Source organism: Metabacillus lacus (assembly GCF_009674805.1).
Taxonomy (GTDB): domain Bacteria; phylum Bacillota; class Bacilli; order Bacillales; family Bacillaceae; genus Metabacillus_C; species Metabacillus_C lacus.
This window is the reverse complement of the sequence record NZ_WKKI01000010.1, coordinates 1-56,577: the sequence shown is the minus strand read 5'-3', so window position 1 is coordinate 56,577 and position 56,577 is coordinate 1. Positions and strand designations below refer to the sequence as shown.

General features: G+C 42.7%; 59 protein-coding genes, 1 pseudogene and 6 riboswitches. Of the genes and pseudogenes, 49 read left to right on the top strand and 11 right to left on the bottom strand.

Features of this window, described 5'->3' with window-relative positions; genetic code table 11:
- Positions 1 to 75: 75 nt before the first annotated feature.
- On the top strand, positions 76 to 564 hold the full coding sequence (locus GJU40_RS07790; protein WP_170289355.1) for a YusW family protein: 489 nt from the start codon (positions 76 to 78) through the stop codon (positions 562 to 564).
- 93 nt (positions 565 to 657) lie between these two features.
- Here the strand turns inward: GJU40_RS07790 and GJU40_RS07785 are convergent, their stop codons facing one another.
- Positions 658 to 855, bottom strand: coding sequence for an FbpB family small basic protein (locus GJU40_RS07785; RefSeq protein WP_154307188.1), 198 nt, complete (start codon positions 853 to 855; stop codon positions 658 to 660).
- A 133-nt stretch (positions 856 to 988) separates the two neighbouring features.
- Positions 989 to 1,099: riboswitch (SAM riboswitch) on the top strand.
- Positions 1,100 to 1,247: 148 nt separating this feature from the next.
- A riboswitch (SAM riboswitch) is annotated at positions 1,248 to 1,349 on the top strand.
- A gap of 69 nt (positions 1,350 to 1,418) precedes the next feature.
- Here GJU40_RS07785 and GJU40_RS07780 point away from each other — a divergent pair.
- From GJU40_RS07780 to GJU40_RS07745, 9 genes are all read left to right on the top strand, one after another.
- Positions 1,419 to 2,450, top strand: a complete 1,032-nt coding sequence (locus GJU40_RS07780; RefSeq protein WP_154307216.1) for a methionine ABC transporter ATP-binding protein — start codon at positions 1,419 to 1,421, stop codon at positions 2,448 to 2,450.
- Positions 2,440 to 3,090, top strand: coding sequence for a methionine ABC transporter permease (locus GJU40_RS07775; RefSeq protein ID WP_154307187.1), 651 nt, complete (start codon positions 2,440 to 2,442; stop codon positions 3,088 to 3,090). Before GJU40_RS07780 ends, GJU40_RS07775 begins: the two co-directional genes overlap by 11 nt.
- Positions 3,091 to 3,102: 12 nt before the next feature.
- A complete protein-coding gene (locus GJU40_RS07770; protein WP_154307186.1) occupies positions 3,103 to 3,933 on the top strand; it encodes a MetQ/NlpA family ABC transporter substrate-binding protein in 831 nt (276 codons plus the stop codon).
- Positions 3,934 to 3,957: 24 nt separating this feature from the next.
- Complete coding sequence (locus tag GJU40_RS07765; RefSeq protein ID WP_154307185.1) at positions 3,958 to 5,172, top strand: M20 family metallopeptidase; 1,215 nt, start codon at positions 3,958 to 3,960, stop codon at positions 5,170 to 5,172.
- Between the two features lie 283 nt (positions 5,173 to 5,455).
- Complete coding sequence (locus GJU40_RS07760) at positions 5,456 to 5,653, top strand: helix-turn-helix transcriptional regulator (protein WP_343031463.1); 198 nt, start codon at positions 5,456 to 5,458, stop codon at positions 5,651 to 5,653.
- A gap of 1 nt (position 5,654) precedes the next feature.
- Positions 5,655 to 6,014, top strand: a complete 360-nt coding sequence (locus tag GJU40_RS07755; protein WP_154307184.1) for a hypothetical protein — start codon at positions 5,655 to 5,657, stop codon at positions 6,012 to 6,014.
- 602 nt (positions 6,015 to 6,616) lie between these two features.
- On the top strand, positions 6,617 to 8,002 hold the full coding sequence (gene fumC, locus GJU40_RS07750) for a class II fumarate hydratase (protein ID WP_154307183.1): 1,386 nt from the start codon (positions 6,617 to 6,619) through the stop codon (positions 8,000 to 8,002).
- Positions 8,003 to 8,239: 237 nt separating this feature from the next.
- A complete protein-coding gene (locus GJU40_RS21205) occupies positions 8,240 to 8,374 on the top strand; it encodes a hypothetical protein (protein WP_281350675.1) in 135 nt (44 codons plus the stop codon).
- 240 nt (positions 8,375 to 8,614) lie between these two features.
- Positions 8,615 to 9,964, top strand: a complete 1,350-nt coding sequence (locus GJU40_RS07745; protein ID WP_154307182.1) for a M20/M25/M40 family metallo-hydrolase — start codon at positions 8,615 to 8,617, stop codon at positions 9,962 to 9,964.
- Between the two features lie 60 nt (positions 9,965 to 10,024).
- Here GJU40_RS07745 and GJU40_RS07740 read toward each other — a convergent pair whose 3' ends face one another.
- Positions 10,025 to 10,858: an SDR family oxidoreductase gene (locus GJU40_RS07740; RefSeq protein WP_154307181.1), complete on the bottom strand. Its 834-nt coding sequence runs from the start codon at positions 10,856 to 10,858 to the stop codon at positions 10,025 to 10,027.
- A gap of 82 nt (positions 10,859 to 10,940) precedes the next feature.
- Between GJU40_RS07740 and GJU40_RS07735 the strand changes: the two genes are divergently transcribed.
- Positions 10,941 to 11,375: a GNAT family N-acetyltransferase gene (locus GJU40_RS07735; RefSeq protein ID WP_154307180.1), complete on the top strand. Its 435-nt coding sequence runs from the start codon at positions 10,941 to 10,943 to the stop codon at positions 11,373 to 11,375.
- Positions 11,376 to 11,413: 38 nt separating this feature from the next.
- Here the strand turns inward: GJU40_RS07735 and GJU40_RS07730 are convergent, their stop codons facing one another.
- The 3 genes from GJU40_RS07730 to GJU40_RS07720 are packed head-to-tail and all read right to left on the bottom strand — an operon-like array spanning position 11,414 to position 12,647.
- Entirely contained in the window at positions 11,414 to 11,728 is a 315-nt protein-coding gene (locus GJU40_RS07730; RefSeq protein WP_154307179.1) for a DMT family transporter, read from the bottom strand.
- Between the two features lie 2 nt (positions 11,729 to 11,730).
- Positions 11,731 to 12,069 (bottom strand): DMT family transporter, encoded by a 339-nt coding sequence (locus GJU40_RS07725; protein WP_343031462.1) that lies wholly within the window; start codon positions 12,067 to 12,069, stop codon positions 11,731 to 11,733.
- Positions 12,066 to 12,647, bottom strand: coding sequence for a TetR/AcrR family transcriptional regulator (locus GJU40_RS07720; protein WP_170289354.1), 582 nt, complete (start codon positions 12,645 to 12,647; stop codon positions 12,066 to 12,068). Before GJU40_RS07720 ends, GJU40_RS07725 begins: the two co-directional genes overlap by 4 nt.
- A 162-nt stretch (positions 12,648 to 12,809) precedes the next feature.
- On the opposite strand from GJU40_RS07720, the gene GJU40_RS07715 reads away from it, so the two are divergent.
- From GJU40_RS07715 to GJU40_RS07690, 7 genes and pseudogenes are all read left to right on the top strand, one after another.
- Positions 12,810 to 13,988 (top strand): D-alanyl-D-alanine carboxypeptidase family protein, encoded by a 1,179-nt coding sequence (locus GJU40_RS07715; RefSeq protein WP_246188306.1) that lies wholly within the window; start codon positions 12,810 to 12,812, stop codon positions 13,986 to 13,988.
- Positions 13,989 to 14,043: 55 nt separating this feature from the next.
- Positions 14,044 to 15,852 (top strand): M3 family oligoendopeptidase, encoded by a 1,809-nt coding sequence (locus tag GJU40_RS07710; RefSeq protein WP_154307177.1) that lies wholly within the window; start codon positions 14,044 to 14,046, stop codon positions 15,850 to 15,852.
- Positions 15,853 to 15,914: 62 nt separating this feature from the next.
- Positions 15,915 to 16,055, top strand: a riboswitch (cyclic di-AMP (ydaO/yuaA leader).
- 91 nt (positions 16,056 to 16,146) lie between these two features.
- Positions 16,147 to 17,397 carry a dicarboxylate/amino acid:cation symporter gene (locus GJU40_RS07705; RefSeq protein WP_154307176.1) on the top strand — a complete coding sequence of 417 codons (1,251 nt, stop codon included), beginning with the start codon at positions 16,147 to 16,149 and terminating at the stop codon, positions 17,395 to 17,397.
- Positions 17,398 to 17,569: 172 nt separating this feature from the next.
- Positions 17,570 to 17,875, top strand: a pseudogene (locus GJU40_RS21515) (metal-sensitive transcriptional regulator); the annotation flags it as partial.
- Positions 17,849 to 18,151: a metal-sensing transcriptional repressor gene (locus GJU40_RS21510; RefSeq protein ID WP_425481209.1), complete on the top strand. Its 303-nt coding sequence runs from the start codon at positions 17,849 to 17,851 to the stop codon at positions 18,149 to 18,151. The pseudogene GJU40_RS21515 and the gene GJU40_RS21510, both read left to right, overlap by 27 nt.
- 9 nt (positions 18,152 to 18,160) lie before the next feature.
- On the top strand, positions 18,161 to 18,367 hold the full coding sequence (gene copZ, locus GJU40_RS07695) for a copper chaperone CopZ (protein WP_154307174.1): 207 nt from the start codon (positions 18,161 to 18,163) through the stop codon (positions 18,365 to 18,367).
- Positions 18,368 to 18,645: 278 nt separating this feature from the next.
- The gene (locus tag GJU40_RS07690; RefSeq protein WP_343031460.1) at positions 18,646 to 19,968 is read left to right on the top strand and encodes a TrkH family potassium uptake protein; all 1,323 of its coding nucleotides are present in this window, start codon (positions 18,646 to 18,648) and stop codon (positions 19,966 to 19,968) included.
- 6 nt (positions 19,969 to 19,974) lie between these two features.
- On the opposite strand, the gene GJU40_RS07685 is transcribed toward GJU40_RS07690, so the two are convergent.
- The gene (locus GJU40_RS07685; protein WP_343031459.1) at positions 19,975 to 20,700 is read right to left on the bottom strand and encodes a ZIP family metal transporter; all 726 of its coding nucleotides are present in this window, start codon (positions 20,698 to 20,700) and stop codon (positions 19,975 to 19,977) included.
- A gap of 536 nt (positions 20,701 to 21,236) precedes the next feature.
- On the opposite strand from GJU40_RS07685, the gene GJU40_RS20695 reads away from it, so the two are divergent.
- Positions 21,237 to 21,425, top strand: a complete 189-nt coding sequence (locus tag GJU40_RS20695; RefSeq protein WP_170289353.1) for a hypothetical protein — start codon at positions 21,237 to 21,239, stop codon at positions 21,423 to 21,425.
- Between the two features lie 440 nt (positions 21,426 to 21,865).
- Entirely contained in the window at positions 21,866 to 22,111 is a 246-nt protein-coding gene (locus tag GJU40_RS07680; protein ID WP_154307172.1) for a DUF2573 family protein, read from the top strand.
- A 660-nt stretch (positions 22,112 to 22,771) separates the two neighbouring features.
- On the opposite strand, the gene GJU40_RS07675 is transcribed toward GJU40_RS07680, so the two are convergent.
- A complete protein-coding gene (locus GJU40_RS07675) occupies positions 22,772 to 23,107 on the bottom strand; it encodes a spore coat protein (protein ID WP_154307171.1) in 336 nt (111 codons plus the stop codon).
- 19 nt (positions 23,108 to 23,126) lie between these two features.
- Positions 23,127 to 23,369, bottom strand: a complete 243-nt coding sequence (locus GJU40_RS07670; RefSeq protein ID WP_154307170.1) for a hypothetical protein — start codon at positions 23,367 to 23,369, stop codon at positions 23,127 to 23,129.
- Between the two features lie 243 nt (positions 23,370 to 23,612).
- Here GJU40_RS07670 and GJU40_RS07665 point away from each other — a divergent pair, with 243 nt between their 5' ends.
- Positions 23,613 to 24,530: a proline dehydrogenase family protein gene (locus GJU40_RS07665; RefSeq protein ID WP_154307169.1), complete on the top strand. Its 918-nt coding sequence runs from the start codon at positions 23,613 to 23,615 to the stop codon at positions 24,528 to 24,530.
- A 39-nt stretch (positions 24,531 to 24,569) separates the two neighbouring features.
- Here GJU40_RS07665 and GJU40_RS07660 read toward each other — a convergent pair whose 3' ends face one another.
- Entirely contained in the window at positions 24,570 to 24,716 is a 147-nt protein-coding gene (locus tag GJU40_RS07660; protein ID WP_154307168.1) for a YuzL family protein, read from the bottom strand.
- 186 nt (positions 24,717 to 24,902) lie between these two features.
- Here GJU40_RS07660 and GJU40_RS07655 point away from each other — a divergent pair, with 186 nt between their 5' ends.
- The 21 genes from GJU40_RS07655 (at position 24,903) to sufB (ending at position 45,281) form a co-directional block, all read left to right on the top strand.
- Entirely contained in the window at positions 24,903 to 27,287 is a 2,385-nt protein-coding gene (locus tag GJU40_RS07655; protein ID WP_154307167.1) for a 3-hydroxyacyl-CoA dehydrogenase/enoyl-CoA hydratase family protein, read from the top strand.
- A 15-nt stretch (positions 27,288 to 27,302) separates the two neighbouring features.
- The gene (locus tag GJU40_RS07650) at positions 27,303 to 28,478 is read left to right on the top strand and encodes an acetyl-CoA C-acetyltransferase (protein WP_154307166.1); all 1,176 of its coding nucleotides are present in this window, start codon (positions 27,303 to 27,305) and stop codon (positions 28,476 to 28,478) included.
- Positions 28,479 to 28,500: 22 nt separating this feature from the next.
- Positions 28,501 to 30,285 carry an acyl-CoA dehydrogenase family protein gene (locus tag GJU40_RS07645; RefSeq protein WP_154307165.1) on the top strand — a complete coding sequence of 595 codons (1,785 nt, stop codon included), beginning with the start codon at positions 28,501 to 28,503 and terminating at the stop codon, positions 30,283 to 30,285.
- A 205-nt stretch (positions 30,286 to 30,490) separates the two neighbouring features.
- Positions 30,491 to 30,850 (top strand): arsenate reductase family protein, encoded by a 360-nt coding sequence (locus GJU40_RS07640; protein ID WP_154307164.1) that lies wholly within the window; start codon positions 30,491 to 30,493, stop codon positions 30,848 to 30,850.
- A 63-nt stretch (positions 30,851 to 30,913) separates the two neighbouring features.
- On the top strand, positions 30,914 to 31,297 hold the full coding sequence (gene gcvH / locus GJU40_RS07635) for a glycine cleavage system protein GcvH (protein ID WP_154307163.1): 384 nt from the start codon (positions 30,914 to 30,916) through the stop codon (positions 31,295 to 31,297).
- A gap of 57 nt (positions 31,298 to 31,354) precedes the next feature.
- On the top strand, positions 31,355 to 31,600 hold the full coding sequence (locus GJU40_RS07630) for a YusG family protein (RefSeq protein ID WP_154307162.1): 246 nt from the start codon (positions 31,355 to 31,357) through the stop codon (positions 31,598 to 31,600).
- A gap of 104 nt (positions 31,601 to 31,704) precedes the next feature.
- Positions 31,705 to 32,058 (top strand): toprim domain-containing protein, encoded by a 354-nt coding sequence (locus tag GJU40_RS07625; RefSeq protein WP_154307161.1) that lies wholly within the window; start codon positions 31,705 to 31,707, stop codon positions 32,056 to 32,058.
- 12 nt (positions 32,059 to 32,070) lie between these two features.
- Positions 32,071 to 32,379, top strand: a complete 309-nt coding sequence (locus GJU40_RS07620; protein WP_154307160.1) for a thioredoxin family protein — start codon at positions 32,071 to 32,073, stop codon at positions 32,377 to 32,379.
- Positions 32,380 to 32,618: 239 nt separating this feature from the next.
- Positions 32,619 to 33,317, top strand: coding sequence for a YetF domain-containing protein (locus GJU40_RS07615; protein WP_154307159.1), 699 nt, complete (start codon positions 32,619 to 32,621; stop codon positions 33,315 to 33,317).
- Between the two features lie 232 nt (positions 33,318 to 33,549).
- Entirely contained in the window at positions 33,550 to 33,867 is a 318-nt protein-coding gene (locus GJU40_RS07610) for a hypothetical protein (RefSeq protein WP_154307158.1), read from the top strand.
- Between the two features lie 73 nt (positions 33,868 to 33,940).
- A riboswitch (SAM riboswitch) is annotated at positions 33,941 to 34,043 on the top strand.
- Positions 34,044 to 34,100: 57 nt separating this feature from the next.
- Positions 34,101 to 35,423 (top strand): O-acetylhomoserine aminocarboxypropyltransferase/cysteine synthase family protein, encoded by a 1,323-nt coding sequence (locus GJU40_RS07605; protein ID WP_425481208.1) that lies wholly within the window; start codon positions 34,101 to 34,103, stop codon positions 35,421 to 35,423.
- 117 nt (positions 35,424 to 35,540) lie between these two features.
- Positions 35,541 to 35,645: riboswitch (SAM riboswitch) on the top strand.
- A 105-nt stretch (positions 35,646 to 35,750) separates the two neighbouring features.
- On the top strand, positions 35,751 to 36,776 hold the full coding sequence (locus GJU40_RS07600) for a methionine ABC transporter ATP-binding protein (RefSeq protein ID WP_154307156.1): 1,026 nt from the start codon (positions 35,751 to 35,753) through the stop codon (positions 36,774 to 36,776).
- Positions 36,769 to 37,437 carry a methionine ABC transporter permease gene (locus GJU40_RS07595; RefSeq protein ID WP_154307155.1) on the top strand — a complete coding sequence of 223 codons (669 nt, stop codon included), beginning with the start codon at positions 36,769 to 36,771 and terminating at the stop codon, positions 37,435 to 37,437. The genes GJU40_RS07600 and GJU40_RS07595 overlap by 8 nt, the downstream gene beginning before the upstream one ends.
- Before the next feature lie 12 nt (positions 37,438 to 37,449).
- A complete protein-coding gene (locus tag GJU40_RS07590) occupies positions 37,450 to 38,280 on the top strand; it encodes a MetQ/NlpA family ABC transporter substrate-binding protein (protein ID WP_154307154.1) in 831 nt (276 codons plus the stop codon).
- Positions 38,281 to 38,470: 190 nt separating this feature from the next.
- Positions 38,471 to 38,839, top strand: a complete 369-nt coding sequence (locus GJU40_RS07585; protein WP_154307153.1) for a carboxymuconolactone decarboxylase family protein — start codon at positions 38,471 to 38,473, stop codon at positions 38,837 to 38,839.
- Positions 38,840 to 39,634: 795 nt separating this feature from the next.
- Positions 39,635 to 39,796 carry a YuzK family famiily protein gene (locus tag GJU40_RS07580; RefSeq protein WP_170289352.1) on the top strand — a complete coding sequence of 54 codons (162 nt, stop codon included), beginning with the start codon at positions 39,635 to 39,637 and terminating at the stop codon, positions 39,794 to 39,796.
- A gap of 282 nt (positions 39,797 to 40,078) precedes the next feature.
- Positions 40,079 to 40,867: a Fe-S cluster assembly ATPase SufC gene (gene sufC, locus GJU40_RS07575; RefSeq protein WP_154307151.1), complete on the top strand. Its 789-nt coding sequence runs from the start codon at positions 40,079 to 40,081 to the stop codon at positions 40,865 to 40,867.
- 17 nt (positions 40,868 to 40,884) lie between these two features.
- Complete coding sequence (sufD, locus tag GJU40_RS07570; RefSeq protein ID WP_154307150.1) at positions 40,885 to 42,195, top strand: Fe-S cluster assembly protein SufD; 1,311 nt, start codon at positions 40,885 to 40,887, stop codon at positions 42,193 to 42,195.
- A complete protein-coding gene (locus GJU40_RS07565) occupies positions 42,195 to 43,421 on the top strand; it encodes a cysteine desulfurase (RefSeq protein ID WP_154307149.1) in 1,227 nt (408 codons plus the stop codon). Before sufD ends, GJU40_RS07565 begins: the two co-directional genes overlap by 1 nt.
- Positions 43,411 to 43,842 (top strand): Fe-S cluster assembly sulfur transfer protein SufU, encoded by a 432-nt coding sequence (gene sufU / locus GJU40_RS07560; RefSeq protein WP_154307148.1) that lies wholly within the window; start codon positions 43,411 to 43,413, stop codon positions 43,840 to 43,842. Before GJU40_RS07565 ends, sufU begins: the two co-directional genes overlap by 11 nt.
- A 41-nt stretch (positions 43,843 to 43,883) precedes the next feature.
- Entirely contained in the window at positions 43,884 to 45,281 is a 1,398-nt protein-coding gene (gene sufB, locus GJU40_RS07555; protein ID WP_154307147.1) for a Fe-S cluster assembly protein SufB, read from the top strand.
- Positions 45,282 to 45,356: 75 nt separating this feature from the next.
- Here the strand turns inward: sufB and GJU40_RS07550 are convergent, their stop codons facing one another.
- Positions 45,357 to 46,004: a VC0807 family protein gene (locus tag GJU40_RS07550; RefSeq protein WP_154307146.1), complete on the bottom strand. Its 648-nt coding sequence runs from the start codon at positions 46,002 to 46,004 to the stop codon at positions 45,357 to 45,359.
- A 727-nt stretch (positions 46,005 to 46,731) separates the two neighbouring features.
- Here GJU40_RS07550 and GJU40_RS07545 point away from each other — a divergent pair.
- The 6 genes from GJU40_RS07545 (at position 46,732) to GJU40_RS07520 (ending at position 53,572) form a co-directional block, all read left to right on the top strand.
- A complete protein-coding gene (locus GJU40_RS07545; RefSeq protein ID WP_154307145.1) occupies positions 46,732 to 47,586 on the top strand; it encodes a DUF72 domain-containing protein in 855 nt (284 codons plus the stop codon).
- 24 nt (positions 47,587 to 47,610) lie between these two features.
- The gene (locus GJU40_RS07540; RefSeq protein WP_154307144.1) at positions 47,611 to 49,005 is read left to right on the top strand and encodes a bifunctional metallophosphatase/5'-nucleotidase; all 1,395 of its coding nucleotides are present in this window, start codon (positions 47,611 to 47,613) and stop codon (positions 49,003 to 49,005) included.
- A 58-nt stretch (positions 49,006 to 49,063) separates the two neighbouring features.
- On the top strand, positions 49,064 to 49,366 hold the full coding sequence (locus tag GJU40_RS07535) for a YunC family protein (RefSeq protein WP_154307211.1): 303 nt from the start codon (positions 49,064 to 49,066) through the stop codon (positions 49,364 to 49,366).
- Positions 49,367 to 49,475: 109 nt separating this feature from the next.
- Positions 49,476 to 49,657, top strand: a riboswitch (Lysine riboswitch).
- A 133-nt stretch (positions 49,658 to 49,790) separates the two neighbouring features.
- Positions 49,791 to 51,347 carry a Na+/H+ antiporter NhaC family protein gene (locus GJU40_RS07530; protein ID WP_154307143.1) on the top strand — a complete coding sequence of 519 codons (1,557 nt, stop codon included), beginning with the start codon at positions 49,791 to 49,793 and terminating at the stop codon, positions 51,345 to 51,347.
- 600 nt (positions 51,348 to 51,947) lie between these two features.
- Positions 51,948 to 53,465: a sodium-dependent transporter gene (locus GJU40_RS07525; protein ID WP_154307142.1), complete on the top strand. Its 1,518-nt coding sequence runs from the start codon at positions 51,948 to 51,950 to the stop codon at positions 53,463 to 53,465.
- The gene (locus GJU40_RS07520; protein ID WP_154307141.1) at positions 53,465 to 53,572 is read left to right on the top strand and encodes a methionine/alanine import family NSS transporter small subunit; all 108 of its coding nucleotides are present in this window, start codon (positions 53,465 to 53,467) and stop codon (positions 53,570 to 53,572) included. The genes GJU40_RS07525 and GJU40_RS07520 overlap by 1 nt, the downstream gene beginning before the upstream one ends.
- Positions 53,573 to 53,651: 79 nt before the next feature.
- Here the strand turns inward: GJU40_RS07520 and GJU40_RS07515 are convergent, their stop codons facing one another.
- Entirely contained in the window at positions 53,652 to 54,680 is a 1,029-nt protein-coding gene (locus tag GJU40_RS07515) for a M23 family metallopeptidase (RefSeq protein WP_154307140.1), read from the bottom strand.
- Between the two features lie 223 nt (positions 54,681 to 54,903).
- On the opposite strand from GJU40_RS07515, the gene lipA reads away from it, so the two are divergent.
- Complete coding sequence (lipA, locus tag GJU40_RS07510; RefSeq protein ID WP_154307210.1) at positions 54,904 to 55,800, top strand: lipoyl synthase; 897 nt, start codon at positions 54,904 to 54,906, stop codon at positions 55,798 to 55,800.
- The last annotated feature ends 777 nt before the right edge of the window (positions 55,801 to 56,577 follow it).

Here is a 56,577-nt window from a genome sequence, read left to right as displayed (position 1 = left end):
GTGCTGCTCTGGGGTTATGAGAGCCTTCTTATGGGTATAGTTTTGGAAGAAACTAACTTCAGAAGGAGGAGTTTTATGGATGCAGCAAAAAAACTAATTCCGGTGTTTCTGATTTCGGGCTTAGTGATTTCCGGGTGCAATACATCAGATGATATGACCAGGGATGATGCAGTTTTAGAGGAAAATCAGAGTGAGAGGGAAGCAACAGATGCAGCCCCGCCTCAAAGTGAAACGGCAGAAACAGATGCTCTCCGCTTTAAAGAATTTGAACTGGAAGTAGAATATGAAGATGGTACTTACGAGGCTGAGTATGAAGGAACAGAACTCGGCGAAGAGGGAGAAATTGAAGACGGCTTGAATGGCAGCGAACTGAAAGGCGAGGAAGCGGTTAGTGCCCTGAAAGCCAGACTGGACAATTTGACGATCACTGCAGATTCTCAAGATCAGGAAGTGATACAGGAAGTACTGGAAAAATTTCAGCTTCCTGAAGATTATAAAAGCTTTAAGCTGAAAATCAATTACACAGATGATCGTGAAGTGCGTTACGAAGACTCACAATCATGACAAGCAGCCTCTCCTTGAAAGGGAGGCTGTTATGTTTTGAAAAGAAATTCTGAGTTGTGACTGAAGAATCTGGTGGATGCCCCAAGGGCGGTATCAGCTTCTGGCGGTAAAATGTTTTTCTTGTCTGTTCAACTGCTCTCTTTTGTTTGAAAAGCTTGGTTCATCCGCTCTCAAATGCTTTTGTTCAATTCTTTCGTAAATCTCCTCAAGCGCAGGCTCGTCTTTCAGAATCATCTGCCTGTTGGCTTCCATCCGTTCTTCAAAGCCTTTTTTTCTCAGTCTTCTTCTCATGGCTCAATCTCTCCCAAAGAGTATTTGCTATTCATTATAATAGTCGGGAAAATTGTCGATTAAGTTTCAAACAATTTATGGTTGACAAAAAAAAACAGACGGTGTAAATTAATAACAATTGAATGAACGAAACTTCTTATCAAGAGAGGCGGAGGGATTTGGCCCTGCGAAGCCTCGGCAGCAGATCCGCATGTTTGCGGAAACTGTGCTACTTCCAACAAGCGGTGAGCTTGGCAGATAAGAAGAGTGCGGAATCATTATGATGAAACCTCTTCTTGCTGTATGCAGAAGAGGTTTCTTCGTTCTAAGAACAATGTTTTCCTAGCAATAAAACGCAGCAAAGCAGGTCTGCAAGTTCGCTTAGCAGCCTGTACAACTGAATGAGCTACGCAATCTTATCCAGAGAAGTGGAGGGACTGGCCCTTTGAAACTTCGGCAGCAGACTGTACAGTACTGTGCCAATTCCAGCAAGCTTACAGCTTGAAAGATAAGAGGGACGCAATTTTTTTTCAGCCCTCTTCTTTTTCAGGAAGGGGGTTTTTTCTATGAAAAGGAGGTACAGCATGATTCAATTCAAGGATGTAAAAAAAGAATTTGGCAGCGGAGATACTATAATCAGAGCACTGAATGGAGTGAATTTGACTGTTGAGAAAGGAGAAATTTTCGGAGTAATTGGGTTTAGCGGTGCAGGGAAAAGCACTCTAATCAGATGCGTCAACCTTCTGGAGAGGCCTTCGGACGGAGAGGTGTTTGTAGAAGGGAAAAATCTCCTGTCTCTTTCAAAAAAAGATATTAGAGAAACTAAAAGGAAAATAGGGATGGTGTTTCAGCATTTTAATTTGCTGAACTCCAAAACTGTTTTTTCGAACATTGCTATGCCACTCCTTTTGGCAAACACACCTAAAAACGATATACAAGCAAGAGTAAGGGAATTGCTGAGCTTTGTAGGCTTGGAGGACAAAGCCAGCCATTACCCGGACCAGCTTTCCGGAGGGCAGAAACAAAGAGTCGGAATAGCACGGGCGTTGGCAACCAAGCCCTCTATCCTCCTGTGTGATGAGGCTACTTCCGCCTTGGATCCTCAAACAACAGATTCTATTCTTCAACTGCTCAAAAAAATCAACAGTGAGTATGATATTACAATCCTCATGATTACACACGAAATGAGTGTCATTAAAGAAATTTGCCATAAAGTAGGTGTGATAGAGGATGGAAAAATTATAGAGAGCGGGACAGTATTTGAAGTGTTTACGAATCCCCAAACAGATACAGCCGCAAATTTTGTCCGCTCTGTTCTTCCCGATTCCATACCGGAATCCATTCAGGCACTTGTAGAAAACAGGGAGGGTGACAGCAGGGTATTTAAAATCCAATTTATCGGACAGTCTTCAGGACAGCCGCTTTTGTCTCAGGTAGCTAAGAAGTTTGATGTACATGTGAATGTTCTGCTTGGAAATATTACAGAGCTGCAAGGTATTCCATTTGGAAATCTTGTTGTGGAGCTGCAAGGAAGAGAAAGTGAGATCAGCAGGGCACTTATGTTTATCCATCAGGAAAAAGTGACAGTCAGGGAGGTTCTGCCTCATGCTGGTTGATTTTAGCCAAATTATGGATGCTCTTGTCGAAACACTTGTGATGGTTGGTTTTTCACTTCTGTTTTCAACATTAATCGGGCTTCCGCTCGGCGTACTGCTGGTCGTAACAAGGAAGGGGCATCTGCTGGAAAATCCTTTAGTCTTTAAAGTGCTGAACAGTATCATCAATGTGTTTCGATCAGTGCCCTTTATTATTCTGATGGTTGCAATTATTCCTCTGACAAGACTAATAGTCGGAACATCGATCGGAACATCGGCAGCAGTCGTACCACTGGTGTTTTACGCTGGCCCGTACATTGCTAGATTAATAGAAAGTTCCCTGCTGGAGGTGCAGCCAGGAGTGATTGAAGCTGCAGAGGCAATGGGAGCAACACCTGGGCAGATTATCTTTCGCTTTCTTGTTCCGGAAGCACTCAGTTCTCTAGTGCTGAATCTTACCATCGCCACCATTGGACTTGTTGGAGCATCTGCAATGGCTGGAGCGGTAGGAGGAGGAGGGCTGGGGGATTTGGCAATTACATATGGATATCAGAGATTCGATACCATGGTAATGATTATCACAGTTGTTATTCTTGTTGTCCTGGTACAAGGACTTCAATCTTCAGGCAATCTTCTTTCAAAAACAATTCGAAGACGTTAAGGAGTGGAGAAAATGAAAAAGATACTGGTATTTGTATTGGCAGCTGCATTAGCAGCATTAACAGCATGCGGAAATATTTCTGCAGGAGGAAATGAAAAACAGGAAACAGTTAAAATTGGAGTCAGCGGATCTGATAACCGCATTTGGGATTTTGTTGCTAAAAAAGCTGAAAAAGAAGGAATTACTATTGAAATTGTTAGGTTTTCAGATTATGTACAGCCGAACCTGGCCTTGGCAGAGGGAGAACTGGACGCGAATGCTTTTCAAACCATTTCTTATTTTAATGCGTTTAAAAAGGAACATAATTTAGATCTCGCTCCACTGGCCACTACAGTCATAGCACCAATGGGTTTATATTCAGATAAATTTAAAAATGTGAGTGAAATTCCGGAAGGAGGCAAAATTGCAGTACCCAATGAGGCAACCAATATGGGCAGAGCGTTTCTTTTGCTGCAGGAAGCAGGGCTGATCACATTGCCTGAAGATTTTGACGGCAATGGCTCTCTTGGAATCATTAAAGATAATCCTAAGAATTTGGAGATTGTTCCTGTCGTAGCGGGACAAACGCCGCGGGTCCTTCCTGATGTGGCAGGATCAATAATCAATAACGGAATTGCTGTAGATGCTGGATTTAACCCTACAAAAGATTCGATTTTCCACGAAGATAATACAGCTACACCTTATATTAATATCATTGCAGTAAGATTCGAGGACAAAGAAAATGAAACGTTAAAGAAAGTTGCAGAACTGTATCAGCAGGATGACGTAGCTGAATTTATCAAAAATGAATACAAAGGAAGCACCATACCGACCTTTGTACCGCTAAGTGAAATTGGAGAATAACTAGAAAGGAATGGAGGAGTGAACATGCCTTTAGAAGTTAATAACCTGCAGCAGCTTAAAGTGTCGGTCATTGATGACATAGATGCACAGGCAGAAAGGTATATTGATATCAGCCATCAAATTCATGATAAACCGGAGATTGGAAATGAAGAATATTTTGCATCAGGCCTGCTGTCCTCACGACTGGAAGAAGAGGGGTTTCATGTAGAAAGAGATGTTGCTGGTCACAGCACTGCTTTTATAGCAAGAAAATTGTCAGGAAAAAACGGTCCTTCGATAGCATTTTTGGCAGAATATGATGCACTGCCGGGGCTTGGTCATGCATGCGGCCACAATATTATAGGAACGGCAAGTATTGCAGCGGCCATCGCTCTCAGCCAGATTGTTGACGAAACAGGAGGGGAAATTGTGGTGTTCGGTACTCCTGCTGAGGAAGGGGGACCGAATGGAAGCGCAAAAGGAAGTTTTGTCAAACACGGACTTTTAGAAGGAATTGATGCAGCACTCATGGTGCACCCTTCAAATGAAACAAGAACAACCGGAAACTCTCTGGCAGTGGATCCTCTTGACTTTGAGTTTATTGGAAAACCAGCACATGCTGCGGCATCACCTCATGAGGGAATCAATGCGCTGGATGCAGTCATTCAATTGTTTAACGGAATAAATGCACTGAGGCAGCATCTCAAAGATGATGTGCGCATACATGGCATTATTACACATGGAGGAGATGCCCCAAATATTGTTCCAGAGTATGCAAAGGCAAGATTTTATCTGAGAGCTGCACACAGAAAGGACTTGAATGAGGTAACAAAAAAAGTCAAGCTAATTGCGGAAGGCGCTGCACTTGCGACAGGTGCAAAATTGAATGTCATTGCGTTTCAAAATGAAATTGACAACCTGCTAATTAACAAGGTCTTCAACCAGGTATTTGCAGATGCCCTATCTGAACTGGATATAGAGGTCCTAAGCAATGAACGTAAGGGATATGGATCAACAGACGCAGGCAATATCAGCCAGGTTGTTCCAACTATTCACCCTTATATCAAGATGGGTCCTAGTTCGCTTGTTGCACATACCAAGGAATTCAGGGAAGCTGCTAAATCTCCTCAAGGAGACGAGGCCTTGCTGAGAGGGGCTAAAGCTCTGGCGCTAACGGGGCTGACTTTGCTGACAGATCAACAGACATTGAAAGAAATACAGCAAGAATTTGAAAATACCAAGGAAAGCATCTCTTACTAGTTGTTTTCGCAGCCCTTGAACGCATAGGGTTATAAACAGGCAGCTTTATCCAAACACTTTAAGAGGCTGGGCCGTAAAACTGACTGCAGAAAATGAAAAAGCTATCCCGCTTGATCAATGGGATAGCTTTTTTATTTGAAAAACATCTAGTTACGGGGATTGTTAATCGAGATAAACATTTATTTTTCTTACCAATTGCGGACTGAGTTGTAAAAAAAAGGAAAGTAAAGTACACTTTACTTATTAGGGGCAGTTAAGTTTGCTCATACGTGGAGGAAAGCACGTGAGGAATAGGGTGAAAGAAATGAGAACTGAGCACAATCTTACTCAATATCAACTTGCTGACTTGTTGGATGTGTCCAGACAAACAATTATTTCAATTGAGAAAGGAAGATATATACCATCCTTACCGCTTGCCATCAGTATCGCTAAAAACTTTCACGTGAAAGTGGAGGATGTATTTTTTGAGGAGGAATCTTAACATGAAATTACTCAATATCTTCCATAAACAAACCTTATTATTCCTGGGTATCTTGCTGTTTGCCTTCGGTATTCTGGATGTGTTTCTAAAACAATCTATAGCGAGCTATACGCTTGTTTTAGCATTTTTTCCTCTTGCTTATTTTGTCCTTTTTGAAGAAATAAAAAAGAATGATGAGAGAATGAAGGTGTTGCAACAAAAAGCTTCATATAACACACTCATTATTTCTTGTTTTTCACTTTTAGTCTTTTATCTTTTAGAACAGTTTACCTCTTTAAAAATTGACTACCTATTTTCTTTTTATTCTATTTTTGTTATCAGTTACACGATGAATCTGTTGGTTCTTTTCAGGAGGTATTAATTCTTTAAAAGCGCGAGCAGAACGTCGACCAAGCTCAGGTATCCTCATGGGAGATTGCTATGGGATTGGCTGCTTGTTGTTAGTAAGGAAAAGGCCATAGTCGAAGAGTTAATTCAAATATGCGTTCCCAACTTTGTTATAGCATCTCAAAGATAGTAAAACAAAACAGCCCACTTTGTTATAGTATCTGGCGAAAATGCAAAGATAGTAGAACAAAACCCCTCACTTTGTTATAGCATCTCAAAGATAGTAGAACAAAACCCCTCACTTTGTTATAGCATCTCAAAGATAGTAGAACAAAACAGCCCACTTTGTTATAGTATTTCAAAGATAGTAGAACAAAACAGCCCACTTTGTTATAGTATCTGGCGAAAATGCTAAGCTAGTAGAACAAAACCCCCCGCTTTGTTATAGCATCTCAAAGATAGTAGAACAAACCCCCCTCCGCTTTGTTATACAATCTCAAACCCCCTCTTTGATATAGTATCTTGAGCAATCAAAAGAGTTTTCTCAGAAAATTGAAAGCCTTTTCGCTTTTTTAAATTGCATTGAAAAGTATATGATAGATAGGGAGAATAATTCATCTTTATAGGAGGGGTAGTATGTATCGAATTGAGCGGGATACAATGGGGGAAGTGCAGGTAGCTTCCGATAAATTCTGGGGGGCTCAGACACAGCGGAGCAGAGAGAATTTTAAAATTGGTGAAGAAAAAATGCCGATTGAATTGATTCATGGCTTTGCCGTATTGAAAAAAAGTGCTGCTCTTGCCAATCAGAAGCTGGAGAAGCTGGATGCTGATAAGGCAGCAGTTATTGCTCAGGCTTGTGACGAAATTCTGGACGGAAAGCTGGATGAACATTTTCCTCTGGTCGTGTGGCAGACCGGGAGCGGCACGCAGAGCAATATGAATGTCAATGAAGTGATTTCCTACAGAGGAAATGAGCTTTTGAAGGAAAAAGGAATTGATAAAGAAATTCATCCAAACGATGATGTGAATATGAGCCAAAGTTCCAATGACACTTTTCCAACTGCTATGCATATTGCAGGTCTTCTTGCTGTAAAAAACAGATTGATTCCTGCCATTGGGCAGCTGGAGAAAACTCTTTCAGAGAAAGCAGCAGCTTATGACAATATTGTTAAAATCGGGCGGACTCATCTGCAGGATGCAACGCCATTAACGCTCGGTCAGGAGATTTCAGGCTGGCATTATATGCTTGTTAAATCAAGGGAGATGATTCAGCAAAGTGCTGAGCAGCTTCGAAGTCTTGCAATCGGGGGAACAGCTGTAGGAACAGGAATCAATGCACATCCGCAGTTTGGGGACATGGCTGCAGCTGAAATCAGCAGCATGACGGGCGAGACTTTCAGCTCATCTCACAATAAATTCCATGCACTCACCAGCCATGATGAGTTGGTTTATGTACACGGAGCGGTAAAGGCGCTTGCAGCGGATGCCATGAAGATTGCCAATGATGTAAGATGGCTTGCCAGCGGGCCGAGAAGCGGAATTGGGGAAATCACCATTCCTGAAAATGAGCCTGGAAGCTCGATTATGCCCGGCAAGGTAAATCCGACACAAAGTGAAGCATTAACGATGGTTGCCGTCCAAGTGATGGGCAATGACGCGGCGATTGGGTTTGCTGCGAGCCAGGGGAATTTTGAGCTGAACGTATACAAGCCGGTTATCATCTACAATTTCCTGCAATCTGTCAGACTACTATCAGACAGCTTGATTTCCTTTGATCGAAACTGTGCAGCTGGAATTCAGCCGAATGAATCTGTGATAAAAGGGCATTTAGAAAAGTCTCTTATGCTGGTAACCGCACTAAATCCTCACATAGGCTATGAAAATGCAGCGAAAATTGCTAAGCATGCCCATAAAAACGGCACTACTTTAAAAGAAGCTGCAGTGGAGCTTCAACTTTTGTCGGAAGAGGAATTTGATCAATTTGTGAAACCGGAAGACATGGTGGCTCCTAAAGCTTAGGATGTGTTGATTGCAAAGTGAGAATCATGAGAATAACTATTGCAAATACCAGATGAATAAAGGAGTCAAATTCTTATGTCTAAGAGTTTGGCTCCTTTTTCATTCCAGGGTGAATTGCTCACTATCCTGCCTGTCTTGAAGCAGGCGCTACTTCGAAAATAGAAAGTTTCTCAGCGTATACAGCAGCCATTTTGGCAAAAGGTAACAAGTGTGAATTTTGAAAGGAGTGAGGGCACCATGGAAAAACAGGAGAAAAAGACTCAACCGACAGTAGCTCCTGGCCTGGAGACCAAGACTCAGCTTGATGAACAACCGACTACGCAAGAGCTGCATCACGGAGAGTCAACCAAAAGTGGTGCGTTTTTCTTATGATGAAGTAGATTCTTCATGAAAAGCCAAAGGGCTGTGAGAAATCATCGTCTACTTTGTTAGGTATAAATATCTGAATTTTTATAAAATTGAATAAGAAAATACACCTAGAGTTTTCAAGTTTAGTAGGACTTCAGTTTCTTTTTTAAGGTTTTATGGTCCTAAAAACGCAGGACAAGTAGGTTTGACAGCTTCTGAAAGCGAATACAGCAGAGTGATTTAAATAAAAGGAGGAAGCAAGTTATGAAAAAAATCCGTAAAAGCTCTGCTGTAGTGCTGTCTGCACTGCTTCTATCATCCAGTTTTTATGCGCTGCCTGCCCAAACAGCAGATGCTGCAGGACCGCAGTCCGCTGTGGCTGCCAATTTAAAAGGGAAAGATCAAAGAATTCTTGCAAGGTTTGATGCGAACCGTGCATATGAAGATGTCAGATATATGAGTGTAGACATCGGCCCGCGTGTGGCAGGGACAGCTGCTGAAAAAGAAACTGCAGACTGGATTAAGAATCGCCTGCTATCCTACGGACTAGATGTACAGGTACAGGAATTTAAAATACCAGATACGATGACAGGCGAAATCCGCTTATCAAGTACACAGGAAGTCCTCACCACTATTCCAGTTGGCTCAGGTGCAACACAAGAAGGCGGCCTTCAGGCGAAATTGGTGGATGCAGGTTTTGGAAGGGTAACTGATTTTACAGAAGCAGTTAAGGGCAATATTGCCTTGATTTCCAGAGGAGAAGGCCTGACTTTTGCTGCTAAAGTTCAGAATGCTGCAGCTGCGGGTGCTGCAGGCGTCATCCTTTATGACAATGTGGAAAGCGCTGCACCTTTAAATCCTTCTCTTGGCTTTGAATCCAGCATACCGGTTGCGGGTGTCACAAGAGCCAGCGGTTTGGCATTAAAAGCTGATTATGCAGGGACAGATAAAAATGTCACGCTTCAAGTAAAAAGGTTATCAAATGCTGTCAGCACAAATATTATTGCAACCAGAACGCCTAAGCATATCAAAAATCCTGATATTATCCATGTGTCCGCTCACTATGACAGTGTTCCGTTCGCACCTGGAGCAAGCGACAATGCATCTGGTACATCCGTTCTACTGGAGCTGGCAAGAATTTTGAAGAGCTATCCAATTGACAAAGAAATCCGCTTTGTATTTGTTGGAGCTGAGGAAATCGGGTTACTCGGTTCTAAATATTATGTAAGCCAGCTGAGCGCTGATGAGAAAAACAGAAGCCTTGGGAATTTTAATATGGATATGGTAGGAACCAGCTGGGAAAATGCTACTGCTATCTTCATGAATACGGTCGATGGAAAAGCCAATATCGTATCTGAAACAGCAAAGGCAGCAGCTAAAAGAATTGGTACTCCTTCTGAGCTGATATTGTTTGAGCGCGGCGCATCTGATCATGTATCATTCCATGAAGCAGGCATTGCAGCAGTTAACTTTATCCGCAGGGAGCCTGGTACAGCAGCTCTTGAGCCATACTATCACACTCCTCAGGATACACTTCAATACATCAGCAAAGAACGCCTTCAGGAAGCAGGCGAGTTGGTTGGTGTTTCTGTCTACTCATTGGCAGGAAAATAAGAGAATCATAGAAAAGAGGGCAGCTCGTCTACTACGGGCTGCCCTTTTTATGTTGAACTTTTAACGCAATCTCGACAGAAACATGTGCTCCCATATCTTCCAGGGAAGCAGCTTTTTGGCCCACAGCATCTGCCGAATGCCTTTGCCGGCAGGGTGCCGAAGCTTGGAGATAGTATGTTGATTTGCAAGTGCTGTGATTAAATCTGCAACTTCTTGAGGATCTCCATGATCTTTTGCTGAAACTTCCATCTCTCTTTCAACCTTTTTCATATATTCACTGTAAGGGGAATCTTTTCCGGATTTTGCAGCCATTTTTCTGCCTCTGGACCAGATGCTGGTACGGTAGGAACCAGGCTCAATCAGCGCAACCTGTACTCCGTATGGTTTCATTTCAAGACGAAGGCACTCTGAATAGCCTTCGACTGCATGCTTTGACGCAACATAGGGAGAAAGCCCGGGAAAACCTGTGAGACCGCTGATGCTGCTGATATTCAAAATTTTGCCTGAACGCTGCTGTCTCATGAATGGAAGAACAATCTGAGTGATTGAAATCAAGCCGAAGAAATTTGTTTCAAATTGTTCTCTGTATTCATCGACAGATACATCTTCACAAAATCCTCCAGCAGCAAAGCCCGCGTTGTTCACCAGCAGATCAATTTCTCCAATTTTCTCCAGAAGAGATTGGAATGATGAAATGTCAGCAGCATCTGTTACATCCAGCTTATGCAGGATTAAGTTGTCTTCCCAGCCGGCAGCCGCTTTCACAAGCATGGCAGCCCTTTCCGTATTTCTTACAAGCGCAATGACCGTCATTCCCTCTTTCAGCAGGGAAACGCTAGTCAGAAGGCCAAATCCGCTTGAAGCTCCTGTAATGGCGGCAACTCTTCTTGGCATATTTTATCTTCCTTTCTTTTATCTTCCTCTACATCCTATTATAATGAAAGGGAAGCTGCACGATGATGGGAGAATGAGATACATGGAAATACTAACAAAAAGATTAAAGTTGATTCCTTGCCGGGAGGAAGATGTAAAAGATGATGATCCAAGAGAATTTATCAGGCATTATCTTGATTCTTTGAGGGAAGATCCTGATAGTCTGGGTTGGGGCGTATGGCTTGTCAAGATTCTGGAAGACGGCTCCATTATAGGTGATATTGGCTTCAAAGGAAAGCCTGATGAGTATGGAAAAGTGGAAATTGGTTATGGAATTTCTGCCCACTATCAAAATAAAGGCTACGCTACAGAAGCAGTTGAAGCACTGTTAAACTGGGTGAATGCAACGGGAGCTGTTAAGATCATTACAGCTGAGTGTTTGATTGAAAACTCCCCGTCCATTAAAGTGCTGAATAAACTGGGTTTAAAAGAAGTATCTAGAAACAGTGACATGATATTTTGGGAAAAAACCTTATAAAAAAACAGCCTTCCGGATCCTTCATCCGGGAGGCTGTATTAGGATATAAGCTTTAAGCCAACAGTAGAGCAAATAATCATGCTGATGAACAGAAGTCTTTTCCAGTTACTAGATTCCTGGAAAAAGAAAATACCCATCAGAGCGCTTCCAGCTGTTCCTATGCCTGTCCATACAGCATATGCTGTACCCATTGAGATATCCTGCATAGCGATGCTCAGCAGGATGAAGCTTACCGTAAATCCGCCCGCCATATATAAAAAAGAAAATAGATTTCGTTTTTGATTCAGCCGGTTTATTCCTGCAACCCCGACGATCTCAAAAAAACCTGCCAAAATTAGATAAATCCACTCCATCTTCAGTGTTCTCCTTCCGCATCAGCTGTTCCTGAAAGTGCCTTTAATCCAGCAACACCCGTAATCAGTGTCAAAATGAGGAAGAGCTTTATCCATTGAAAAGGCTCTCCAAATAAAATGGTCTCAACCAGAACGGTACCTGCAGCACCGAGACCGGTAAAAACAGCATAAACCGTGCTGACCGGGAGTCTTTTTGTAGATCTAATCAGCAATGCAAAGCTCACAACAATACCTATGATTGTCATAGTCCACATAAAAAGATTGTCTGCATATTTAAGTCCAGATACCCAGACTACTTCAAATACAGCTGCGATAAACACCATCATCCAGTTACTGTTCACTTCAGGGTTCCTCCTAATGCATGCAGCCCATGTAAATAAAAAGGCCACAATGCTGCTACTCTTCTTTCAAATCTTTTCTCCCCTCCATAAAGCAGTTCAAGCATTGCAGCATCAAAGACGCTCAGAAAAGCAATGGCTGCCTCCTCAGCTGCCTGAGGTTTTTCTAGTCTTTGGGCCATAAAAGCGGATAGTTTGCTTTCAAAGCTGTCCAAGTATAAATAGGATTTTTCCATCACAGAGCTGTGAAGGTGTTCCGGAGGGAAAAAACAAATTCTCAGGAGAAATCTAGTCTCATTGGCTGTATGAAATTTGTTGCGAAAATTGCCGAGAAGGGCGTAAAGTATCTCTTCACCTGAAGAGTCACTGTTGTTTTTCAGGCTGCTGTCTATAAATTGAATTTCAGCTTTAACCACATCATCGATTGTGTGAAGAAACAGCTGATCTTTACTTTGAAAATATGTGTATAGGGATTGTTTCTTAATGCCTGCGTCTGCTGCAATATCAGCGAGTGAGGCACCTTCATATCCTTTTTGGGAAAAGTGAAGCACAGCGGCTTGCTTTATTTTATCAATTGTCATACTATCTCCTTCCTTCCTGACGTTCGTAAGGATCATTCTACAGGGGAGTGTTCAGAACGTCAAATAAGAGAATAAATAGACTTTTCTATTTATTTACATTGCGTTTTTGTAATTTCCCTTGTTATTCTTATACAGGAAATGAGAAGAGCCGGGGGAATTGCATTGAGAAAACTCACAGTTATTTTAACAGCAGCTATCATCATGATACATAGTTTCCAGCCTGACTCTGCTGCTGCAGAGGGGCTGTTTGAACAGCCGGAGCTGAACAGTGAAGCCGCAGTGCTGATTGACGCCAGGTCCGGACAGATTTTATATGATAAAAACAGCAGGATGCCCATGCACCCGGCAAGCATAACAAAAATTGCAACAGCGATATATGCCATTCATACCGGTGAGCTTCAAGATGTTGTAACAGTAAGCAAGAAAGCAACACAGGCGGAGGGAACTTCTGTTTTTCTGGAAGAAGGTGAGCAGCTGCCGCTCAAAAAGCTGATTCAGGGCCTTGTTATCAATTCAGGCAATGACGCAGGAGTTGCGATCGCTGAGCACATCAGCGGAAGTGTTGAGAAATTTTCTGAAGGGATGAATGAGTTTTTTAAGAGAGAAGCGGGAATTCAGGAAACCTTTTTTGAAAATCCACATGGATTATCGTCGCCAAACCACTTAACTTCAGCACATGATATGGCGCTGATTACTCAATATGGTATTAGGGATCCTGAGTTTCTGGAGATCTTCGGGACACCTCAGCTGAAATGGGATGGGCTTACATGGGACACTACACTAATCAACCATCATAAATTGATCAGCCAGTCACCGTATGAGGGGATATTGGGCGGAAAGAACGGCTATGTGTCTCTTGCCGGTTTTACACTCGTAACACATGCAGAGCGGGATGGCCTGGGCCTGATTGCAGTAACCCTGAAGGCACCTACTGACAGACAATCCTATCAGGATACAATGAAACTGCTAGACTATGGTTTTCAATTTTACGAGACTGGTTTGATTAAAGAAGGAACAACTTTTCATGATGATGAGGGATATGCATACCGAAATGATGAAGATATTTACTATACAAAATATAAAAATGAGGAAACAAGGCAAGAAGCAGCAGGCGGAGAGCTGGTGATAAAAGGAGAGAATGGAAGAGTGCTTGTCTCCAAGGCATTGACCAGCTTATCAGAAGAGCTCCCTTCAGAAGAAGAACTGCTCACCAATGGGGAAGCACAGGGAGAGAAACAGAAACAACTTTCAGATTCCCATTTTCAGAACGTTATGGGCATTTCATTTGCGATTGTCATTTTGTTGGCGGGGGCATTTTTCTTTCAGATCAGAAAGATATAATCCAGAAAGTAATTGTTAGAATTTTCTTAATTAGCTATAATTTAATTGAACAAATATGAGTAGAAGCAGGAGGCTGGGACATATCGTGACGTATACGCCTATATGGGATCTGGATGTCTTTTTTAAGGGAGGCAGCGGGTCACGGGAATTTAATGACTATCTTGAGCAGTTAACTGCGGAGCTTGGCGTTTTTAAGGAAAAAACGGAGCGCTTTCAGCTCCGGGAGGATTCCTCAGAATCAGAACTCTCTGAAGTGCTGACGGCATTTCAATACATAGCAAAGCAAGTAGGGCAGGCCGGGGCATATGTAAGCTGTTTGCAGGCTCAAAACACGAAAGACGTTCAGGCTGGACTACTGCGGGGGAGAATCACAAATATCAGTGCAGAGTTTGGAGTCATACTTGCTCAGCTGGACCAAAAACTGGCGGAAATTGATGACTTCTCGTGGAACAAGCTGCTGAACAGCACCTTCACGGAGATAAAGTTTGTCCTCAATGAAAGAAGAGACAGGGTAAAAGAAAAGCTGTCTTTACCAGAAGAAACAATGATTCAAAGTCTCGCAGTGGATGGCTATCATGGGTGGGGACAGCTGTATGATACCATTGTCAGCAAAATGACTGTGAAAGTCGAAGAAAACGGAGAGACCAAATTGCTGTCTATCGGGCAGGCATTCAACAAATTTTCTGATCCTGACAGAGAAGTAAGAAAATCAGTTTTTCAAGGCTGGGAAGAAGCCTGGTCTCAAAATGGAGATTTATTTGCTGATACGCTCAATCATCTGGCAGGTTTCAGACTGAGCGTTTACGAGAAAAGAGGCTGGAATGATGTGTTAAAAGAGCCCTTATCCCTAAACAGGATGAGCGGGGAAACACTAAATGTCATGTGGGAGACAATCAGCAGGAACAAAGGGCCTTTCCTAAAATATTTGAAAAGAAAGGCAGAACTTCTTGGAGTAGAAAGGCTGGACTGGTATGATCTTGACGCTCCTGTTGGAAAAGCCAATAGTAAAATGGGCTATCAGGAAGGTGCGGAGTTTATACTGAAACAGTTCGGGCAGTTTGGCTCCCAATTGGAGAGCTTTTGTAGAAAGGCATTTGAGGATAACTGGATTGAGGCCGAAGACCGTGCTGATAAAGCACCTGGAGGATTTTGCACAAGCTTCCCGGAAAGCGGACAAACCAGAATATTTATGACCTATTCAGGAACACCGAATAACGTTGCTACCCTTGCCCACGAACTTGGTCACGCATTTCATCAGCATGCGATGGAGGATGTGCATACTCTTAATCAAAATTATGCCATGAACGTTGCTGAAACTGCATCCACTTTTGCAGAGATGATTGTAGCGGACGCATCTGTGAAGAAAGCCGGCACAAAAGAGGAGCATTTAGCGCTTCTTGAAGATAAAATACAGCGCAGTGCAGCGTTATTGATGAATATCCATGCCCGTTTTCTTTTTGAAACATCTTTTTACGAGGAGCGGAAAAAGGGAGCTGTCAGTGCTGAGCGCCTGAATGAACTGATGGAAGGTGCGCAAAAAGAAGCTTACGGCGACAGTCTCGGAACTTATCATAAGGGTTTTTGGGCTTCAAAACTTCACTTTTATATTACCGGTACACCATTCTACAACTTTCCGTATACTTTCGGATATCTCTTTGCGCTTGGTATTTATGCGAGAGCCGGCAAGGAAGGAAAAAGCTTTGAAGAGAAGTATATCTCCCTTTTAAAAGATACCGGCTCCATGACAGTGGAGGAGCTGGCTGCAAAGCATCTCAGCGCTGATATAAAAGCAGCAGATTTTTGGGAAGAAGCTGTCAAAATGACTTTGAAAGATGTTGAAGAATTTTTGGAATTAACAAAATAGCAGGATTGAAAAAATTTGTGATTGCAAATGTGAAAGTATTTTCGTATATTTATATTAATTAAATTTCATAGGTGCTTAATCCCAACAGGGAGCGGGGGAACCAACAGCATGCATGTCATGCAGGGGTGAATCCATTAGACTGGTAGGACTGCTCTTCGTCCGAATCCGACAGCTAACCTCGTAAGCCAGGAGAGACTGCAGAATAAAATAGCTCTGTTCTTTTATAGAGCTCAATAAAACCGCGAGATCTCTCGCGGTTTTTTTATTTATGAAAATTGAAGGAGGAGGTTACTTATGCAACTGGCAAAGAAAATAATAATTGCACTGATATTGGGTGCAGTGGTGGGGATTGTCTTAAATCTTACGGCCCCGGACTTATTTGAAACTCTAAACACGTACTTATTTTTCCCTCTTGGAAGAATCTTTCTTAATCTGATCAACATGCTTGTCGTACCGATCGTATTCTTTTCAATTACCCTGGGAGTTGCAGGGCTTGCTGATCCAAAGAAGCTGGGGAGAATCGGTTTAAAAACCATCCTGTTTTTCCTGGCTACAACAGCCATTGCAATTACGCTTGGCCTGACACTTGCATCCGTCATTCAGCCAGGCAATATTGGCTCATTTGATACACAGGGTGCTGAGTATGAGGCGAATGAGGCACCATCCATTGCGGATACCCTGCTGAACATTATCCCTACCAACCCTATCAGAGCGATGGCTGAAGGAAATATGCTTCAAATTATTGCCTTCTCCATTTTGGTTGGTTTCGGAATTTCTAAGCTTGGCAATAAGGCTAGAAGCTTGCTGGGCGTTATTGAACAGGGTAACAGCCTGTTAATGTATCTTGTAAATCTTGTCATGAAATTTGCTCCGTATGGAACTTTCGGATTAATTGCATCAGCGATTGGCAGTCAAGGGTTTGACGCCATTCAAGCAATGTTCCTTTATATGTCGGTTGTGCTGCTGGCACTGATTCTTCATGCCATCATCACGTATGGCGGTGCGGTTTGGCTGTTTGCAAAAATCAATCCGATCACGTTTTTCAGAAAGTTTTTCCCGGCTATGACGGTTGCATTCAGTACTTCAAGCAGTAACGCAACACTGCCGGTATCTATGGACATCGCTCAAAAAAGGCTGAAGGTTCCTGAACCAGTCAGCAGCTTTGTCCAGCCGCTCGGCGCCACCATTAATATGGACGGCACCGCCATCATGCAAGGGGTGGCAACAGTCTTTATCGCACAGGTTTACAGCGAAGCGCTGTCTTTCCCTGAACTTCTTATTATTGTTTTAACCGCGGTTCTTGCGAGTATCGGTACAGCGGGGGTTCCTGGTGTCGGATTAATTCTCCTTGCCATGGTCTTAAATTCCGTTGGGCTGCCGGTAGAAGGAATTGCATTAATTCTCGGTATTGACCGCCTGTTGGATATGGCTCGTACAGCCGTTAACATTACTGGAGATGCTGCATGTGCAGTTATCGTTGCAGAAACAGAGAAAAAGCACGGCGACATTTCTGTACCTCATGTGAAAGAAACTGAGTCTCTATAACAACCGAGCAGGCTGCTAAATGAAAATTAGCAGCCTGTTTTTTCTTTTGTCAGGAGCTGCATGTTTGAAGCAGCAGAAGATTTTTACAGATTAAAAGGTATGCAATCCCAGCTTGATATAGCCTAGGGGGGTATAGTATGATGAAGAAGAGGTGTCAGGATTGAAAAATGAAATGTTTGTTGCGCACTGCCATTCTTCACAGGAACGACAAAGCCATCATTCAGAAGCCATGAAGAAAAATTTGATAACCAGAATGAACAGAATTGAGGGCCAGATCAGGGGCATTCACAGTCTTATTATGAAGGAAACTTACTGTGATGATGTTCTCACTCAAATTTCCTCTGCCTCTTCAGCACTGAACTCAGTCAGTAAAATCCTCCTTGAGGAGCATATGAAAAGCTGCGTCATTGAAAGGCTGGCAGATGGAGAAACCGAAGTGATTGAAGAAGTCATTTCCACAGTAAGAGATCTACTTCAAAGTAAGTCTGCTGTACTGCCGGGAGATGAAGGAACTCTCGACTCTCACCTTACTACACTTGGCGAAAGAGCCCGGAAAATCAAAGAGCTGATTTCTGAGGATACGTATTGTAATACTGTTCTCAGCCATATTGCCAGCCTGCAGTCGGGTCTACAAGGTGTAAGCGAAAAGCTGCTTCAGCAGCATATGAAAATCTGTCTGGGCGAACGTCTTCAGAACAATGATGCTGAGGCAATCAGAGATATGATGATTACAGTGAAAAAATTAATGAAATGAGGAATAACCATGGAAAACGCAGTTCTTCAAGTGAAAGGCATGTCATGCAATCACTGTGTAAAAGCAATACAAAGCAGTGTTGGAGCCCTCCAGGGAGTGAATAAGGTGAACGTCAGCCTTCAGGAAGGACAAGTGGAAGTTGAGTACAGCAGTGACAAAGCGAGCCTGCAAAAAATTAAGGAAACAATTGATGAACAAGGTTATGATGTTGAGTAAACAAGCTCTCTGCCTGATATATGGCGGAGGGTTTTTTTTCTTTATTGGTGTCAGCGAAAAGCCTTAAATTATTTAGAAAGCGTATGAAAAGAATGGCTTTGCCTATGAAGGGGGCTGGAAATGATTGAATTTGGCTTCAGCAGCTGTTTTTTCCTGCTTTACTCTGCGCATGCTGCAGGAGTAAGATATTTCCATTAGAGAGCCTCTTGCGGGTGATAGCATGTAAGTACGGGCAGTCTGAAACGCATTGATTTTAGGACAGGAAAGCAGGAGAAACCGTGAACATTCCCAAGGTAATAAAATTAAATCCGCCACAGCTGCTAGTGGTGGTATTTTGCGTATCCATCAGCGTTGGCACATTGCTATTAAAGCTTCCAATTGCAGCAAATGGAAGCATTGGCTGGATTGATGCTCTTTTTATCGCCACCTCGGCTATGACTGTTACAGGGCTTGCTGTCGTTGATATTGGCACAACTTTTACTGTATTTGGACAATTCATCATTGCACTGCTGGTTCAGCTTGGCGGGTTGGGTATTATGTCATTTGCCGTACTCATCTACATTGTACTGGGAAGGAGAATCGGCATCAAAGAAAGACTGCTCATGCAGCACGCCCTTAATCAGACATCTGTTGGGGGAATTATCAAATTAGTAAAGTACTTGTTCCTTTTTTACTTCAGCATAGAATTTTTTGCTATGATGATTCTCTCAATCAGATGGGTTCCTGAGCTTGGTTTATGGAAGGGGTTGTTTTACAGCGGATTTCATGCCATTTCAGCATTTAATAATGCAGGTTTCTCATTGTTTAGTGACGGGTTAATCGGCTACAGGGCTGACCCGCTCATAAATTTAACCATTTCCATTCTCTTCATCATTGGAGGTATTGGCTTTACTGTTCTGGTTGATATTTGGAGTAAAAATTCATGGAAAAGACTATCTCTTCATACTAAATTGATGTTATGGGGTTCACTCATCCTCAATGCAGCGGCAATGCTATTCATTTTTGCAGCAGAGTATACCAACCCGCTGACACTTGGAACTCTACCGCTGGGAGAAAAGCTATGGGCTTCTTATTTTCAGGCAGTGTCGCCCCGTACAGCCGGGTTTAATACGCTGGATATAGCGAGCATGGATGAAGCTACCTTATTCTTTATCATTGTTCTTATGTTTATTGGGGCAGGAAGTGCTTCGACAGGTGGGGGAATCAAGCTGACAACCGCACTAGTGATCCTCTTGGCTACACTGACCTTTTTACGGGGGAAAAATGAAATTAGCATCCTGAGAAGAAGTATACACAGCAGTATTGTTATGAAAGCACTCGCCATCTCAATGGTTTCAATTGTGTTCGTCATTTTCGCATTACTAATCTTGAATCTGACAGAAGCACAGTCCTTTATGTCGATCCTGTTTGAGGTTGTTTCGGCATTTGGAACTGTCGGCCTTTCTATGGGAATTACCGGGAGCTTAACTGCTGTCGGAAAGATTTTGATTATATTTATCATGTTTTTAGGAAAAGTGGGGCCGTTAACACTGCTCTTTACGCTGGCAAAACCTGCAAAAGAGAAGTACAGCTATCCGAAAGAAGATATACTAACTGGCTGAAAATATCTAAAGAGAAGTAAGAAGCAAGGAACACAGCAGGCCAAGGGAAGAGACAAGGCCGACAATCGCACCGCCTTCTTCAAAGGCTTCCGGCATCATAGTAGCTGATACCATTGCAATGATGCCGCCTGCTGCAAAGGAAGCAATAAAGGCCAGGGCAATTGGAGTACTGTCATGAAGCAATGAGTATCCTGCAAGAGAACTCACAGCTGACAGCAGCAGAATGCCGGTCCACATGATTAATATTTTTCTGGAAGAATAGCCATCTTTTTTTAGGCCTATCGAGCTTGACAGACCTTCCGGAAAATTGCTGATAAAAACTGCTACTACAACAAGATAGCTGATATGCCCATGATTCAGAAGACTGACTCCGATAATGAGGGATTCAGGAACAGCATCAATAAGCGTTCCTATCAAAATAGAGAGGCCGGAGTGGCTGACAGGATTCGTTACTGACCTCTTCCGCTCATGACCTCCTTTTTTCGTGATCACTAGCTCAGCTGAAGTATATAATAATGCTCCACTCAAAAAGCCAAGTGAAGCAGCCAGCATCCCGCCCTCTGCAACAGACTCGACCAAAAGCTCAAAGCTTGCTGCACCGATCAGCACCCCCGTACCAAAAGACATCACTAAACCGCTCAGCCTGCGAGGTATATTCACATATAAACCAAGCAAAGCTCCTGCCAACAGGGAAGATCCAGCTACGGCTCCCCAAAAAGCTGCCTCTGCCACTTTCTCACTCCTACCAAGCTTGATAACATTAGCCTTCCAATCTTTAGAAACAGCATACATATAAGTATGAGGTTTTTCTGCTGCAATGGGGAAGTGATAGTCCTCGTCTGCTGACAGAGGAATGGTCTGAGTACCTTATCTGGCAGTCCACTTCTTTACTGACAGGGAGGTAGGATCTCGAGTACCAAATCAAGTGGTTTGCTTTCATCTGCAGGAAAAAGGCTGAGCATCATATGTTCTTATCGTCAGGGGGAAGTGTCTGAGCATCACACTTGGCAGGCTCACTTACTGGCAGGGGATAGGATTTCGAGAACCAAATCAGGTGTTCCGCTCTACTCTGCAGGAAGAAGGGCTGAGCATCATATATGCCGGATGTTCTTATCGTCAGGGGGATGTGTCTGAGCACTACACTTGGCAGCCTCACTTACTGGCAGGGATAGGGTCTCGAGTACCAAATCAGGTGTTCCGCCGCTCTACTCTGCAGGTAAAAAAGGCTGAGCATCATATATGCTGGATGCTTTTATCGTCAGGGGGATGTGTCTGAGCACTATACTTGGCAGCCACACTTACTGGCAGGGGTAGGGTCTCGAGTACTAAATCAGGTGGTTTGCTCTACTCTGCAGGTAAAAAAGGCTGAGCATCATACATATATGCTGGATGCTTTTATCGTCAGGGGAAAGGGGCTAAGCACTACACTTGGCAGCCACACTTATTGGCAGGGATAGGGTCTCGAGTACTAAATCAGGTGGTTTGCTCTACTCTGCAGGAAAAATGGCTGAGTATCATATATGCTGTATACTCTTACGTCAGGGGGAAGGAACTAAGCACTACACTTGTTAAAAATAGCCGTAACATTTCCGCTTAACTAGCAGATAGCATCAAAAACAGCTTCCAATAAACGGAGGTATTCCGACTGTTATCTTTAAAATGCTAGAAATAGAGCATTTTCCTTAGCTTAACCGGAATTCCTTCCCCTATTTTCCCAAAAAATAGCTTGAAATTGCATTTAACAGGAATTTCTCCGTTAATTTTTCTCTTATTCCAGCGATTCTGGTCTGAGCATGCTGCCTGAACTTTCCGCTCTATTTCCAATTTCATTCACTTTTGTTACAATTGCGGCAGGAAGATAAATGACTCAACAATCCTATAAAAGGAGGTAAGAGTGATGGAAAAGGAATTTATTGAAAAATTTGATGGGCTGCTTGATAAATATACAGAGCTCCTGCTTGGGGAAAGCGGCGAGGATCTTAATGAAAAAGTGAAAATGTGGGCATTGTACTCTCATATTGCAAAATCAATGTCGCCGCTTGCAAAACATTGGAATGAAACATATCCGGAAGCAAAAGAAGAAATGAAAAAGCTGATTGCAGAAATTAAGGAATTAAACGAAAAAAACAGGCAGAAAAACTAGAGGAAAGCAGATTGCTTCACTTTGTGAAATGGTCTGGTTTTTTTTTGATGTGAAGATTGTTTGAGAATTTAATCAAGGGTTGTTTGTACTCAGCTGGTAAATGCCTAAATAGTAGAACAAAACCCCTTCTTTGTTATAGTATCTCGAAGATAGTAGAACAAAACCCCCTGCTTTGTTATAGTATCTCGAAGATAGTAGAACAAAACCCCCTGCTTTGTTATAGTATCTCGAAGATAGTAGAACAAAACTCCCTGCTTTGTTATAGTATCTCGAAGATAGTAGAACAAAACCCCCTGCTTTGTTATAGTATCTCAAAGATAGTAGAACAAACCCGCCCTCTTTGTTATAGTATCTGGCAAAAATGCGAAGATAGTAGAACAAAACCCCCTGCTTTGTTATAGTATCTCGAAGATAGCAGAACAAAACCCCCTGCTTTGTTATAGTATCTCAAACATAGTAGAACAAACCCGCCCTCTTTGTTATAGTATACGGCGAAAATGCGAAGATAGTAGAACAAAACCCCCTTCATTACAACACGCTCCCTCACAAAAGTAGAACACCCGCCATGCTTCATCACCAACACCCTAAAAAACCGGCAGTCCCCAAGGGACTGCCGGCCTCACATTATGCACTTACACTCCGATTGAAAACAGCAGGCATTTAATTCAGGTAAGGAGATTGCTGATCTGCATAGCCTGAAAACTGGTCATATGTTTGCTGCAGTTTTTGTGAGTCAACTGCTTCTACCTTGTACCACCCGTACTGGAACATTAAATTGTAGAGCTCTCTCTGGCAGTCCTGCGTATCATTAAAGATGCTCAGCACGTCTTCGTAAAGGGAAGAGTGGCTTAGTTCATTAAGCGCAGTGGAGTAGGATGCAGTCATATATTTTTCAGTGTTGAGCATATCATTAACAAAATCCCGCTCATTCATTTCAGGTGTTTTAGGAACGGTTGTTTCCGGATTCCCGATTTTACTGTCATTTGACGGTGTCATGTGCCAGCCTCCTATGTTGTTATTGTTTTGATTGCAGGTGGGTCAGTATTCTTTCGTAGTGGCCGCTGTGCATTGCGCCGACTTGATTTAGTGCATCTTTGAGCTGCTGATCCTGACATTGACCGGCAAAGAAATGCGCTTTTTTCATTGCAAGCAGATTCCAGGTCAGCATGTCTGAAAGGTAAAGATGATCCTTTGTTGTCAAGACTGCAGGCGGCTGTTCGATTACTTCGGATGAACCCGTATGTTGCTGCTGTTCCATAGTAGCTTACCTCCTCTGATATGTAATCAATCTTAGATTCCCACGGAATGAACTTTGTATTCTGATTCTCACAATTTGACACCTCTCGACATTTTTATGAAACGTATATTCAAATTGCCTAAAAGGTGATAAAATTATGTTAATTGTGAATTCACTTATTTCTTACCTGTATAAAAACAAGATATAAACCTTTAATTTTATTTTTTTAGTATAATTGTATGCGTTTTCCAGGAGGGCTTTTGCATGGAGCAATTAATGCGTAATTTTTTCTTATTCCTATCGAAAAATCGAATGTTTACAAAACTGGCTAAAAAATACGGTCTGCGGTTCGGGGCGTCCCGTTTTGTAGCCGGAGAGTCAATAGAACTTGCTGCTGAAGTAATTAAGGAACTCAACAAACAGGACCTTGATGTGACAATAGATTATCTTGGGGAGTTTGTAGACAACGAAGCAGAAGCGAATGAAATGGCTGATAATTCTATTCTTGCCATAGAAGCGATTGGCAGAGAAAATTTAAGATCTCAGCTGTCATTAAAAATGACTTCAATGGGACTTGATATCTCAGATGAGCTTGTGATGAACAATATGAGAAGAATTTTAACAGCAGCCAAAAAGAACGATGTGTTTGTAACAATTGATATGGAAGATTATTCGCGCTGCCAGAAAACAATTGAGATTTTTAAAGAGCTTCGAAATGAATTTGATAATGTAGGGACTGTTATACAATCCTATTTATACAGAACTGTGAAGGATATTGAAGATCTCAATCAGTTCAGCACGAACCTGAGGCTTGTAAAGGGTGCTTATAAAGAATCTCCCGAAGTTGCATTTCCAGACAAGAAAGATGTAGATGAAAATTTGAAGAAAATAATTAAAATGCATTTGCTGAATGGAAATTATACTGCTGTCGCTTCTCATGATGAAAATATGATTTCATACACAAAAGCCCTTGTTGAGGAATACAACATCTCTAAAGATCAGTTTGAATTTCAGATGCTGTACGGCATTCGGCCTGAACGCCAGCTGGAACTTGTGAAGGAAGGCTACAGAATGAGGGTGTACGTTCCTTATGGTACTGACTGGTACGGTTATTTTATGAGAAGGCTTGCAGAGAGGCCGGCTAACGTTTCGTTTGTATTAAAAGGTGTTTTCACTAAATAACATGTGATAGCTGCCGGGATTCCCGGCAGCTTCTTTTCTTTATGAATGATCCATATTGTGTTTTTTATACTGCTGATTACTGCTGGTTTTTTTATTGGTATCTTCAAGATGAGTAGGACCCGCGTTTCCTTTGACACTCGCTGCGCTCACTCCAGCTTTTGATGGATTACTTTTCAATTTGGCCATTTTGTCACCTCCTGTATTTAACCTTGCCCTGCAGCTTTTTATCCATCCTAAAAATAATTTTTGCATAAATTTGCTTGAACAAATTTTCTAAATATTTTATATTAGTAAGTAGAGAAGAGATTCTTCATTTTTTTTCATTAAAAAATGAATGAGTGTTCATTCAAAAATCTGGAGGGAGAGAATGCGATGGTCCAGCAAATTAAAAAAGCCGCAGTATTAGGTTCGGGAGTTATGGGGTCTGGTATTGCAGCACACTTGGCTAATATAGGAATTCCTGTACTATTACTTGATATAGTCCCCCGTGAATTATCGAAAGAAGATGAAGAGAAGGGTTTGTCACTGAATGACAAGTCTGTCAGAAACTCCATTGCAAGAAAATCAATAGACAAGCTTGTAAAACAAAAGCCGGCACCGCTTACGAGAAAAGGAAATCTTGAGTTGATCGAGGCTGGAAATTTTGAAGATGATATGAGCAGGCTTTCAGAGGCTGACTGGATTATAGAAGTAGTTGTTGAAAATCTAGATGTAAAGCATAAGGTTTTCTCACAGGTTGATGAACATAGAAAGCAGGGGAGCATTGTCAGCTCCAATACATCAGGCATTTCCGTTGAAGCAATGTCAGAAGGGAGATCAGAAGACTTTAAAAAGCACTTTTTAGGAACACATTTTTTCAACCCTCCACGTTACTTAAAGCTTCTGGAAGTGATACCGACAAAAGATACCGACGCTGAAGTTCTTTCATTTATGAAGAAGTTCGGCGAGGATGTACTAGGTAAAGGTGTGGTAGAAGCAAAGGACACGCCTAACTTTATTGCCAACCGTATCGGGACTTACGGGCTGCTTGTTACAGTGCAGGAAATGCTGAAGGGAGATTACAGTGTAGGGGAAGTCGACTCTGTTACCGGACCTTTAATTGGCAGGCCGAAGAGTGCTACGTTCAGAACGCTTGATGTTGTCGGTCTTGATACCTTCGCGCATGTTGCCAAAAATGTGTTTGATCAGGTAGAAGGAGCAGAAAAAGCAGTTTTTGATTTACCCGACTTTTTGAAAGAAATGCTGGAGAATGGCTGGTATGGAAGCAAATCCGGACAGGGCTTTTATAAAAAGGAGGGCAAAGAAATACTGGAGCTGAACCCGGGGACATTGGAGTATCAGCCTAGAAAGAAATTAAAAGCCGCATCTGTAGAAGCTGCAAAACAAGCTAAAGGAACAGGCAGCAAACTGAAAGCGCTTTTATATAGTGATGATAAAGCAGGATCACTTCTTTGGAATATTACAATGCCTTCACTCATCTATTCAGCAGAGCTTCTTGGAGAAATCGCTGATGACATCGTTGCTGTTGATCAGGCAATGAAGTGGGGATTTGGCTGGGAAAAAGGACCGTTTGAAATTTGGGACAGCATCGGTATTGAAAAATCAGTCCGCAAGCTTCAGGCTGAAGATCGTGAGGTTCCGGGGTGGATTCTCGACATGCTTGAGAAGGGCAACAGCTCTTTTTATATAAAAGAAAATGGCGAGACGTTTTACTATCATCAAGGAGAATACAGAAGAGCGGCAGAAAATGAAAAGGCATTGAACTTAAAAGTGCTGAAAGAGAAAAACGGCGTGATTAAAAAGAACAGCGGTGCAAGCTTAATTGATTTGGGAGATGGAGTTGCCCTTTTAGAATTCCATTCTCCTAATAATTCAATCGGCCTTGATATCGTCCAGATGATCAACTTTGCAATAGATGAAGTTGACCGGAATTACAAAGGGCTTGTGATCGGGAATCAAGGCAAAAACTTCTGTGTCGGCGCCAACCTTGCCATGATTTTAATGGAAGCACAGGATGACAATTATTTTGAAATTGATATGGTTGTTAAACATTTTCAGCAGGCAATGATGAAAATTAAATACAGTCCAAAGCCTGTCGTTGCCGCACCATTCGGCATGACGCTGGGCGGGGGAGCGGAAATTTGTCTGCCTGCCAGCAAAATTCAGGCTTCAAGCGAGACATACATGGGGCTTGTCGAAGCGGGTGTCGGACTCATTCCTGGAGGGGGAGGCAATAAAGAGTTATATATTAAACATCTAAACAGCCTTCCGGAAGGAATAGAATACGATCTGCAAAATGTTGCAAATAAAGTGTTTGAAACAATCGCCATGGCTAAGGTTTCTACGTCAGCTGCAGAAGCAAGGGACAACGCGTTCCTGAATGCTCAAGACAGCATTAGTTTTAACGGTGATCACCTGCTGTATGATGCGAAACAGGCTGTTCTTGAATTAGCGGAAAAAGGCTATCAGCCGCCGGTTCGCAAAAAGGTTCCGGTAGTAGGGGAAACCGGCTATGCTGCCCTCCTTCTTGGAGCGGAAGCCATGCATTTATCAGGATATATTTCAGAGCATGACTTGAAAATTGCTAAAAAGCTCGCATTTGTAATAGCTGGAGGCAAGGTTCCATTTGGAACGCTGGTTGATGAACAATATTTATTAGAACTGGAAAAAGAAGCATTTCTAAGCTTGGTAGCTGAGCAAAAATCACAGCAGCGGATGCAATTTATGCTTGTTAAAGGAAAGCCATTACGCAACTAAAAGGGGGAAGGTTCAATGAGGGAAGCGGTCATAGTAGCAGGAGCGCGGACACCTGTTGGAAGAGCAAAAAAAGGAACGCTCGCGCAGGTCAGGCCTGACGATTTGGGGGCGCTGGTTGTCAAAGAAACGTTAAAGCGGGCCGGCGGCTACGAAGGAAATATTGATGATGTGATTTTTGGATGTGCAATGCCAGAGGCAGAGCAGGGGCTTAACATGGCGAGAAACATTGGCGCTCTGGCTGGTCTTTCACATGATGTGCCGGGCATTACAATCAACAGATACTGTTCTTCCGGCCTTCAAAGTATTGCTTATGCAGCAGAAAAAATTATGCTGGGCCATGCAGATACTGTTATCGCGGGAGGAGCGGAATCCATGAGCCTTGTGCCGATGATGGGTCATACTGTCCGTCCTAACGTCAAGCTCGCTGAGTCTGCTCCGGCTTACTATATGAGCATGGGTCATACTGCCGAGCAGGTTGCTGGCAAATTCGGAGTCAGCAGGGAAGATCAGGATGCGTTTGCAGTAAGAAGTCATAAGCGTGCGGCGGCGGCAATTGCTGCAGGAAAGTTTGATGATGAAATTGTGGAAGTGAATGTGCCTGTACGTACAGTCGGGGATGACCATAAGCTTCAGGAAAGAACGATAATATTTTCAAAGGATGAAGGTGTCCGGGAGGGAACAACTGCGGAAATTCTGGCGAAGCTTAAGCCTGCCTTTGCAGCAAAAGGTTCCGTAACAGCGGGGAACTCTTCACAAACGAGTGATGGTGCGGCTGCTGTAATGGTCATGGACCGGGAAAAGGCGGAAGCATTGGGACTTCAGCCCCTGGCAAAATTCCGTTCGTTCGCAGTAGGCGGAGTGCCGCCGGAAGTCATGGGGATCGGTCCTGTGGCAGCTATTCCAAAGGCCCTTAAACTTGCAGGCTTAAGTTTATCGGATATTGATTTGTTTGAACTGAATGAGGCGTTTGCTTCACAGTCGATACAGGTCATCAGGGAACTTGGGCTGAATGAAGACAGAGTGAATGTAAATGGAGGAGCGATCGCGCTTGGCCATCCGCTTGGCTGTACAGGATCAAAGCTTACACTTTCTCTTATACATGAATTAAAACGCAGAAATGAGCAGTTTGGAGTTGTGACCATGTGTATTGGCGGAGGCATGGGAGCTGCTGGCGTATTTGAATTACTATAATCCAAAAATGGGGGAATGAAGGATGGCAAAAGCATCGGAATCATTGGTAAAGGGCGGAAGTTTTTTAATAGAGGATGTTCCATTTGAGAGTGTGTATACTCCTGAAGATTTTACAGACGAACATAAACTGATTGCAAGAACAACAGAAGAATTTGTTGTAAATGATGTGCTTCCCGAGCTTGAAGATATTGAAAATCATCAGTTTGAGAAATCTGTAAAGCTTTTAAAACAAGCAGGAGAGCTAGGACTTCTTGGGGCGGATGTTCCTGAAGAGTATGGCGGTCTTGGACTGGATAAGATCAGTTCAGCCCTGATTACAGAAAAGTTTGCGAGAGCTGGCAGCTTCTCTTTATCGTATGGAGCTCACGTAGGAATTGGGTCATTGCCAATCGTTCTTTTCGGAAACGAAGATCAAAAACAGAAATATCTGCCTGACCTGGCGGTTGGAGAAAAAATTGCAGCTTATGCTTTAACTGAACCGGGTTCAGGATCAGATGCACTGGGTGCGAAAGCAACAGCCCGTTTAAATTCAGAAGGCACTCATTACGTGATTAATGGTGAAAAGCAGTGGATCACGAATTCAGGCTTCGCAGACGTTTTCATCGTGTATGCGAAGGTGGACGGAGAACATTTTTCAGCCTTTATCGTTGAAAAAGAGTATGAAGGAGTTTCCACTGGACCTGAGGAAAAGAAAATGGGCATCAAAGGATCTTCCACAAGAACACTGATTCTGGAAGATGCACTTGTGCCGAAAGAGAACCTTCTGGGTGAGCTTGGCAAAGGGCATGTGATTGCCTTCAATATCCTGAATATTGGCCGCTATAAGCTTGCGGTTGGAACGATCGGCGGGTCAAAGCGCATTCTGGAGGTTTCCCTTCAATATGCAAATCAGCGTCAGCAATTTAAAACGCCGATCTCTAAGTTCTCGCTCATTCAGGAAAAGGCTGCGAATATGGCTTCAAAGCTTTATGCGATGGAAAGTTCCGTCTACCGTACAGTAGGATTATTTGAAGACAGAATGAGCAAATTATCACCTGAAGAAGTGAAGGATGGCCGTGCGGTTGCAGAGTCAATTGCAGAATATGCGATTGAGTGCTCTCTGAATAAAGTATTTGGTTCAGAAACATTGGATTATGTAGTGGATGAAGGCGTTCAAATTCATGGCGGCTACGGCTTTATGCAGGAATATGAAGTAGAACGGGCTTACCGTGACTCCCGTATCAACAGAATTTTTGAGGGTACAAATGAAATTAACCGTCTCCTCGTGCCTGGAACATTTCTGCGCAAAGCAATGAAAGGAGAACTTCCTCTTCTGCAAAAAGCTCAGGCTCTTCAAGAAGAGCTGATGATGCTCATGCCTGAAGAAGTTGGAGATGGACTTCTTGAGCAGGAAAAGCATCTTTTGAAAAACGCTAAAAAAATCGGCTTGATGATCGCCGGTCTTGCAGCGCAAAAGTATGGAACTGACATTCAAAAGGAGCAAGAGGTTTTGGTAAACATTGCGGATATTATTAGCAATGTATATGCAATGGAATCAGCGATTCTTCGTACGGAAAAAGGAATTGCAAAGTCCGGCGAAGGAAAAAACAGCCAAAAACTGCTTTATACTCAGGTGTTCTGTCAGGAAGCCTTTAATGAAATCGAAGCACATGCAAAAGAATCACTTGTTGCAATTGAATCCGGTGATTCATTAAGAATGATGATCTCCGCATTGAGAAAGTTTACACGACATACTCCAATCAATGTAATTGCAAAAAAACGCGAAATTGCTGCCGTGCTGTTTGATGCAGAAAAATACGCATTGTAAGAGAGAGACAGCTGGCTAAAAGCCACACTGCGAAGGTCATCCTGAGTTCAAGCCCGGGATGACCTTTTTTCTATCTAAGCAATGTTTGGAATGCAATGAACCTCCAAGGCAAATACTATATCTTGAAATTGTAAATAGTATGCTAGAGAGCAGTGAATATGATAGTATAGAAAAGTGGAATAATTAGCCTGGTGGTGATAAAAATATGGCATTAACGTTTTATTTATATCCAAAATGCGGGACATGCAGGAACGCAAAAAAATGGTTTGAAAACCACGGGATAGAGACGAAAGAAGTACATATAGCTGAAAATCCCCCATCAGTGGAAGAGCTGAAGGAAATGTATCAAAACAGCGGGCTCCAGCTGAAAAAATTCTTTAACACGAGCGGCCAGAAATACAGGCAGCTGGGCTTAAAGGACAAGCTTCCGGACATGACGGAAGATGAACAGCTGAATCTTTTAGCGACTGACGGCATGTTGATCAAAAGGCCGATTGTCACAGATGGAGAAAAAGTAACCGTGGGATTCAAAGAGGAAGACTATAATCAGGCGTGGAACTCTTAAGAAAAGGACCCAAAAGGTGTCTTTTCACTATAATAATGAATGATAAAAGCTGGAGGGATTACAATGAACACACCAAAAGAATTAAGATATTCCGAAGAACATGAGTGGGTAAAAACAGAAGGAGAAAAAGTTCGAGTGGGTATCACAGACTTTGCACAGTCAGAGCTTGGCGATATCGTGTTCGTTGAACTGCCTGAAGTAGGCGATGAAATTAAAGCTGACGAGCCTTTCGGCAGCGTGGAGTCTGTTAAAACAGTATCAGAATTGTACGCGCCAATCAGCGGAACAGTTGTAGAAGTTAATGAAGACCTGGATGACAGCCCTGAGTTTGTCAATGAATCCCCTTATGAAAAAGCATGGATGATCGTTGTGGAACCAGCAGATGCTGCAGATATTGATAATCTGATGACTGCAGAACAATACGAAGAAATGATTAAAGAAGACTAACAGCATGATGTAAAAGAAGATGGGCACTCTACTAATAAAACAGGGGGTGCCCATCATATGAGCTTTGAAAAAAAGAAATTAGATATCACTGACAGAGTAACAGGCAGGTTTATTGAAGGCCAAATGGAGCTGTTTGTTGAAAAAGAGCAAATTGGCCAGATGACTTACGGAGCCGAAGGCAGCCAGGTGAATTTAAAGGATGGCTATCAGTTTGAAGAAAATCGCTTTTATCATTATACTGATGTATTGTCCAAGGGCGAAGAGCAGTATGTGGACTGCGATTACGAGAATGGCTGGTGCTGAAATTAGCAGTGGATTTCCACTGCTGTTTTCATTTTCCCGAAGATGTCAGAGGAAACAACCATCACTTCTTGAATAAAATATAGAAAAAGCCGAAAACTCAGGTGATGACAGTGACAGATGTTGAGGTTGGAAAAGTAATTATAGTGGAAGGCAAGTCTGATAAGAAAAAGGTTGAATGCGTAATTAAAGAACCTGTTCAGATCATTTGCACAAACGGTACTATCAGCTTATCCAGACTGGACGAACTAATCGAAGAGTTATTTTCAATGGAAGTTTTTGTTTTGGTGGATTCTGATGAAGCAGGGGAAAAGCTCAGAAAGCAATTTAAAAGAGAATTTCCTGAAGCAGCCCATTTATATGTTGATAAAATGTACAGAGAAGTTGCTTCTGCCCCTGAACAACATGTGGCTTCGGTATTGCTAAGTGCCAATATAGATGTTCATGCAAAATTTTTATAGGGAGTATGTTTGATGAAGGAACTCACTCAGCCTGAAATAGCTGCTCATATGGATGATGAAGTGTTTTTCTTGTATTTGTTCGCACCCATGTGCGGTACATGCCAGCTAGCCAAGAAAATGCTGCTGGTTGTTGAAGAAATGCAGAAAGATACAAATTTATATAGCAGCAACCTGAATTATTTGCCCAACGAAGCAAAGCAATGGGAAATTGAAAGTGTTCCCTGCCTGCTGATTTTTCATAGTGGTGCTATTGTCAAAAAAATATACGCTTTTCATTCGATACAGCACTTGTCAGAAATCATATCGCAGCAAACCGCCTGACCGGCGGTTTTTTAATGCGTAAAAAACATGAAATCTGGATTTGTCGGCCACTTTGCGCGCTGTTCCTTATTCTCTTGCACTTTGAACTTAGCCAACAGGCTTTTTCCCTGGCTGAATGAGCCAATTATTTATCTTCTTTCCGGTTACAATCGAAATTTTAGGAAATGATAATGGCAGTATTGAGAGAAGAGCGGAATTAGAGGCAGTGCTGCACACTCAACTTGACGGAGGGAAGATGCATGGGAATTGGTGAGTTGATGATCAGGCAATTGGTCACATTTTCTACTTTGTTTGTTCTCACAAGGCTGATGGGAAGGAAGGAAATCAGTCAAATGACCTTCTTTAACTTCACATCTGCCATTGCAATAGGTTCTATAGCAGCAAATATTTCAGTAAACTTTAACATTCCTCTTGTAACCGGAATACTAGCTTTGGCTGGCTGGGCGTTGTTTACTCTTATCATGGGATACATTGATATAAAGTCAAAGAAAGCCAGAAAGATTACGACCGGAGAACCTATTGTGGTAATTAAAGGCGGAAAAATCATGGAAAACTCCCTGCGTTCAACTCGTTTAGATATGGATGCATTCAATTCATTGCTCAGGCAAAGCGGAATTTTCTCACTTAAAGATGTTCAATATGCTGTTTTTGAAACTAGCGGTTATCTTTCAGTTTTGAAAAAAGATAGAAAGCAGCCAGTTACAAAAGAAGATATGAATGTCAAAACTCAACCCTCCTTATATCCTGCCTCAACTGAAGTAATCTCAGATGGATACATTAATAGCAAAAATCTTTCCAGACTGAACCGTGATCAGCAATGGCTGATGCAAGAAATGAAAAATCAGGGTGTGCAGAACCTTTCTGAGGTTTTTTATGCAGAAATCCAGCAGGATGGCTCTCTCTATATTGATCATAAAGATGACAGGATGAGAGAATAACGTTTATAAGCTTCAACACAAAAGCCCGCGAGATACAGGGAAAGCAACAGATTTCTGAAGTAATTTGCTGCTGTGTGCTTTCTTTTCGTCATTAAATATAATCATGCAGCAAATTTCTCGGGAAATAACTGCCTGTTTATTATTTCTGGGGAGAATGTGTCGATTACTATTAACAGGATAGTCCCTTTAGATGAAGAATGTATGAAGTACATTCTGCATTGGAGGGTTTACAATGACACTTGAAGCTTTTTTGCATCAGGTAAACAGCATAAATCTCCTGGTACCGCTTCTTCCTGCGAAGAATCTGCTGGTGGAACTTCAGTTTCCTGATGAAAAACATACTCTTGTTTTTTGTCGAGACGGAATTGCTTCACAAGCCAGTGGTTACGATCAGCCTGATATTTCCATTGTTGCATCAGGAATCACGCTGGAAGAAATTCTATGGGGCAGTCTTAGAATCCGCCAGCTGCATAAGCTTGGATTAATTGAAATGAAAGGGAGCTATAGAAACATACTAAAGCTCGAATCAATTCTGTCTCTGTCTCTATAAGAAGTTGAAATAGTTTGAAATTTCTGTTGACAATTCAAGGGGATGTGTATTATTTTGGTTATAACAACTTTATAACTTATCAAGAGAGGCAGAGGGACTGGCCCTGTGAAGCCCGGCAACCGGTTTGTGAACACGGTGCCAAATCCTGCAAAGCAATCTGCTTTGAAAGATAAGAAGAGACATCTATTCAATCAACCTCTTCTCCGGAAGAGGTTTTTTATTTTTAAAGGAGGATGAACATGACAAAAAAATACCGGGAAGAAACAGTTAATATTCACGGAGGTCTTCAAAGGGAGAGGGAAACAGGGGCAAGGGCGGTTCCAATTTATCAATCCAATTCATATCTGTTTGAAAACACTGACCACGCTGCTAATTTATTTGGTCTAAAAGAGGAAGGATATATTTATACAAGAATTCATAACCCTACTTCTTCAGTGCTGGAACAAAGAGTGGCTGAACTGGAAGGGGGGATCGGAGCTCTGGCTGTTGCAAGCGGGATGGCTGCTGTTTCACTTGCTATCCTGAATATTGCAGGTTCAGGCGATGAGATCGTTGCAGCATCTACTTTGTACGGAGGTACATATAATCTTTTTTCAACAACACTGCCCAAGTACGGCATTAAAACCATTTTTGTAGATCCTGAGAATCCTGAAAATTTCCGTAAAGCCATCACGCCTAAAACTAAGGCTGTTTTTGCGGAAACGATCGGCAATCCAAGTCTTTCTGTTCTGGATATAGAAGCAGTGGCTGAAATAGCTCACGAAGCCGGTGTTCCGCTAATCGTGGACAATACGTTTGCAACTCCTTTTCTCACTAAACCGATTGAGCATGGAGCTGATATTGTTGTTCATTCAGCTACAAAATGGCTGCTCGGAAACGGAACAACGTTAGGTGGGCTGATTATTGATGGAGGCACTTTTGACTGGTCGTCATCTGCCTATCCGGGGCTGAACCAGCCGGATCCCAGCTACAACCATATCGTCTATTCTGAAACCTTCGGAAATGCGGCATACATTGTGAAGGCAAGAGTTCAGCTGCTCAGAGATCTCGGTCCGTCATTGAGCCCGTTCAATGCATTTCAATTTACACTGGGGCTTGAGACACTTCATGTCAGAATGAAGGAACATATTGCGAATACGAGAAAACTCGTTGAATATCTGTCAGCACACCCTGCTATAGAATGGGTGTCATATCCTGAGCTCGACAATCATCCTGCCCAAAAACTCGCAGCAAAATATCTGCCCAAAGGCGCTGGAGCCATCATCATCTTTGGAATAAAAGGAGGCAGAAAGGCTGGAACTGACTTGATTAATTCTGTAGAACTCTGGTCTCATGTCGCAAATGTGGGAGATGCCAAAAGTTTGATTATTCATCCTGCCAGTACGACACATCAGCAGCTGAGCGGAGAGGAACTTGAAAAATCCGGTGTAGCAGAAGACTTGATCAGGCTGTCAGTAGGTCTTGAACACATTGATGATTTAATTGAAGATCTGGAACAGGCCATTGAAAAAGCAACAGGCATCACGTTCAAAAGAGAAGAAGGGGTCAAGTCGTAGTTAAAAAGTTATATATTAATAGTTGACATGAAAAAGTTCATCATGATATGATCACTCTCGTAAGTATTTCTCACTGAATTTTACTAACGCATTAACGTATTAAAATAGATTAATAGTCTCTTATCGAGAGAGGTGGAGGGAAGTGCCCTGCGAAGCCCGGCAACCGTCAAGAAATTGAAATGGTGCCAATTCACTCAAAGCAATTGCTTTGAAAGATGAGAGAAAGGTTATAAACAAAAGCCTTTCTGCTCATTTTATGAACAGAAAGGCTTTTTTAGTTGGTTTAGGGTAATAACCAGTGAGTGTATTGCGAAAGAAGGTGAAGTCATGATCAAGTTATCTGATGTAATAAAGGTGTATAAAGCGAAATCCGGAAATGTTACTGCCGTTGAAAATGTGAACCTGGACATTGAAAAAGGTGAAATATTCGGCATTATCGGCTACAGCGGAGCAGGAAAAAGCTCACTAATCCGCCTGCTAAACGGGCTGGAAAAGCCGTCAAGCGGATCCATAGAAATAGCCGGCAGAAAAATGCATTCCATTAAAGGAAAAGAGCTGCGGGAAGCACGGCATGAAATCAGCATGATCTTTCAGCATTTCAACCTCCTCTGGTCGAGGACAGTCAGGGAGAATATTGCATTTCCGTTAGAAATAGCGGGTGTCAGCAGAGAAGAGCGTGCCAAACGTGTAGATGAATTAATCAAGCTGGTTGGACTGGACGGCAGAGAAAACGCCTATCCTTCCCAGCTGAGCGGAGGACAAAAGCAGAGGGTAGGAATTGCAAGGGCACTTGCAAACAACCCTAAAGTTCTTCTTTGTGACGAGGCGACATCTGCATTAGATCCTCAAACAACCGATTCCATCCTGGAACTGCTTGTAGATATCAATGAGAGACTTGGCCTTACCATCGTTCTGATTACACACGAAATGCATGTAATCAGGAAAATCTGCCACCGCGTGGCTGTCATGGAGGCTGGAAGAATCGTTGAAAAGGGTGAGGTTCTGACTGTATTTAAAAAACCGCAGCAGCAGATTACGAAGCGGTTTGTCCAGCAGGTAACTGAACCTGAAGAAACAAAAGAAACCATCGAACATCTTCTTCAACAGTATAAGTCAGGTGAGATTGTCAAGCTGACATTCGTTGGAGACAGTGCCGAACAGCCGTTGATTACCGGCTTGATCAGAATGTTTTCTGTAGATGTGAACATATTGCAGGGTAAAATTTCACAGACTCAGAGCGGTGCCTATGGCACGTTGTTTATTCACATCGATGGAGATGATCAAGAAGTAAGCAAGGCTATCGAATTTCTCAACAGCCAGCAGGTTGAAGTGGAGGTGATTGCAAATGCTTGAGACACTTCTTCCGAATGTACGCTGGAATAGAATCTGGGATGCAACATATGAAACAATTTATATGACAAGCATTTCAGTCATTGCTACCTTATTTCTTGGAATCATTCTCGGCTTGCTGCTTTTCTTAACCTCAAAAGGGAATATTTGGGAAAATACAGGTGTAAATGCAGTTGTAGCAGGGGTAGTGAATATTTTCAGATCTATCCCGTTCATCATTCTGATCATTCTTTTGATTCCTTTTACAAAAGCGCTTGTTGGAACCATGCTCGGAGCAAATGCTGCGCTGCCCGCACTGATTATTGGAGCTGCTCCTTTTTATGCGCGGATGGTTGAAATAGCACTAAGAGAGGTAGACAAGGGAGTGATTGAAGCTGCCAAGTCAATGGGAGCGAAAACGTCTACTATTATAATGAAGGTATTGCTTCCCGAATCGATGCCTGCACTTGTATCGGGGATTACTGTCACTGCGATTGCTCTTGTAGGCTACACAGCCATGGCGGGAGTTGTCGGTGCCGGAGGACTTGGAAATCTGGCCTTTCTGGAAGGATTTCAAAGAGGCCGCAATGATGTAACACTTGTTGCGACTGTTCTCATTTTAATTCTAGTATTTATCATTCAATTTATTGGAGATATCATAACTAAGGCTTTAGATAAACGATAGGAGGAAAATTAGATGAAAAAATTAGTATTATCAACAGTATTAGCTTTATCAACAGCAGCACTAGCAGCATGTGGAGGTTCTAATGGCGGTTCAGGAGAAGGAGAAGACACGTCAATTAAAATTGGTGCATCTCCAGTCCCTCATGCTGAAATTCTTGAAGAGGCAACTTCTTTGCTTGAAGAAAAAGGCTATCAGCTGGAAGTTGTAGAGTTTACAGACTACATCCTTCCAAACAAGTCTCTTGATGAGAACGAATTGGATGCTAACTACTTTCAACATGAACCATATCTGAAGTCTCAAATTGCTGACAATGATTATAACTTTGTCAGTGCGGGCGGAGTCCACATTGAGCCGATTGGCGTATATTCCCAAAGACATGATTCACTTGAAAATCTTCCGGATGGAGCAACAATTCTAATGAGCAACTCTGTGGCTGATCATGGCCGTATGCTTTCCATGCTGGAAGAAAAGGGCTTGATTACTCTTAATGAAGGAGTAGAAAAAAGAGAAGCAACAGTAGATGATATTGCTGAAAACCCAAAAAATCTTCAATTCAAAACAGATGTTGAAGCAGCATTGCTGACAAGAGCTTATGAAAACGATGAAGCTGATGCAATCATGATTAACGGTAACTATGCACTTGATGCGGATTTAAATCCTGCTGAAGATTCAATCGCTCTTGAATCTCCGGAAAACAACCCATATGTAAACTTGATTGTTGTTCGTGAAGGCGACGAGAATAAAGATAAAATCAAAGCGCTTGTAGAAGTTCTTCAGTCTGAAGAAATTCAAAGCTTTATTGAAGAAAGATATCAAGGTTCTGTTCTTTCTGCAAATAAATAAGTGATAGAAAAGGCCGGTGAATTCTTCATCGGCTTTTTTCTATGAAGAGACTCTGTCCCCCTGCAGAGTCTTACAGTAAGTTTCGGGCTGCACCCACCTGAAGAAGCGCAGTTTTCTTTGCGGATGTGAATAAAAATATTTTTTTCCAGCATACTAACTGTGACAAATTACTGAAATGGAGTGCATCTATATGGAACATTTTTCTGAACCTCGTAACTCTACAGAAGCAGCCCTGCTCGATTATAAAATGGGACTAGGAACGTTTACACAGAAAATGCCGGAGATTGCCGGTCATTTTAATACTTTTACAGAAGCGTGTTTTAAAGAAGGCGTTCTGTCACAAAAAGAAAAACAGCTGATTGCACTGGGAATCAGCGTTGTTTCTCAAGATGAATATTGCATGATCTACCATACAAAAGGCTGTCTTGATCAGGGAGCCAGTGAGGAAGAAATACTTGAAGCACTAGGCGTAACTGCAGCGTTCGGCGGAGGAGCTGCAATGAGCCAGGCTGTCACGCTCGTTCAAGAGGCCATATCAGAACTGAATCAGCTGCATTAAGGGCCCTAGTCAGGGCTTTTTTTTTGCGGTTTTTTGGGATGTTGAAATTTTAGTTTTACAAGACGTGGAAAAATAAGCATAAGAAATGCGGTTATATGTGAAAGCAACGGAGATGTCTTTCATAGGGGACACATAGTCGGAAATCCTCCTTTTATTTCAGTCCATTTCATTGTTTTTTCTAAATAGGCGGAGTTACTCCGTTTATATGTGTGGTTAAATGTCCTTTAGCAGGGATTGAAGGACAAATTTGAGCTGAACAGCAAGAGAAATGTCCTTCATAGGTCATGAAGGACATTATTGGGTGAAACAGCAAGGGAAATGTCCTTCATATGGCGATGAAGGACAATATTGGGTGAAACAGCAAGGGAAATGTCCTTCATAGGGGTGATGAAGGACATTATTGGGTGAAACAGCAAGGGAAATGTCCTTCATAGGGGCGATGAAGGACATTATTGGGTGAAACAGCAAGGGAAATGTCCTTCATAAGGGCGATGAGGGACATTATTGGGTGAAACAGTAAGGGCGATGAGGGACATTATTGGGTGAAACAGCAAGAGAAATGTCCTTCATATGGGCGATGAGGGACATTATTGGGTGAAACAGTACATGCTTCAATACGCTGTGATTAAAAGCATTCCTAAGCATTCCTGATTACCATTGCTGATTCCGGCACTTAATCAAATATTTGAGGTTTGACCTTATGAGACTAGGGTAATTACAATATGAAAAGAAAATTTGAAAGGATGATTCATTATCAACACGCAGGAACAACTTGACCTGAACGTGACAAATGAAATGGAAAAAGCCATGCATCAAGCCCATGGAATGGGTTATGCGGAGTACAGCAATAAACACGAAAATAGGATGCTTGTTGAGAAAAGAAGAGAAAGGGACTATGCGGCAAGTCAGCAGATTGTTGCAGAAGTAAACCGTAAAGTCCACAATAACCTATCTTAGCCAACGGAAATCTTTCATATATGAAACTAACCGGGAACCAGTGATATTCACTGGTTCCTTTTCGATTCAGCGCGGCTGAATTCTTTTTTGATAAATCGTTTACAATAAAGAGGATAATATGTTTGAATGGGTTGACAGAAAGAATTATACTTAAGGTTGATGCGTGCGGGCAACTGCGGGAGATTTAATTTGATTCTACTTTTAATTTGTTATAAGATAAGAATGAGAATAAAATGAGAATGGATAATAAAATGAATTTTATATATTATTGGAGGTATCGCAATGGCAGCTTCAACTTTAACAATTAAGGATCTACACGTTGAGATCGATGGGAAAGAAATTTTAAAGGGTGTAAACCTTGAAATAAAATCAGGTGAATTTCATGCAATTATGGGACCTAATGGAACTGGTAAATCTACGCTTTCTTCAGCAATCATGGGTCATCCCAAGTATGAAGTGACAAAAGGCAGCATCACATTTGACGGTGAAGACGTGCTGGAAATGGAAGTGGATGAGCGCGCACGTGCAGGTCTGTTTCTTGCTATGCAGTATCCAAGCGAAATCAGCGGTGTGACAAACGCAGACTTCCTTCGTTCTTCTATTAATGCCCGACGCGAAGAAGGCGAAGAAATTTCATTAATGAAGTTTATCCGCAAAATGGATTCCAACATGGAAGCTCTTGAAATGGATCCGGATATGGCTCAGCGTTATTTGAATGAAGGTTTTTCAGGCGGAGAGAAAAAACGCAATGAAATTCTTCAATTGATGATGATCGAGCCGAAGATTGCCATCCTTGACGAGATTGACTCCGGTCTTGATATTGATGCATTGAAGATTGTAGCTAAAGGAATCAATGAAATGCGCAGCGGAGATTTCGGCTGCCTGATGATTACTCACTATCAGCGCTTGCTTAACTATATTACTCCAGACTTTGTGCATGTAATGATGCAGGGAAGAGTAGTTAAATCCGGAGGTCCTGAACTTGCTCAGCGCCTTGAAGCTGAAGGTTATGAGTGGATTAAGCAGGAACTGGGCATTGAAGACGAAACAGTTGGCCAAGAACAAGCGTAAACGATAGGGGGATTATCATGACTTTGGAAAGCAACTTACAAATCAGCCGGGACTATCTCAGTAACTTTTCTAACGGACATGGCGAGCCGGAATGGCTAAAAAATCTTCGTCTGGACGCACTCAGTAAGGCAGAAAGTCTTTCAATGCCAAAACCGGACAAGACAAAGATTGATAACTGGAATTTCACAAATTTTAAAAAACATACAGTGGACAGCAGCGTGTATTCTTCTTTGGAAGAACTTCCTGAGGAAGTGAAAGCACTTGTTGATACAGAGCAGGAAAGTCAAGCTTTGTACATCCAGCGCGATCATACTCCTGCTTACCTTACCCTTGGTGAAGAATTGAAAAACCAAGGAATCATTTTTACAGACATTCATACGGCTGCCAGGGAGCATGGAGACCTGCTGCAGAAGTATTTTATGACAGAAGGCGTTAAGGTTGATGAACATAAATTAACAGCCCTTCATGCTGCACTTGTGAACGGCGGTATTTTCGTTTATGTACCGAAGAACGTGGAGGTTTCTGTGCCGCTTCAGGCAGTTTATGTACACGAAAATCCTGATACAGCGCTTTTTAACCACGTAATCGTAGTGGCGGAAAACTTCAGTTCAGTGACATATGTAGAAAACTATATTTCAGTAACAGATCAGGCTGAAGGTGTGTTTAATATTGTAACTGAAGTCATTGCCAGAGACGGAGCCAAGGTTGTATACGGTGCTGTGGACACATTGGCAAAAGGCGTTACAACATATGTAAACCGCCGCGGTACAGCTGGAAGAGATGCGAAAATTGAGTGGGCTTTAGGACTGATGAATGACGGTGATACCATCTCCGAGAATATTACAAATCTGATGGGTGACGGCTCTTATGGCGATACCAAGACTGTTGTTGTGGGGCGCGGCGAGCAAAAGCAGAACTTTACAACAAGCGTTATCCACTTTGGCAAAAACTCAGAGGGCTATATCCTGAAGCATGGTGTGATGAAAGACAATGCATCCTCTATTTTCAACGGAATCGGAAAAATTGAGCATGGGGCTTCCAAGTCAAATGCTGAACAGGAATCCCGCGTCCTGATGCTAAGCGAAAAAGCGCGCGGTGATGCCAACCCGATTCTTTTGATTGATGAAGATGATGTAACAGCAGGACATGCTGCATCTGTAGGCCGTGTAGATCCGCTTCAGCTGTATTATCTAATGAGCCGCGGAATCACTAAAGCTGAGGCTGAAAGACTTGTTATTCATGGCTTCCTTGCACCTGTAGTAAACGAGCTTCCTATCGAAGGAGTTAAAAAGCAGCTTACTGCAGTGATTGAAGGGAAAGTTAAGTAATGAATGTACAGGATATTCGCAAACAGTTCCCAATTCTGAATCAAAAGGTCAATGGCAAGGATCTGGTTTATCTTGATAGTGCAGCTACATCCCAAAAGCCGATCAAAGTGATTGAGACTCTGGATCAGTACTACCGCGAGTATAACTCTAACGTTCACCGGGGTGTTCATACCCTTGGGACGAAGGCAACTGATGCATACGAGGGTTCCCGTGAAAAGGTCCGCAAATTCATCAATGCCAAAACGTATGAAGAAATTATTTTTACCCGCGGTGCGACGACTGCCATTAACTTTGTTGCATCCAGCTATGCCAGAGAGCATTTGCAGCCCGGGGACGAAATTGTCATAACCTATATGGAACATCATGCGAATATTATTCCTTGGCAGCAGGTTGCCCGTGCCACCGGTGCAGTGTTAAAGTATATCCCGCTGCAGGAAAATGGGACCATTTCCCTTGAGGATGTACAGGAAACTGTAACAGAAAACACAAAAATTGTTTCAGTCATGATGGTTTCCAATGTGCTTGGAACAATCAATCCTGTAAAAGAGATTGCTGACATTGCTCATTATAATGGTGCAATTATGGTTGTCGATGCAGCTCAGGCTGCTCCTCATACAAAGGTGGATGTACAGGATATTGACTGTGATTTTCTGGCATTTTCAGCACATAAAATGTGTGGCCCAACCGGTGTTGGGGTACTTTATGGGAAAAAGGCTTTGTTGTCTAACATGGAACCGGTGGAGTTTGGCGGAGAAATGATTGACTTTGTCGGCCTGGAGGAATCCACCTGGAAAGAGCTTCCGTGGAAGTTTGAAGCCGGAACACCAATTATCGGCGGAGCGATTGCCCTGGGTGCTGCAATTGATTTTCTTGAAGACATCGGCTTGGATAACATTGAGGCTTATGAACACAAGCTTGCAGATTATGCCATGGAACAGCTTTCACAAATTGACGGATTGACGATATACGGACCGGGTCCGGGCGAACGCGCCGGACTTGTAACATTTAATATAGAGGATGTACATCCTCATGATGTGGCAACTGTGCTTGATGCAGAAGGTATTGCTGTACGTGCAGGCCACCACTGTGCACAGCCGCTGATGAAATGGCTGAAAGTTTCTTCTACAGCAAGAGCGAGCTTTTATCTCTACAATACTGAGGAAGAAATTGATGAGCTTGCTGCGGCTATCAGAAAAACGAAGGAGTATTTTACAAATGTCTTTTAATGCGAATCTTGACACTTTATACCGTCAAGTCATCATGGATCACTACAAAAATCCCCGGAACAAAGGATCACTGGAGGACAGTATAACAATTGATATGAACAATCCAACCTGCGGGGACAGAATTCATTTAACTTTGAATATCGAAAATGGCGTGGTAAAAGATGCGAAATTTGATGGTGAAGGCTGTTCCATTTCCATGGCATCAGCTTCAATGATGACACAGGCTATTAAGGGTCAGGAAGTGGACACAGCATTAAAGCTTTCAAAAATATTCTCAGATATGATGCAAGGAAAAGATTATGATGATAGCATTGACTTAGGGGATATTGAGGCGCTGGCCGGTGTTTCAAAATTTCCTGCCCGAATAAAATGCGCAACGCTGTCGTGGAAAGCCATGGAAAAAGGCGTTTCTCAAGAATAATTATGTCTGGTAAACTGCCGGACAGAATGGAGTGAAAGCGGATGGCTAAAAAAATGCCTGATATCGGCGATTACAAGTACGGTTTTTCAGATAAAGATGTATCCATTTTCCGCTCTAAAAGAGGTTTGACAAGGGAGATTGTTGAAGAAATTTCAAGAATGAAGGAAGAGCCGCAATGGATGCTGGACTTCCGCCTTAAATCTCTAGAGCATTTTTATAATATGCCAATGCCTCAATGGGGAGGAGATTTGGCTGCACTGAATTTTGATGAGATTACGTATTACGTTAAGCCGTCAGAAAAATCTGAGCGTTCATGGGATGAAGTGCCGGAAGAAATCAAGCGTACGTTTGATAAACTTGGTATTCCTGAAGCAGAACAAAAATACCTTGCAGGTGTTTCCGCTCAATACGAATCTGAAGTTGTTTATCACAACATGAAAGAAGATCTAGAAGAATTGGGCATTGTCTTTAAAGATACAGACAGCGCCTTAAAAGAAAATGAAGACATTTTCAGGGAGCACTTTGGCAAAACGATCCCTCCAACTGATAATAAATTTGCCGCTTTAAACTCGGCTGTATGGTCAGGCGGATCTTTCATTTATGTGCCGCCTGGAATAAAAGTGGATACTCCGCTGCAAGCGTATTTCCGCATCAACTCTGAGAATATGGGACAATTTGAGCGTACACTCATCATCGTCGACAAAGACGCACATGTACACTATGTGGAAGGCTGTACAGCTCCTGTTTATACAACCAACTCTCTTCACAGTGCTGTTGTAGAAATCATCGTAAAAGATGGCGGCTACTGCCGTTATACGACAATCCAAAACTGGGCAAACAACGTATTCAACCTTGTAACAAAGCGTGCTGTATGTGATGCCAACGCAACAATGGAATGGATTGACGGAAACATCGGCTCCAAGCTCACTATGAAATATCCTGCTGTTATTTTGAGAGGAGAAGGCGCTCGCGGAATGACCCTATCCATTGCTCTTGCAGGAAAAGGCCAGCATCAGGATGCAGGGGCGAAAATGGTTCACCTTGCTCCAAACACGTCGTCCACAATCGTTTCTAAATCAATATCCAAGCAGGGCGGTAAAGTAACATACCGTGGAATCGTACACTTTGGCCGTAAAGCTGAAGGCGCACGCTCCAATATTGAATGTGATACACTCATCATGGATAATCAGTCAACTTCAGACACCATTCCTTATAATGAAATTTTAAACGATAACATTTCATTAGAGCATGAAGCGAAGGTTTCAAAGGTTTCTGAAGAGCAATTGTTCTATCTAATGAGCCGTGGAATCTCTGAAGAGGAAGCAACTGAAATGATCGTAATGGGCTTCATTGAGCCATTCACAAAAGAGCTTCCAATGGAATACGCAGTAGAAATGAACCGTCTGATCAAGTTCGAAATGGAAGGTTCAATAGGATAACAAAAAAAGCTCGCCAGCCGGCGAGCTTTTTTCATGAGCAAAAGTTTTCAATTTTTCACTGCGAAACAATCAGCCTTAGTTTGCTTCAGCAGGTTTTTTAGTCATATCGGATGATTCTGCCTGCTCGTTCATTTTTATCCCAAGAATAATAAAGGCGCCAAAAATGATGACAGAAAAGCACCAGCCGTACACCTTCATATAAAATAGAATGGAATCATAATTAGCAACGCCGAACGTCTGAATGAGGTAGCTTCTTAGTCCGCCCGAAAGAAAGCTTCTTAATGCAAAAATTCCTGATATGATATAAAACCAGGGAAGCAGTTTTGGTGTCATATAAAGCTTTTTGCTTTTTGCACGGGACTGACCCTGCATATAGGCAATGTCAATTGCAAAGTAAAGGGCAAGCGGCCGTCGGATCAGCATGGTGAGAATCCAAAAACATCCGAACCCCAGCGAGAGGTACACATTATTCCATTGCATGTTGGCGGCTGAGCCTGAGATGACGTCGACTGTAGTGCCTACAACAAGACTGCTCAAAATAAATAAACCTGTTACGTTAAATTGCCGTTCTGATAAAAATCTGAATATTGTATAGAAAATTCCCGGAACTGTTGAAAGCAGCATGGCATAATAGTCTCCCAGCGGAGCTTGTCCAAACTTCCAGATCAGGTACGGAAGAGCTAAATAAAACAGCAAATCACCAATAATCAAATGTTTCTTCATAGCGCCCTCCTTTTTTTCCCATCATACCATATTCTTTTCTACTAAGATAAGAGAAAATAAACAAACCTCTGCCTGTTGGATGTTGGATGAAGTCCGTATAAATGTGTAAAAGGAAGAGTTCTTTTAATTACTCTTGGCAATGCTGTTTTCAGCTATTAAACAATCGTTCTAAAGAAATCGGTTATAAATTCTACATTCACAAAACGCCATATCCCAACAAAGAAAAAATAAGCGTAGAAATTCCGGTTACATTCAGAATAAGCCATATCAAAGGGGAAATAAGGGAATAAATTCCGTTTAAGCTGCTGAAAATCATCAATTTAGCAGTTTTTTAGGTGTATAGACGGAATTCCTCCGTTTACTTCAGGCCATTCTCATTGTTTTTTCTGAATAGGCGGAGTTCTTCCGTTTATATCTGAATAGTGGCTTTCCAAGGCCCCTTTCAAAAAGGATGTATATAGGTATTTACACAATCTTATGGCTTGATGGGATGTCGGACAGTCTTGTTTTGAACGTGCTGTTCGTCCGACGCTTTTGGCAAAAGGTGCTGCCTCAGCAACGAAATCTGTCATTAGGCGAAAAAATAGGGTATAAAGAATAAAACCGCTTTGGGAGATTCTGTGATACGGGATTTCAAGGAAAGAAAGCCCCCAACTGCGGCTGCTTACGCTTTTCGTTGGGATTGTTCCATGAATGTATTGTATATTGGATAAGAGGTGTTTTTACCATGATATATGTAGGTGTTACGGGCTGGGGAGATCATGATTTGCTGTATCCCCAAGGAATATCTTCCGGAAGCAAATTAAAAGAGTACAGCGGGCATTTTCCAATTGTGGAATTGGATGCAAGCTTTTATGCGATACAGCCTCAGCGCAATAACGAAAAGTGGATAAGAGAAACGCCTGATGTCTTCAAATTTATTATTAAAGCTTATCAAGGCATGACCGGACATCAGCGCGGGGATATTCCTTTTGACAGCAAGGAGGAGATGTTTGCAGCGTTTCAGCTGTCAATATCCCCCTATATAGAAGCAGGAAAACTGGCCATGGTGCTGTTTCAGTTTCCGCCATGGTTTTCTTGCAAAAAAGAGAATGTGGAATACCTGCGTTGGTGCAAGCAGCAAATGGGAGATATCCCCTGTGCGTTGGAATTCAGGCATCAATCTTGGTTTAAGCCGGAATACTATGAAAGAACTCTTTCTTTTATGAAGGAAGAAAATTGGATACATAGCATTTGTGATGAGCCTCAGGCTGGCGAAGGGTCCATACCTGCGATACTTGTTCCGACAAACAGCAGCAGTACTTTAGTAAGGCTGCACGGAAGAAATGTACATGGATGGAACAAGACCGGCAGTGATGAGCATTGGAGAGAAGTGAGGTATCTTTATCAATATAACAGAGCTGAACTGGAAGAATGGGCCCAACATGCATTATCACTGCAAAAATCCTCAGAGCATGTGTTTATACTATTTAACAATAACTCCGGTGGAGATGCTGCTGCAAATGCAAAGCAGATGATCCAGCTTTTAGGAGTGGAATACAACGGGCTTGGGGATCGGCAGCTGGACATGTTTGACGAGTAATACGGTTTAGTAGGAGAGAGGTATATGAAGGAAACATTGCATATTTATCACACAAATGATCTGCACAGCCACTTTGAGAAATGGCCTCACATTGCAGCGGTTATAGAAACAAGAAGGAAACGGCATTTGGTCGACAATGAACAACATCTGCTTTTTGATATCGGAGATCATGTAGACAGGTCACATCCAATAACAGAGGCGACACTCGGCAAAGCGAATATTAATCTGTTAAATGAGTTGAACTATGACGCAGTGACAATTGGCAACAACGAAGGAATTACTCTGCCTCATGATGCACTGGATAACTTATACGGATCTGCCAGCTTTCCTGTTGTTCTCTCCAATTTGTTATATCAGGGGGGAAAACGGCCGGATTGGGCCGTTCCTTATTATTTTATACAACTTGCAAATGGAAGCAGAGCCGCTGTGCTGGGTATTACAGTTTACTATGAGCTTTTTTACAGACTCCTGGGGTGGGAGGCTGTTGATCCTTACATCAGCCTGCGCCAGTCACTGAAAGAGGTGAAAGGTGCGGCGGACTTAATTATTCTTCTTTCTCACCTGGGAATTTCAGAAGATGAAACAATAGCAGAGAGTTTTCCGGAAATAGATATCATTATAGGAGGCCATACACACCATGTTCTTCCGCAGGGGAAAATGGTGAATACAGTATTGCTTGCCGGTGCAGGAAAATACGGCCAGTATGTTGGATATATTGCGGTTGATTTTGATGAACACGGAAATCTCCTTTCAAAAACTGCTGAACTTCTGGAAACTCCTGAGGAAGCAGGTTGTCCCCGCACCCTTGCAGTTCTGGCTGCTGAAGAAAAGGTAAGCAATGCCATTCTGTCTGAGGTGATTGGCCGTTTAGATGAGGATCTTCAAGCAGACTGGTTTGGTGAGTCTCAGCTGCCGCGCATACTGGCTCAGGCTGTTAAAGAGTGGTGTAAAACTGATTTGTGCATGCTGAACGCCGGCCTGCTGCTTGAAGGGCTGGCAAAAGGGCCTGTTACAAAGGCAGATTTGCACAGAATCTGCCCTCATCCGATTAATCCCTGTATTGTTTCTTTAAAAGGAAGTGCACTGAAAGAAGTGATCCTTGAAGCAAGGACGGAAAGAATGGAGCATCTTCAATTGAAAGGCCTTGGTTTCAGGGGGAAAGTCATGGGGAGAATGATCTTTGAAGGAATCGAAGTCGAGACTGTTACCCTGGAAGACGGGAAGGAGCACGTTGCATCCATTTCTGTACTTGGTGAGAAATTGGACCTTCATAAAACCTACAAAGTTGCCACCGTTGATATGTTTACGCTGGGGCCGCTCTTCCCGGTCATATCTCATGCAGAGCATAAGGAGTACTTTATGCCTGAGTTTTTAAGAGATGTACTTAGCTGGAAGCTGCAGTATTTACTTGGTTCATAGCCTATACACGATTTCCCTGCTTTTTCATAAAGTGGAGTAAGAAGGGAGTGTAATGACTATGGTGACAATGTCTCCTATTTCTATAGATGGTGAGCAATTTACTGCAATAACTGTTAAGCTGCCCAAAACGAATTTTATGGCTGTCACAAGTGAAAATGGCTATATTATGTGTGGAGCGCTGGACGTAGCGCTATTGAATGAAAAGCTGAAGGACCGGAAAATTATAGCAGGCCGTGCTGTTGGTGTAAGGACAATCGAACAGCTGCTTGATGCGCCCTTGGAATCGATCACATTCGAAGCGGAAAACAGAGGGATTACTGCGGGGATGAAGGGAAGAGATGCACTGCTGAAGATGCTGTGAAAATCAGCCTTCAAGAAAGTTATTATTTTCCAGGTAAAAAGTATTGCCCGGCACATAAAAACTTGTTAGAATGAATAGAAATCAATTGAATACCATTCACCTTATCTTACGATGAGGTAGAGGAGCGGGAATTAAGAGTATGCAAAAGAAGGCTGACAACCGTTGATTTTTGCTGAAAGGATTTTTCGCCGAAGCAGGTAAAGCTGTCAATCTTTATCTGCTGGGGTTGCCTTGAACAAGGGTAACACTGTCATTACAGAGAAACTTCTGTAGTGGAGGGCTACTGATCGTGATGGAGGATAATATATTCATAACCTGACCGGTTGGAGTAATGATTATTTTCTATCATTGCTCTTTTTTATTTTCTCATTATCCTGCATGCGAAATAGTGCCCTCGCCCTATAAATTATTTGGAGGTTTTATTATGGAAGGCACTATCTTTTCAATTCTTCCCCCCATTATTGCCATCATCATGGTTATTCTTACGAGAAGAGTTCTTTTATCACTTGGTGTAGGAATTCTTTCAGCGGCCCTTATTCTTGAAGAGTTTTCTATCCTTGGTACGCTTCAAGCTGTTGGCGGAGCGATTGCCGGCGTTTTCATTGACGAAGGTGCTCTGAACACATGGAATGTATACATTCTCTTATTTCTCATTATTTTAGGTATTGTCACTGCACTTATCTCTATTTCTGGAGGAAGCCGTGCTTTTGGCGACTGGGCGCAAAAGAGAGTGAAGACGCGCACTGGTGCACAAATGACGGCAGCTTTTATGGGAATTTTGATTTTTATTGATGACTACTTCAATGCTTTGGCTGTCGGACAGGTCAGCAGACCGATTACGGACCGCCAGCGAGTATCCCGAGCTAAGCTTGCTTATATTATTGACTCGACTTCTGCTCCAATCTGTGTGGTTTCACCGGTTTCAAGCTGGGGTGCATACATTATTGCGCTGATCGGCTCTATTCTTGCAACACATGGTGTGCAGGAATATACACCGCTTTCTGCGTTTGTTGCAATGATTCCAATGAACTTTTATGTAATTGCCGCCATTGCGATGGTATTTGCGACAGCATATTTTAATATTAATATTGGCAGCATGAAGGTACACGAAGAGCGTGCCATCAAAGAGGGTATCGTTGCAGACCCTGATAAAGCGCCGGTAGGTGAAATTAAAGACAGCCTGCCGACAAGTGACAAAGGCACTGTAGGGAACCTGGTTTGGCCGATTGTGGCATTGATTTCAGGTACAGTAGCTGCTATGCTGTTTACTGGATATTCCAATATTCCGGGAGATGCTCCAACAAACATCTTTACTATTTTTGAAAATACCGATGTCTCTGCGTCACTTGTTTATGGAGGATTGTTCGGGCTGATCGTGACGCTCATTCTTTTCTTTAGCAAAGGAATTAACAGTTCTTATCTTCCTCAAGCTTTCGTGGAGGGTTCAAAGTCCATGCTTCCAGCTATTTATATTCTTATTTTTGCATGGGTGATTGTAGATTTGATCGGGCAGCTGAGAACTGGTGAATATCTGGCCGGTTTGGTTGAACAATCTAATATGAATATTGCTTATCTTCCGGTTATCTTGTTTATACTGGGTGCTTTTATGGCATTCGCAACGGGAACATCATGGGGCACGTTTGGTATCATGCTTCCAATTGCCGGAGAAATTGCAGCCGCTACGGATATCTCTATGCTTCTGCCTTCATTGGCGGCAGTTTTAGCTGGAGCCGTTCTGGGAGATCATTGTTCACCAATCTCAGACACTACCATTCTTTCTTCCACAGGTGCCGGAAGCCACCATATCGACCATGTTTTAACTCAGCTTCCGTATGCCTTGCTAGGAGGAGCTGCCGGCGCAGCAGGATTCCTGATTCTCGGCTTAACAGGCAGCACATTGCTAAGCCTTGCAGCGGTACTGGTCCTGCTTGCAGTGATGGTGTTCTTTCTGCGTGACAAAACACAAAATGCTTCAGCATAGGAAAAAACCGAATACATTGTCGACAAAAGGTAGTGAGAAGCCCTTCTCGCTGCCTTTTTTGTTTAGGATCATGGTGTGAAAAAGGCTGATTTTCGCTTCGGGTGCGGGCGGTGAGCCTCTTCATCGCTGACCGCTACTGTGGAGTTCCACCTGTCCTGCTTCAATCAGCTGTAATATTCTTAGTACTTGACTCCAAATCTAGTGCCTAATCGGAGTGGAAATCTCACCACATTGGAATTTCTATACATTTATTAAAATAGACCGCAGGCAAACTTGGAATTCTCGAGTTTGTCTACGGCCTGAAACCGCTTCGATTTCGCGAATCGGTTTTTTTATTTACTTCTTCTATGAATCCCGACCATAAAGCTATGTATTCAAAAGTGTTTCTGTTTATAAGGTATTGCATAAAATCACGGCTTACCTTGTTCCTAGTAGGAAGATAGTGGCAGATAATCATCATAGTAAAATAGTAAATAAATAAAATTTTATTTTGACATAGGCATAATGTCCATTTATACTATGTATAGATTAATTAAATAATCAGAAAATATCAAAATTTCCAACTGTTTATAGATGGTTGGACTAGGGGGGTCTATACAAATGGATAATCGTCCTCAGTGGGGAACACGGGCAGGCTTTATCATGGCAGCAGTAGGATCTGCGATTGGATTGGGTAATATCTGGAGATTTCCGGGTGTTGCTTATGAAAATGGCGGAGGCGCATTTTTTATTCCGTACTTATTTGCATTATTAACAGCAGGTATTCCGCTACTAGTTTTAGAATTTACCATCGGGCATAAGAACAGAGGCTCAGCACCTTTGTCCTATGCAAGACTAAATAAAAAAGCTGAATGGGTAGGATGGTGGCAGGTAGCAATTGCATTTGTTATTTCCACATACTATGCAGTCATTATAGCTTGGGCAATGTCCTACAGTGTGTTCTCATTTAATCTGAGCTGGGGAGAAGACACAAATGGATTCTTGTTCGGCGAGTATCTGCAAGTTGCTGAACAGCCTGGACAGCTCGGCGGTCTGGTAGGAGGAGTATTCATTCCTTTGGTGCTTGTGTGGGTCATCACCCTTGGTGTTTTATCTGCAGGAGTAAAGAAAGGTATTGAGAGAGCGAATAGGATCTTTATTCCGACTCTAGTTGTTTTATTTCTGATCATTGTCATCCGTGCAGTTACGTTAGATGGAGCAGCACAGGGACTTGATGCATTCTTTAAACCACAATGGGATACCATTTTAAATGGTAAAGTATGGGTGGCAGCATACGGACAGATTTTCTTCAGTTTATCAATTGCATTTGCTATTATGATTACTTATTCCAGTTACCTGCCAAAAAAATCTGATATTACAAATAATGCATTCATTACTGGTTTCGGAAACTCGGCATTTGAACTGCTTGCCGGAATCGGTGTATTCAGTGCTCTTGGTTTCATGGCCATGCAGCAGGGGGTTCCTGTTGGGGAAGTTGTGTCAAAAGGGATCGGGCTGGCATTTGTTGTCTTCCCGCAAATCATTAATGAATTCCCTGCATTTAATGCATTCTTTGGATTCCTCTTCTTCGGATCTCTCGTGCTGGCAGGACTGACTTCACTGATCTCAATCGTTGAAACATTTGTAGCCGGTGTACAGGAAAAATTCAATGTTTCCCGCAGAAAAGCAGTGCTGGTAGGCGGTGGAGTGTCAGCTCTCATCTCCGTTCTTTTTGCAACAAGAGGAGGCTTGTACTTCCTTGATGTAGCGGATGAGTTTATCAACAGCTTTGGGGTAGCTTTGGCCGGTCTTGTTGAAGTTATCGTTGTGGTATGGTTCCTAAAACAGCTGAACTCGCTTCAGTCTTATGCAAACAGTCTTTCCGATATTCTGCTTGGCACGTGGTGGAAGGTGTGCCTTGGTATTATTACACCGGTCATTCTGGGCTATATGATGTTCGATAAAATCAGAACCAATATCACTGATCCATACGGCGGAGGAGATTACTCTCAAACCTTCCTTTTCTATTCCGGATGGCTCGTTGCAGGTGCTGCAGTCCTGCTCGGCATTGCATTCTCACTTATAAAATGGCAGAAGGGTTCCATTGAACTTCCTGCAGAGAAGGAGGTTTCCCGATAATGAGCGGTGGAGCAATTACAATGATGCTTATAGGAGTCGTGGTGATTTGGGGAGGATTGGCAGCATCCATTGCGAATGCTGTAGTGAAATCAAAACAAGCAAAATAATATAAAAGGCGGGCTGCCTGCAGTCCGCCTTTTATTATGGAGTCAGATGGTCGCCAAAGCCGGCGGGTTTTTTACGGTTTTACTTTTTCTTTCTGTTTTTTTGCCTTTCTGCCCGCTCCCACAGGCGCAGGTGGGGATGAGGGTCAAAAGACCATTCTGTTCTTCCATTGTCTTTATACATACCGTAATGCAAATGTGGAGGAAATTTTCCTGAGGTCCCCGGCGGCCCATAGCCTGAGCTTCCGACAGAACCAATCAGCTGGCCCGGCTCCACAATTTGTCCAGGATGAAGACCGTCAGCAAATCCATTAAGATGAGCATAATAATGATACGTGTTATTTAAATCCCGTATTCCAACCCTCCAGCCTCCGAATCTGTTCCATCCCTTCATTTCTACTACGCCGTATGCGGTAGAGCGCACAGGAACTCCATAATTGGCAAAAATGTCAGTACCCTCATGAATTCTGCGTCCACCCCAGCCGCGGGCATCTCCCCATGTACTGCGGTAGCTGTAGTTTGACCGAAGGGGAACGGGAAAAGCATGTTCTGTCAGATGAATATGTCCGTATTTTTTAAAAATTTTATGATGGCCTACAATGATGCCAACAGTTTTATCGCGGTGATAAAAGTTCCATAAGCCTATCTTGATATTATCCATGTCACTGCCATACTTACCTAAAACATGTGCAAAGGTATACAGCAGATCTTCATCATCGGTTTTGCTTGCCACTCCATCTCCATTGCCATCCTTGCCAATACCTCCGAAAAAATCAATTCTCGCAGGGTTTGTATCCTCTTGAAGGGGATTTAGGGGTCCCGCCCACAGAGGTGCAGGAATATAAATGCCGATCAGGCCTTCCTGCTTAGACAAATCCCGCCTGGATCTTCTAACATTTCGTTCATACTGATCTGCCGCAGCAAGCACATGCCAAGGTACATTTGTCACTGCAGCTGTTTTCTTATATAAAAGTAACCGCTGTTCATCCGCCTGTTTTTGATCCAAAGTTTCTGCCCCCAGGGCATTTAGGGGAAATGCGGCGAAAAAAAGACAGCTTATCACGGCCAGCCAAATGTATCGCACGTTTTTTGCTCCTTTCCATACAATCATATCTATAGTGTGAACAGCAACGCGTTTTAAATAGATAGAAAATGTTAGAAATTGTATCCGTTCTCTTTTCCTTGTCCTACCTTTCTTTGTTGTGTTAAAGTGGAATTTGTAGAAATCTTTAGAGTATCTGAATGGAGAACTGATTTTTTTATAATTCTTCTCTGGATATCATCCTTTTTTATACAAATAATAGGAAAAACTATACTAAATGGAGCTGATCATGATGGCAAAAAAAGAAGAACATGTCCGTAAGCCGGATTGGCTGAAAATTAAGCTTAATACCAACGAAAACTATACCGGTCTTAAGAAAATGATGAGAGAGAACAATCTAAATACAGTGTGCGAAGAAGCAAAATGCCCTAATATCCATGAATGCTGGGCAGTCCGCCGAACAGCTACATTTATGATTTTAGGTGCGGTTTGTACACGCGCCTGCCGTTTTTGTGCAGTAAAAACAGGCCTTCCAAACGAATTGGATTTACAAGAGCCGGAACGAGTAGCGGATTCAGTTGCGTTAATGAATCTTAAACATGCCGTAGTAACAGCGGTTGCAAGGGATGACCTGAAGGACGGCGGATCCGCTGTTTTTGCTGAAACGGTCAGAGCCATTCGCCGTAAAAGCCCATTTACAACGATCGAAGTCCTTCCTTCTGACATGGGAGGAGTATACGAAAACTTAAAAGCGCTGATGGATGCACGTCCAGATATCCTGAATCACAATATTGAAACAGTAGAAAGGCTGACACCGAGAGTGCGCGCGCGCGCAACGTACGCCCGTTCACTGGAATTTTTGCGCCGAGCAAAGGAAATGCAGCCTGACATTCCTACAAAATCAAGCATCATGATCGGTCTTGGAGAAACCAAAGAAGAAATTATCCAGGTCATGGATGATTTACGTGCCAACTCTGTGGACATTATGGCTATCGGCCAATATCTGCAGCCATCCAAAAAGCATCTGAAAGTACAAAAATACTACCATCCAGATGAATTTGCAGAACTGAAAGAAATCGCAATGACCAAAGGCTTCAGCCACTGCGAAGCCGGACCGCTTGTCCGTTCCTCATACCATGCTGATGAGCAAGTAAATGAGGCATCAAAGCAGCGCCAGGCTCAAGCTTAATAGAGATGACCCGAAAAGCCGTTGAATTATGGGAGCTTTTCGGGTCATTTTTTTTTGGGTGAGTGGTTTTTTGGTGCTGGTGGGGGGAGATAGTCGTAGATCGTGAATGAGGCCATGGGAAAGTCGGGAGGACAATGCGTTTTGTTATAGTATGTTGCTGATTTTCGAAGATAGTATAACAAAGAGGTGCGTTTTGTTATACTATCTGGCTGATGCTATAACAAAGTCAGTTCCATCCAGCAAAAAGCTGCATTCCCCATCAAAAAGAGGGCATCCCAAGAATATGGTTGGGATGCCCTCACCTTTGAAATGTGTGCACTAGGCCCTTCGAGGTCATAAGCCAATCCGGCCTGAAGGTTAAAGAACAACCTTCATACCGGCTCGTCTTATGCTGGTCAGGGCTGAGCGGCGCCTTCCGCTTTTCTATTGTCCAGCTCCGGCAGCTAGGCTCTCGAGGTCATAAGCTGTCTTGGCCATAAGGGCAAAGAGCGCCCTTACGTCCAAGCCATCTTATGCTTGTCGAGCCTTGCAAGCTGCCTCCGCTTTTCTACATTGTCCAGCTCCGCCGGCTAGGCCCTCGAGGTCATAAGCCAAGCATCTCAAAAAGGCAAAAAGCGCCTTTTAGAGATGCTCGTCTTATGCTTGTCAGGCCTGGTCAAGCCGGCTCCGCTTTTCTACATTGTCCAGCTCCAGGCGCCAGCAGCTCGAGGTCATAAGCTGTCTTGGTCAAAAGGTCAAAGAGCGACCTTTCGTCCAACCCATCTTATGCTTGTCGCT

Bases quoted from the DNA above. Each gene is read 5' to 3' on its own strand.
- sufD (WP_154307150.1), top strand. From the start codon at position 40,885: ATGACTTTGGAAAGCAACTTACAAATCAGCCGGGACTATCTCAGTAAC.
- GJU40_RS07515 (WP_154307140.1), bottom strand. From the start codon at position 54,680: ATGATTGTATGGAAAGGAGCAAAAAACGTGCGATACATTTGGCTGGCC.
- GJU40_RS07520 (WP_154307141.1), top strand. From the start codon at position 53,465: ATGAGCGGTGGAGCAATTACAATGATGCTTATAGGAGTCGTGGTGATT.
- sufU (WP_154307148.1), top strand. From the start codon at position 43,411: ATGTCTTTTAATGCGAATCTTGACACTTTATACCGTCAAGTCATCATG.
- GJU40_RS07765 (WP_154307185.1), top strand. From the start codon at position 3,958: ATGCCTTTAGAAGTTAATAACCTGCAGCAGCTTAAAGTGTCGGTCATT.
- GJU40_RS07680 (WP_154307172.1), top strand. From the start codon at position 21,866: ATGGAAAAGGAATTTATTGAAAAATTTGATGGGCTGCTTGATAAATAT.
- GJU40_RS07770 (WP_154307186.1), top strand. From the start codon at position 3,103: ATGAAAAAGATACTGGTATTTGTATTGGCAGCTGCATTAGCAGCATTA.
- GJU40_RS07665 (WP_154307169.1), top strand. From the start codon at position 23,613: ATGGAGCAATTAATGCGTAATTTTTTCTTATTCCTATCGAAAAATCGA.
- fumC (WP_154307183.1), top strand. From the start codon at position 6,617: ATGTATCGAATTGAGCGGGATACAATGGGGGAAGTGCAGGTAGCTTCC.
- GJU40_RS07660 (WP_154307168.1), bottom strand. From the start codon at position 24,716: ATGGCCAAATTGAAAAGTAATCCATCAAAAGCTGGAGTGAGCGCAGCG.
- GJU40_RS07785 (WP_154307188.1), bottom strand. From the start codon at position 855: ATGAGAAGAAGACTGAGAAAAAAAGGCTTTGAAGAACGGATGGAAGCC.
- GJU40_RS07590 (WP_154307154.1), top strand. From the start codon at position 37,450: ATGAAAAAATTAGTATTATCAACAGTATTAGCTTTATCAACAGCAGCA.
- GJU40_RS21205 (WP_281350675.1), top strand. From the start codon at position 8,240: ATGGAAAAACAGGAGAAAAAGACTCAACCGACAGTAGCTCCTGGCCTG.
- GJU40_RS07720 (WP_170289354.1), bottom strand. From the start codon at position 12,647: ATGACAATTGATAAAATAAAGCAAGCCGCTGTGCTTCACTTTTCCCAA.
- GJU40_RS07705 (WP_154307176.1), top strand. From the start codon at position 16,147: ATGCAACTGGCAAAGAAAATAATAATTGCACTGATATTGGGTGCAGTG.
- copZ (WP_154307174.1), top strand. From the start codon at position 18,161: ATGGAAAACGCAGTTCTTCAAGTGAAAGGCATGTCATGCAATCACTGT.
- gcvH (WP_154307163.1), top strand. From the start codon at position 30,914: ATGAACACACCAAAAGAATTAAGATATTCCGAAGAACATGAGTGGGTA.
- GJU40_RS07605 (WP_425481208.1), top strand. From the start codon at position 34,101: ATGAACATGACAAAAAAATACCGGGAAGAAACAGTTAATATTCACGGA.
- GJU40_RS07545 (WP_154307145.1), top strand. From the start codon at position 46,732: ATGATATATGTAGGTGTTACGGGCTGGGGAGATCATGATTTGCTGTAT.
- GJU40_RS07535 (WP_154307211.1), top strand. From the start codon at position 49,064: ATGGTGACAATGTCTCCTATTTCTATAGATGGTGAGCAATTTACTGCA.
- GJU40_RS07530 (WP_154307143.1), top strand. From the start codon at position 49,791: ATGGAAGGCACTATCTTTTCAATTCTTCCCCCCATTATTGCCATCATC.
- GJU40_RS07650 (WP_154307166.1), top strand. From the start codon at position 27,303: ATGAGGGAAGCGGTCATAGTAGCAGGAGCGCGGACACCTGTTGGAAGA.
- GJU40_RS07775 (WP_154307187.1), top strand. From the start codon at position 2,440: ATGCTGGTTGATTTTAGCCAAATTATGGATGCTCTTGTCGAAACACTT.
- GJU40_RS07565 (WP_154307149.1), top strand. From the start codon at position 42,195: ATGAATGTACAGGATATTCGCAAACAGTTCCCAATTCTGAATCAAAAG.
- GJU40_RS07740 (WP_154307181.1), bottom strand. From the start codon at position 10,858: ATGCCAAGAAGAGTTGCCGCCATTACAGGAGCTTCAAGCGGATTTGGC.
- GJU40_RS07595 (WP_154307155.1), top strand. From the start codon at position 36,769: ATGCTTGAGACACTTCTTCCGAATGTACGCTGGAATAGAATCTGGGAT.
- GJU40_RS07600 (WP_154307156.1), top strand. From the start codon at position 35,751: ATGATCAAGTTATCTGATGTAATAAAGGTGTATAAAGCGAAATCCGGA.
- GJU40_RS07745 (WP_154307182.1), top strand. From the start codon at position 8,615: ATGAAAAAAATCCGTAAAAGCTCTGCTGTAGTGCTGTCTGCACTGCTT.
- GJU40_RS07550 (WP_154307146.1), bottom strand. From the start codon at position 46,004: ATGAAGAAACATTTGATTATTGGTGATTTGCTGTTTTATTTAGCTCTT.
- lipA (WP_154307210.1), top strand. From the start codon at position 54,904: ATGGCAAAAAAAGAAGAACATGTCCGTAAGCCGGATTGGCTGAAAATT.
- GJU40_RS07780 (WP_154307216.1), top strand. From the start codon at position 1,419: ATGATTCAATTCAAGGATGTAAAAAAAGAATTTGGCAGCGGAGATACT.
- sufC (WP_154307151.1), top strand. From the start codon at position 40,079: ATGGCAGCTTCAACTTTAACAATTAAGGATCTACACGTTGAGATCGAT.
- GJU40_RS07615 (WP_154307159.1), top strand. From the start codon at position 32,619: ATGGGAATTGGTGAGTTGATGATCAGGCAATTGGTCACATTTTCTACT.
- GJU40_RS07645 (WP_154307165.1), top strand. From the start codon at position 28,501: ATGGCAAAAGCATCGGAATCATTGGTAAAGGGCGGAAGTTTTTTAATA.
- GJU40_RS07790 (WP_170289355.1), top strand. From the start codon at position 76: ATGGATGCAGCAAAAAAACTAATTCCGGTGTTTCTGATTTCGGGCTTA.
- GJU40_RS07710 (WP_154307177.1), top strand. From the start codon at position 14,044: ATGAGTAGAAGCAGGAGGCTGGGACATATCGTGACGTATACGCCTATA.
- GJU40_RS07620 (WP_154307160.1), top strand. From the start codon at position 32,071: ATGAAGGAACTCACTCAGCCTGAAATAGCTGCTCATATGGATGATGAA.
- GJU40_RS07730 (WP_154307179.1), bottom strand. From the start codon at position 11,728: ATGGAGTGGATTTATCTAATTTTGGCAGGTTTTTTTGAGATCGTCGGG.
- GJU40_RS07675 (WP_154307171.1), bottom strand. From the start codon at position 23,107: ATGACACCGTCAAATGACAGTAAAATCGGGAATCCGGAAACAACCGTT.
- GJU40_RS07540 (WP_154307144.1), top strand. From the start codon at position 47,611: ATGAAGGAAACATTGCATATTTATCACACAAATGATCTGCACAGCCAC.
- GJU40_RS07630 (WP_154307162.1), top strand. From the start codon at position 31,355: ATGAGCTTTGAAAAAAAGAAATTAGATATCACTGACAGAGTAACAGGC.
- sufB (WP_154307147.1), top strand. From the start codon at position 43,884: ATGGCTAAAAAAATGCCTGATATCGGCGATTACAAGTACGGTTTTTCA.
- GJU40_RS07655 (WP_154307167.1), top strand. From the start codon at position 24,903: ATGGTCCAGCAAATTAAAAAAGCCGCAGTATTAGGTTCGGGAGTTATG.
- GJU40_RS07580 (WP_170289352.1), top strand. From the start codon at position 39,635: ATGGAAAAAGCCATGCATCAAGCCCATGGAATGGGTTATGCGGAGTAC.
- GJU40_RS07625 (WP_154307161.1), top strand. From the start codon at position 31,705: ATGACAGTGACAGATGTTGAGGTTGGAAAAGTAATTATAGTGGAAGGC.
- GJU40_RS07735 (WP_154307180.1), top strand. From the start codon at position 10,941: ATGGAAATACTAACAAAAAGATTAAAGTTGATTCCTTGCCGGGAGGAA.
- GJU40_RS07585 (WP_154307153.1), top strand. From the start codon at position 38,471: ATGGAACATTTTTCTGAACCTCGTAACTCTACAGAAGCAGCCCTGCTC.
- GJU40_RS07610 (WP_154307158.1), top strand. From the start codon at position 33,550: ATGACACTTGAAGCTTTTTTGCATCAGGTAAACAGCATAAATCTCCTG.
- GJU40_RS07525 (WP_154307142.1), top strand. From the start codon at position 51,948: ATGGATAATCGTCCTCAGTGGGGAACACGGGCAGGCTTTATCATGGCA.
- GJU40_RS07670 (WP_154307170.1), bottom strand. From the start codon at position 23,369: ATGGAACAGCAGCAACATACGGGTTCATCCGAAGTAATCGAACAGCCG.
- GJU40_RS07755 (WP_154307184.1), top strand. From the start codon at position 5,655: ATGAAATTACTCAATATCTTCCATAAACAAACCTTATTATTCCTGGGT.
- GJU40_RS07640 (WP_154307164.1), top strand. From the start codon at position 30,491: ATGGCATTAACGTTTTATTTATATCCAAAATGCGGGACATGCAGGAAC.